Origin of the sequence: Paraburkholderia franconis, assembly GCF_009362735.1 — a bacterium.
In the GTDB taxonomy this organism is placed as follows: domain Bacteria; phylum Pseudomonadota; class Gammaproteobacteria; order Burkholderiales; family Burkholderiaceae; genus Paraburkholderia; species Paraburkholderia franconis.
Genome location: NZ_WHNP01000008.1, coordinates 1 through 57,671, shown reverse-complemented (window position 1 = coordinate 57,671; position 57,671 = coordinate 1). Strand labels below are relative to the sequence as shown.

General features: G+C 57.8%; 42 protein-coding genes and 2 pseudogenes (1 of these 44 running past the window's edge). 17 read left to right on the top strand and 27 right to left on the bottom strand.

Going from position 1 to position 57,671, the window contains the following annotated elements; all coding sequences use genetic code 11:
- The 4 genes from waaA to GCT13_RS11010 all read right to left on the bottom strand — a co-directional run.
- Positions 1-935, bottom strand: partial view of a lipid IV(A) 3-deoxy-D-manno-octulosonic acid transferase gene (waaA, locus tag GCT13_RS11025; protein WP_152757813.1) — the 5' portion only. The gene continues 367 nt to the left of window position 1, outside the view; the window shows 935 of its 1,302 coding nt (coding positions 1-935); it begins with the start codon at positions 933-935; the stop codon falls past the left edge of the window.
- Positions 936-1,023: 88 nt separating this feature from the next.
- Positions 1,024-1,908, bottom strand: coding sequence for a Kdo hydroxylase family protein (locus GCT13_RS11020; RefSeq protein WP_152757811.1), 885 nt, complete (start codon positions 1,906-1,908; stop codon positions 1,024-1,026).
- 206 nt (positions 1,909-2,114) lie between these two features.
- Positions 2,115-3,056: a lipopolysaccharide heptosyltransferase I gene (waaC, locus tag GCT13_RS11015; RefSeq protein ID WP_265335283.1), complete on the bottom strand. Its 942-nt coding sequence runs from the start codon at positions 3,054-3,056 to the stop codon at positions 2,115-2,117.
- A gap of 267 nt (positions 3,057-3,323) precedes the next feature.
- Complete coding sequence (locus GCT13_RS11010; RefSeq protein WP_152757807.1) at positions 3,324-4,718, bottom strand: phosphomannomutase/phosphoglucomutase; 1,395 nt, start codon at positions 4,716-4,718, stop codon at positions 3,324-3,326.
- Positions 4,719-5,697: 979 nt separating this feature from the next.
- Between GCT13_RS11010 and GCT13_RS11005 the strand changes: the two genes are divergently transcribed.
- On the top strand, positions 5,698-6,810 hold the full coding sequence (locus GCT13_RS11005; protein WP_152757805.1) for an extracellular catalytic domain type 2 short-chain-length polyhydroxyalkanoate depolymerase: 1,113 nt from the start codon (positions 5,698-5,700) through the stop codon (positions 6,808-6,810).
- Between the two features lie 90 nt (positions 6,811-6,900).
- Here the strand turns inward: GCT13_RS11005 and GCT13_RS11000 are convergent, their stop codons facing one another.
- From GCT13_RS11000 to GCT13_RS10985, 4 genes are all read right to left on the bottom strand, one after another.
- Positions 6,901-7,164 carry a hypothetical protein gene (locus tag GCT13_RS11000; protein WP_152757803.1) on the bottom strand — a complete coding sequence of 88 codons (264 nt, stop codon included), beginning with the start codon at positions 7,162-7,164 and terminating at the stop codon, positions 6,901-6,903.
- A gap of 521 nt (positions 7,165-7,685) precedes the next feature.
- On the bottom strand, positions 7,686-7,997 hold the full coding sequence (locus GCT13_RS10995) for a hypothetical protein (RefSeq protein ID WP_152757801.1): 312 nt from the start codon (positions 7,995-7,997) through the stop codon (positions 7,686-7,688).
- A gap of 71 nt (positions 7,998-8,068) precedes the next feature.
- Positions 8,069-9,481: an RNA-guided endonuclease InsQ/TnpB family protein gene (locus GCT13_RS10990; RefSeq protein WP_193727635.1), complete on the bottom strand. Its 1,413-nt coding sequence runs from the start codon at positions 9,479-9,481 to the stop codon at positions 8,069-8,071.
- Between the two features lie 338 nt (positions 9,482-9,819).
- Complete coding sequence (locus GCT13_RS10985; protein WP_152757797.1) at positions 9,820-10,557, bottom strand: glycine zipper 2TM domain-containing protein; 738 nt, start codon at positions 10,555-10,557, stop codon at positions 9,820-9,822.
- A gap of 363 nt (positions 10,558-10,920) precedes the next feature.
- Between GCT13_RS10985 and GCT13_RS10980 the strand changes: the two genes are divergently transcribed.
- Positions 10,921-13,962 carry an ankyrin repeat domain-containing protein gene (locus GCT13_RS10980; protein ID WP_152757795.1) on the top strand — a complete coding sequence of 1,014 codons (3,042 nt, stop codon included), beginning with the start codon at positions 10,921-10,923 and terminating at the stop codon, positions 13,960-13,962.
- 278 nt (positions 13,963-14,240) lie between these two features.
- On the opposite strand, the gene GCT13_RS10975 is transcribed toward GCT13_RS10980, so the two are convergent.
- On the bottom strand, positions 14,241-15,647 hold the full coding sequence (locus GCT13_RS10975) for an RNA-guided endonuclease InsQ/TnpB family protein (RefSeq protein ID WP_152757793.1): 1,407 nt from the start codon (positions 15,645-15,647) through the stop codon (positions 14,241-14,243).
- Between the two features lie 1,521 nt (positions 15,648-17,168).
- Here GCT13_RS10975 and GCT13_RS10965 point away from each other — a divergent pair.
- From GCT13_RS10965 to GCT13_RS10955, 3 genes are all read left to right on the top strand, one after another.
- On the top strand, positions 17,169-18,224 hold the full coding sequence (locus GCT13_RS10965; RefSeq protein ID WP_227746786.1) for an integrase domain-containing protein: 1,056 nt from the start codon (positions 17,169-17,171) through the stop codon (positions 18,222-18,224).
- 99 nt (positions 18,225-18,323) lie between these two features.
- Positions 18,324-18,743: a hypothetical protein gene (locus tag GCT13_RS10960; protein ID WP_227746785.1), complete on the top strand. Its 420-nt coding sequence runs from the start codon at positions 18,324-18,326 to the stop codon at positions 18,741-18,743.
- Between the two features lie 191 nt (positions 18,744-18,934).
- Positions 18,935-19,609, top strand: a complete 675-nt coding sequence (locus tag GCT13_RS10955; RefSeq protein ID WP_321574283.1) for a hypothetical protein — start codon at positions 18,935-18,937, stop codon at positions 19,607-19,609.
- Positions 19,610-19,761: 152 nt separating this feature from the next.
- On the opposite strand, the gene GCT13_RS10950 is transcribed toward GCT13_RS10955, so the two are convergent.
- Positions 19,762-20,214 carry a pyridoxamine 5'-phosphate oxidase family protein gene (locus GCT13_RS10950; RefSeq protein WP_152757785.1) on the bottom strand — a complete coding sequence of 151 codons (453 nt, stop codon included), beginning with the start codon at positions 20,212-20,214 and terminating at the stop codon, positions 19,762-19,764.
- Between the two features lie 386 nt (positions 20,215-20,600).
- Between GCT13_RS10950 and GCT13_RS10945 the strand changes: the two genes are divergently transcribed.
- Positions 20,601-21,647, top strand: coding sequence for a medium chain dehydrogenase/reductase family protein (locus GCT13_RS10945; RefSeq protein WP_227746784.1), 1,047 nt, complete (start codon positions 20,601-20,603; stop codon positions 21,645-21,647).
- Between the two features lie 279 nt (positions 21,648-21,926).
- On the opposite strand, the gene GCT13_RS51150 is transcribed toward GCT13_RS10945, so the two are convergent.
- On the bottom strand, positions 21,927-22,256 hold the full coding sequence (locus tag GCT13_RS51150; RefSeq protein ID WP_407670773.1) for an HNH endonuclease: 330 nt from the start codon (positions 22,254-22,256) through the stop codon (positions 21,927-21,929).
- A gap of 1,325 nt (positions 22,257-23,581) precedes the next feature.
- On the opposite strand from GCT13_RS51150, the gene GCT13_RS10930 reads away from it, so the two are divergent.
- From GCT13_RS10930 to galE, 4 genes are read left to right on the top strand one after another with little or no spacing between them, the layout of a single operon-like run.
- Positions 23,582-24,868, top strand: a complete 1,287-nt coding sequence (locus GCT13_RS10930; RefSeq protein ID WP_152757780.1) for an oligosaccharide flippase family protein — start codon at positions 23,582-23,584, stop codon at positions 24,866-24,868.
- Positions 24,865-25,704, top strand: coding sequence for a glycosyltransferase (locus GCT13_RS10925; RefSeq protein WP_152757778.1), 840 nt, complete (start codon positions 24,865-24,867; stop codon positions 25,702-25,704). The genes GCT13_RS10930 and GCT13_RS10925 overlap by 4 nt, the downstream gene beginning before the upstream one ends.
- 48 nt (positions 25,705-25,752) lie before the next feature.
- Positions 25,753-26,925 (top strand): glycosyltransferase family 4 protein, encoded by a 1,173-nt coding sequence (locus GCT13_RS10920; protein ID WP_152757776.1) that lies wholly within the window; start codon positions 25,753-25,755, stop codon positions 26,923-26,925.
- Between the two features lie 11 nt (positions 26,926-26,936).
- The gene (gene galE, locus GCT13_RS10915) at positions 26,937-27,959 is read left to right on the top strand and encodes a UDP-glucose 4-epimerase GalE (protein WP_152757773.1); all 1,023 of its coding nucleotides are present in this window, start codon (positions 26,937-26,939) and stop codon (positions 27,957-27,959) included.
- 296 nt (positions 27,960-28,255) lie between these two features.
- Here the strand turns inward: galE and GCT13_RS10910 are convergent, their stop codons facing one another.
- The 13 genes from GCT13_RS10910 to GCT13_RS10855 all read right to left on the bottom strand — a co-directional run bounded on the left by GCT13_RS10910 (position 28,256) and on the right by GCT13_RS10855 (position 45,447).
- On the bottom strand, positions 28,256-29,020 hold the full coding sequence (locus tag GCT13_RS10910; protein WP_193727633.1) for a class I SAM-dependent methyltransferase: 765 nt from the start codon (positions 29,018-29,020) through the stop codon (positions 28,256-28,258).
- A gap of 608 nt (positions 29,021-29,628) precedes the next feature.
- Positions 29,629-30,894: an NAD(P)-binding domain-containing protein gene (locus GCT13_RS10905; RefSeq protein WP_152757771.1), complete on the bottom strand. Its 1,266-nt coding sequence runs from the start codon at positions 30,892-30,894 to the stop codon at positions 29,629-29,631.
- Positions 30,895-31,087: 193 nt separating this feature from the next.
- A complete protein-coding gene (locus tag GCT13_RS10900; RefSeq protein ID WP_152757768.1) occupies positions 31,088-32,254 on the bottom strand; it encodes a carboxylate--amine ligase in 1,167 nt (388 codons plus the stop codon).
- 607 nt (positions 32,255-32,861) lie between these two features.
- A complete protein-coding gene (locus GCT13_RS48285; RefSeq protein ID WP_193727632.1) occupies positions 32,862-33,038 on the bottom strand; it encodes a hypothetical protein in 177 nt (58 codons plus the stop codon).
- A gap of 293 nt (positions 33,039-33,331) precedes the next feature.
- Positions 33,332-35,158, bottom strand: coding sequence for a glutamine--fructose-6-phosphate transaminase (isomerizing) (gene glmS, locus GCT13_RS10895; RefSeq protein ID WP_152757766.1), 1,827 nt, complete (start codon positions 35,156-35,158; stop codon positions 33,332-33,334).
- A gap of 90 nt (positions 35,159-35,248) precedes the next feature.
- Positions 35,249-36,451, bottom strand: a complete 1,203-nt coding sequence (locus tag GCT13_RS10890; RefSeq protein WP_152757764.1) for a glycosyltransferase family 4 protein — start codon at positions 36,449-36,451, stop codon at positions 35,249-35,251.
- A gap of 93 nt (positions 36,452-36,544) precedes the next feature.
- Positions 36,545-37,690 carry a glycosyltransferase family 4 protein gene (locus tag GCT13_RS10885; RefSeq protein ID WP_152757762.1) on the bottom strand — a complete coding sequence of 382 codons (1,146 nt, stop codon included), beginning with the start codon at positions 37,688-37,690 and terminating at the stop codon, positions 36,545-36,547.
- Between the two features lie 35 nt (positions 37,691-37,725).
- Entirely contained in the window at positions 37,726-38,070 is a 345-nt protein-coding gene (locus tag GCT13_RS10880) for a hypothetical protein (RefSeq protein ID WP_152757759.1), read from the bottom strand.
- Positions 38,071-38,166: 96 nt separating this feature from the next.
- Entirely contained in the window at positions 38,167-39,279 is a 1,113-nt protein-coding gene (locus GCT13_RS10875; RefSeq protein WP_152757757.1) for a glycosyltransferase family 4 protein, read from the bottom strand.
- The gene (gene murJ, locus GCT13_RS10870) at positions 39,276-40,646 is read right to left on the bottom strand and encodes a murein biosynthesis integral membrane protein MurJ (RefSeq protein WP_152757755.1); all 1,371 of its coding nucleotides are present in this window, start codon (positions 40,644-40,646) and stop codon (positions 39,276-39,278) included. The genes GCT13_RS10875 and murJ overlap by 4 nt, the downstream gene beginning before the upstream one ends.
- Before the next feature lie 6 nt (positions 40,647-40,652).
- Positions 40,653-41,768, bottom strand: a complete 1,116-nt coding sequence (locus tag GCT13_RS10865; protein ID WP_152757753.1) for an SDR family oxidoreductase — start codon at positions 41,766-41,768, stop codon at positions 40,653-40,655.
- 92 nt (positions 41,769-41,860) lie between these two features.
- Entirely contained in the window at positions 41,861-43,138 is a 1,278-nt protein-coding gene (tviB, locus tag GCT13_RS10860; protein WP_152757751.1) for a Vi polysaccharide biosynthesis UDP-N-acetylglucosamine C-6 dehydrogenase TviB, read from the bottom strand.
- Between the two features lie 47 nt (positions 43,139-43,185).
- On the bottom strand, positions 43,186-45,447 hold the full coding sequence (locus tag GCT13_RS10855) for a polysaccharide biosynthesis tyrosine autokinase (protein WP_152757748.1): 2,262 nt from the start codon (positions 45,445-45,447) through the stop codon (positions 43,186-43,188).
- A 695-nt stretch (positions 45,448-46,142) separates the two neighbouring features.
- Between GCT13_RS10855 and GCT13_RS10850 the strand changes: the two genes are divergently transcribed.
- The 6 genes and pseudogenes from GCT13_RS10850 (at position 46,143) to GCT13_RS10825 (ending at position 53,988) form a co-directional block, all read left to right on the top strand.
- A complete protein-coding gene (locus GCT13_RS10850) occupies positions 46,143-47,276 on the top strand; it encodes an MraY family glycosyltransferase (protein ID WP_152757746.1) in 1,134 nt (377 codons plus the stop codon).
- Positions 47,277-47,339: 63 nt separating this feature from the next.
- Positions 47,340-48,533, top strand: a complete 1,194-nt coding sequence (locus GCT13_RS10845) for a glycosyltransferase (protein WP_152757744.1) — start codon at positions 47,340-47,342, stop codon at positions 48,531-48,533.
- A complete protein-coding gene (gene asnB, locus GCT13_RS10840) occupies positions 48,509-50,554 on the top strand; it encodes an asparagine synthase (glutamine-hydrolyzing) (protein WP_152757742.1) in 2,046 nt (681 codons plus the stop codon). Before GCT13_RS10845 ends, asnB begins: the two co-directional genes overlap by 25 nt.
- Positions 50,555-50,584: 30 nt before the next feature.
- A pseudogene (locus GCT13_RS10835) lies at positions 50,585-51,520 on the top strand (transposase); the annotation flags it as partial.
- Positions 51,521-51,788: 268 nt separating this feature from the next.
- Positions 51,789-52,478 (top strand): FadR/GntR family transcriptional regulator, encoded by a 690-nt coding sequence (locus GCT13_RS10830; protein ID WP_152757739.1) that lies wholly within the window; start codon positions 51,789-51,791, stop codon positions 52,476-52,478.
- Between the two features lie 115 nt (positions 52,479-52,593).
- Complete coding sequence (locus tag GCT13_RS10825) at positions 52,594-53,988, top strand: glucosamine inositolphosphorylceramide transferase family protein (protein WP_193727631.1); 1,395 nt, start codon at positions 52,594-52,596, stop codon at positions 53,986-53,988.
- 4 nt (positions 53,989-53,992) lie between these two features.
- Here GCT13_RS10825 and GCT13_RS10820 read toward each other — a convergent pair whose 3' ends face one another.
- Both GCT13_RS10820 and GCT13_RS10815 read right to left on the bottom strand, forming a co-directional pair.
- Complete coding sequence (locus GCT13_RS10820) at positions 53,993-55,066, bottom strand: EpsG family protein (protein ID WP_152757737.1); 1,074 nt, start codon at positions 55,064-55,066, stop codon at positions 53,993-53,995.
- 406 nt (positions 55,067-55,472) lie between these two features.
- Positions 55,473-56,384 carry a hypothetical protein gene (locus GCT13_RS10815; RefSeq protein WP_227746783.1) on the bottom strand — a complete coding sequence of 304 codons (912 nt, stop codon included), beginning with the start codon at positions 56,382-56,384 and terminating at the stop codon, positions 55,473-55,475.
- 10 nt (positions 56,385-56,394) lie between these two features.
- On the opposite strand from GCT13_RS10815, the gene GCT13_RS49130 reads away from it, so the two are divergent.
- Positions 56,395-56,613 carry a hypothetical protein gene (locus GCT13_RS49130; protein ID WP_227746782.1) on the top strand — a complete coding sequence of 73 codons (219 nt, stop codon included), beginning with the start codon at positions 56,395-56,397 and terminating at the stop codon, positions 56,611-56,613.
- Between the two features lie 807 nt (positions 56,614-57,420).
- On the opposite strand, the pseudogene GCT13_RS10810 reads toward GCT13_RS49130, so the two are convergent.
- A pseudogene (locus tag GCT13_RS10810) lies at positions 57,421-57,671 on the bottom strand (IS256 family transposase); the annotation flags it as partial.

Here is a 57,671-nt window from a genome sequence, read left to right as displayed (position 1 = left end):
ACGTCACGCGGCAAGTTTTTCGCGGCGCCCTGGCCCGCTGCCACCGCGCCCGTCGGCGCCCACTCCGAACGGCGCACGCAACGCAAGCCTTTCTTCTCGACGAGCGCCGCCACTTCGTTGAAGCGCTGCGGATGACGCGGCACAAGTATCAACAGCGCGTCTTCGATACCAAGTGCGTCGAGCGCCTGCAACACCAGTTCCTCTTCGCCCTCGCGCGTGCTCGCCGCGACCCATACGGGACGCGTGCCCATGGCCGCGCGCCACGCATGTCCGCGCGCCGCGAGTTCGGGCGGCGTGCTCATGTCGAACTTCAGATTGCCGAGCACGGCCACATTGCGCGCGCCCAAAGCGGAGAGCCGCGTCGCATCCGACGGACTCTGCGCGAGCACACGCGCGAAGCCACCGAACACGCCGCGCGTCGCGTTGCCAAACTTCCCCGCGCGCCGGTACGAGCGCTCCGACATCCGCGCATTCGTCAGCACGAGTGGCACGTCCGCGCGACGGCATTCGTCGATCAGCGTCGGCCACACTTCCGTTTCCATCACGAGACCGACGGAGGGCCGCCAGGCCTTCAGAAAACGCCGCACGGCATGCGGCATGTCGTACGGCAGATAGCAGCGCAGCACGCGGTCGCCGAAGATCTGCTCGCCCGTCGCGCGGCCGCTCGGCGTCATGTGCGTGAGCAGGATGCGCGCGTCGGGCCGCGCCTTGATGAGTGCGTCGATCAGCGGCTGCGCCGCGCGCGTCTCGCCAACCGACACGGCATGCACCCAGATCAGCGGCGTATCGTCCTCGGGCACGCGGCCGCGCGCATAGCCGAAGCGCTCGCCGATATGCTCGCGATAGCCGCGCTCCTTGCGCGAGCGGATGAAGAGCCGCAACACCGCCAGCGGCGCGATCAGCCACCACAGCGCGTTGTAGACGACCCTCAGCATCGTGCTTCCACGCGCGGCATGACAGCCCGCATCAACATGGCCGCGCACGAAGCGCCCGGCATCGGATGAACGGGAGCAGGCGCGCCGTTCAAACCAGTGCCCTGCCCTTCAGGCGTTCGAGAATGCCGAGCGGCGCGCATTCCGGCTGCGCCATCGACTTGACGGGCAGGAAGAAGGTCTGCTCCATCATGAACTGGCCGGACATCACCGCGTGTGAAGTCTGGTCCGAAAAGCACACCCACACGCTGCCGGGCGGAAACGGCATCGTCTCTTGCGGCGACGATTTCTGGTACTCAAGATCAGCCTTCATTCGGTCGTGCAGGTTCAGCATCAGATGGTCGTACTCGCTGCGCGGCGACTTCGTCACGTGCACCAGATTCATCAGCCACGCGGCGCCCGGCATCTGCGGCCTGATGCGAGGAAGGAAGCGCTTCACCATGTCCTCGAAGGGCTCGCCCACGCGCCACACACGCGGTGTGCCGTTCGGATTGACGTTGGTGAACACGCGCAGGATGCGCTCGCCATAGTTGGGACGCGACGGAAACGCATCCACGTGCAGGCGGCTGTCGTCCTTGCGCCACGACGTCTGGCGCGTCTCCACCTGATGCAGGCGCAGGCTCGTCGGCGCGACGCGCAGCTTGCCGATGTACTCGGGAAAGAGTCCGTCGACGAGCGTTCGCGCATTCTGCTGATAACGCGCAATCAGCGCGCGCACGGCCGACTGCGTGACGGCGTCGCCGAGCACGCCATGCAGCGCGCCGCCGTTCGGTTCGAGGCTGATGTTCTTGCGCTTCGGATCGGCGAGCGCGGGATCGAGCAACGCGCGCTCGCCACCGTCGATCGCAAAAGCGAGGTTCGGGAAATACAGCACCTTGCCGCGCTCGACGCCGGCGAGCAGCGTCTCGCGCGGCACGGACAGGTTCTTGCCGTGCCAGTCGGCGCTTGCTACTTCGATGATCTGGGATTCGTTCATGATCGCCTTCAAAGCGGATGGAACCGGGCGGGCGCAACGACTGGCCACCGAAGCCGCGCCGTGTGCCCATGCCCTTCCTGCTGCACATTGCGGCATCCGGCTGCTGCGCGGAACGCAGACATGGGACACACGCATCGGTCGCATGCATGGGATGCCGGACGCGCCAACGGATACGGCACGCGGCCACCATGCATCGCCGCGCCGCATCAGAGCAGGCCGAATCCGGCCAGCGTGGATTTCACCTGCTGCAGCGTCGGCGGCTGGCCCGCCGTGCCGAGATTCACGACGTTCGGCGACCAGTAGCCGCCCGTACGCCATGAAGTGGCGAAATTGTACAACTCGACCGTCGGGCGCTTCAGCGCGGCTGCGATATGAACGAGACCTGTATCAACCCCGACCGTCGCCGCGGCGCCCTCGATCAGACCGACCACGGCCGGCAGCGACAGTTTCGGCGGTACGATCGCGGCCGCGCCGAATTCTTTCGCGAGACGCTCGCTCGTCGCGCGCTCGTCGTCGCTGCCCCACGGCAATACGATCGACGCGCCACGCCGCACCAGCGACTGGCCGAGCTCGATCCACGCGTTATCGGGCCACTGCTTGTCGGCGCGCGACGTCGCATGGACGAACGCCACATACGGCACGGGCAGATTCAGTTGCGCTTCGGAGAGCGCGAGCGCCGCGCGGCGCGTGTCGAGGCCGAAGTCGATCTCGTCGGTGGGCTGCGGCGCAGGGTCGCCGAGCGCCGCTGCCACCAGTTGGCGCGTGCGTTCGACGACATGCGTGCGCGGCTCGATGGGCACGCGCCGGTCGTAGAAAAAGCGCACGGGCCACTCGAAGCCCGCGCCGTCCGTGCGATTGCCCAGGCCGACGAGCGGCCCGCGCGCCATCTTCGCGACCCATGCGGTCTTGATGAGGCCCTGGCAGTCGATCACGAGATCGTACTTCTCGGCGGCGAGCGCACGGCGGAAGGCGCCGATCTCGCGCCAGTTGTCGACGGAGAGAATGCGCTTGCGCCAGCGCCGCAGCGATACCGGGATCGCGCGCCGCACGCCGTGCACCAGTTCCACCAGCTTGACGAAGCTCTCTTCGACGAGCCAGTCGATCTGCGCGTCGGGATGGCGGCGGCGAATGTCGGCGATGACGGGCATGTTGTGAACGACGTCGCCCAGCGACGACACTCTCACGATCAGTATCTTTTGCGCGCTCAAGAAGGGAGAACGCCGGCTGACCCGGCGTCAGGATGCATGGAAAGGACGCAATTTTAGCGCGCCCGACGCGAATGACATGAAAAAACGCGGCGCGGTAAGCATACCTTGCGCCGCGTCGGGTTTTGCCGCTCTCGCCGGCTATCGGCCAGCTTCCAGGCCGGCTACGCGCGGGTACGGCAGGTAGCCGCACCCGGCATCCGCAGAGGATCAGAACGGCAGTTTCGCGTCCGCTTTCTCCGCGAGGATCACGCGGCGGAAATCTTCCTGGATGCGCTTGAGCGCCGCATCGTTGTCGGCCTCGAAGCGCATCACGACTACGGGCGTCGTGTTCGACGAACGCGCGAGGCCGAAGCCGTCCGGATATTCGACGCGCAGACCGTCGATCGTCACGACCTGATCGGCGTCCGGGAACTTCGCGCTCTTCTGCAGGCGCGCGATCAGCTCGAAGTTCTCGCCTTCCTGCAGCTTCAGTTGCAGTTCCGGCGTCGAGTGCGAGTTCGGCAGGCTGTTGAGCAGCTTGCTCGGGTCCTGCACGCGCGCGAGGATTTCTAGCAGACGCGCACCCGTGTACAAACCGTCGTCGAAACCGTACCAGCGGTCCTTGAAGAACACGTGGCCGCTCATTTCGCCCGCGAGCGGCGCGCCCGTTTCGCGCAGCTTCGCCTTCACGAGCGAGTGGCCCGTCTTCCACATCAGCGGCTCGCCGCCTTTGTCCTTCACCCACTTCGCGAGATTGCGTGTGCACTTCACGTCGTAGATGATCTGCGCGCCCTTGTTGCGCGACAGCACCTCTTCGGCGAAGAGCATCAGCTGACGGTCCGGGTAGATGATCTGGCCGTCCTTTGTGACGACGCCCAGGCGATCGCCGTCGCCATCGAATGCGAAGCCGATTTCGGCGTCCGTTTCCTTCAGCGCGCGGATCACGTCCTGCAGATTTTCCGGGTGTGCCGGGTCCGGATGGTGATTCGGGAAGTTGCCGTCGATGTCCGTGAACAGTTCGACCAGCTCGCAGCCGAGCGCCTTGAACAGACGCGGCGCGAGACCGCCCGCGACGCCATTGCCCGTATCGACGACGATCTTCAGCGGCCGCGCGAGCTTGATGTCGCTGACGATGCGCTCGACATACGCATCGGCGATGTCGTAGTCCTGATAGCTGCCGCCGCCGCTCTCGAAGCGGTTTTCGGTGATGCGCTTGTAGAGCGCCTGGATCTGGTCGCCGTAGATAGCTGCGCCGCGCAGCACCATCTTGAAGCCGTTGTAGTCGGGCGGATTGTGGCTGCCCGTCACGACGATGCAGGAATCGACACGGCGCTCGCCGCCCGCGAGCTTGAGCGGAACGCTGGCCGCGAAATAGCCGACGGGCGTGGGCACCATGCCGACGTTGACCACATCGACACCCGCCGCGCGCAGGCCATCGGACAGCGCCTGGATCAGCTCGGGGCCCGAGAGACGGCCGTCACGCGCGACGACGACGGCATCGCCGCCCTGCGCGCGCACTTCGCTGCCGAAGGCGCGGCCAATCGAACGGGCGGTCTCGGCATCGAGCGTCTTGCCGATCACTCCGCGGATGTCATATGCCTTGAATATGGATTGCGAGATCATGGATTGGCTCACTTACGTGCAATGGAAATATGTTCGACACGGCGTGGTCACGGCGCTGTGCCTTGCCGGAAGCGGTCCGGATACAACTTATGATTGCGCTTTTCAGCGACGCGTCATTGCTCCATTCTAATGCCTGGATGCTCCGCGCTCACCAGGTTGCCGCATCGCACGATCGGCTGGGCACGACAAAATACCGACAATTCGCACCATTTGTGCCTGCAGACAGCAGATGGGCACCATGCGAAGCCGCAATTCAGGCGTTTCGCGAACCCGGACGTCACGCGCGCTATCGCAGACCTTGTCTGGTCCGGCCTCGAACGCATCGCGCAGATCGGCGTCGGAATCGCGATCAGCGGCGTGCTCGCGTGCCATTTCGGCCCCGACTGTCCGGCGGCAATATGGTCCTTGTGGCGGACAGCGTCTTCGTCCGTCTCTAACGTTTCCCTGCTGACTTTCTATCTTCTCCGGCGTCGAATATGAACATCGAAGGTTCGTTCGTCCTGCACGGACGCCGGGTTTCGCCCGGCCGCATAGACCCCGCTGTACCATGATCGAGCAGTTCTTGGACGAATGCGCGGCTAATTCGCCATTCGCACCGGGATCAATCCGTGAGAGCGCGCGTTCAGTTCAAATGCAACGAACTATCCGGGTTCGCGAGCAAATCCCGCTCGCGAGGTGCAATCGTCAAAAGTTGCCGCCTTATACGTCACCCGCACTACACGTGCACAGGTGAAATCGCGCGGCGTACACGTTCTCGCCGTCATGCCGGTACAAAGGGAATGCACTCCGTGCCGCCCTTCCGGAACAGGAGCGATTTTTGCTCAACAGCTGTGCCGCGCGCATCGCACGCCGCAATCGTCTGTTCGCGCTTTGTCGATAACTTGTATTAGCGAGTCGTAGGCGGAGGCTGAAACGGCCGCCAGTTCGACGGACGGAGCGACGTTACTAAATTTTATTTCGCTCAAACGAGGGGACGACAATGATGACGTTGGCGTTAGGCCTGCGGCTAGCGTCTGTAGCTGCGGTCGCGATCGGCATCGCCGGGTGCGGGGGTGGCGGCGATTCGGTCAGTACGGATGCCCGTGCATCGGCACAGGCGACGTCGACCATTGTAATACTTCAGCGCTTTCAGATCGACCCAACAAAGGTCTTCGTCGCGGGTATCTCGTCTGGCGGTTTCGCTGCAGTGCAGATGCACGTTGCCCACTCTTCGACCTTCAAAGGGGCCGCTGTTTACGCTGGCGGGGTGTACTGGTGTGCCGGCACCGGCGGAGCCGCGACAGCTTTGGCCAACTGTGGCGGCCTGACGCTTCCGTCGAATCAGGCGTCGTACAACAGCACGCTGACGGCATCCGAGGCGTACCTGGATGCGCAATCATCCTTGGGGACCATCGATCCGTCGACGAATCTGCGTGGACAGCCCGTCTACCTGTGGTCCGGCACGCAAGACGAAGTCGTCAACCCGCTCGAAATGACCGACCTCAACTCGGAATACCAGCGTTATGGGGCCAATGTTCACTTCGACAATGCATATCCCGCCGAGCACGGCTGGGAATCGCCTGACGGCGAACTGGCATGTGGCACGCTTGGAAGCCCCTACATGGTGCGCTGCTCGGCGAACGGAGCAGTCTATGACTCAGTAAAAACGTGGCTGACGATGTTCCTCGGCCCATTGAAACCGCGCAACAATGGAAAGCTGTCAGGTACGTTATCGTCATTCGATCAGACGGAGTTTGGGGCGTCGCCGAACCTTTCGATGAGCCCGACAGGCAGCGTCTTTGTTCCCAGAGACTGCGCGCAAGGCGACAGGTGCGGATTCGTGCTCGCGCTCCACGGCTGTCTGCAAGAGGCGTCACTTATCGGAACCCGCTGGGTCACCGAGGCCGGCATCAACGAATGGGCCGACACAAACAAACTGGTGGTCGTGTATCCCGACACGATCGCGTCGTCTGCGCCGGGGCCGACCAACCCGAATGCATGCTTCGACTGGTGGGGCTACTCCAACCAATACGACCCGAACTACGCACTCAAGAGCGGCTTGCAGATGTCGGTGCTCTACGCGATGGTGCAGCGCGTAACTGGCCGACCGTAGGTTCGTCATCGTCACACAGGTTTGACGCGGGCGCCGATCGCCGCCGGATGCCGACTTCGCCATAAGCTTTCAAACTTTCAAACGGCGACTCTACATCTGGGCTGCGTAGTTCGTGCCCGCACGCTCCGATACGTCATTTCCTTTCGCCTTCATCCATTCGAGATACGCCAGGTCGTATCGTTGCTGCACGTTCCGTTGTGCACGCGGCATGTGAGCGTCGCTTGCAGCGCGCGTGTCCCCGCCGCGCACCAGTTGTTCCCTCGCATGCTGTTTGCACTGCGCATCGTCTTGCAGAAATTCATTGAAGGGCTTGTCGTGCCCCGGCTTCACAGCTACCGCGGGACCGATTGGCATCGACACGCATCCGGCGACAACCGGGCAGACAGTCACGACAATCTGGATTCGATGAAGAAAACTCACAGCGTCCGCTCCTTTCCGATTACGTTGGTCGCCATGTCAATACACAGAGACACGGTCGGGCTTCGCGATGCGAAGTGCGAAGTCTGATTCGGAGTGAGGCGAATCGACGCTTCCATTGAGTTTCGGATTGACGCAGACTCACTGCAACGGAGCTTTCCCGCGTCGGCCCGGTGGCAAGAGTGCCGTTGCACTCTACGCCGGGGTAAAGCGGTGCGTTCGCTCCGCACTGGCCGACGAGGTCGTCATTCGTGCGCTGGCCGGATAACTCGCGTAACACGCCAACATTCGCCGGTAAGCGCGCGGCATGGGCCAAAGCCATCAGACGGTGACACCCGTATCCGATGCGATGGGTAAGCCACCCGAACCCGGATCGTAGGAGTCGTCTTCGCTGGCGGTGGCGACTTCTGCTTCCGTTTTGCGGAAATTGCGAAACCCGGAGGACGTCGCGACCGGCCTCAATCGTCGTCATCATCGTGATGATGATGCCAGCCGCGATGACGCCCGTGATCGTGCAACCAATGTTCGCCGTGATAGCCGTATCCGTAGTCGTAGTAGACAGGCGAGGGCGCATAGACGGCGGGCGGCGGTGCTTCGTACATTACGGGCGGCGGTGCTTCATATACTACCGGCGGCGGCTCGACATAGACGGGGGCGGGAATGCCGAACGTCACGCCGACATCGACGTGTGCGCTTGCGGCCGTCGACGAACACACCGCGATGAAACCAGCTGCGCAAGTAAGAGCCAGGCGTGTGACGCTCCCCGGCATGAATGCCGGGGCTTCCTCGCCAGCAAGAGGATCTTTCTTCCTGCATCAACGCGGATTGCCGGATGAGCGACTTATGCCGCGATCCGGTCTTGTATCCGCTCAGCCCGATGTTCTGGTCGAGGGCCTTTGCCCTCGCAGGCATGCGCCGGCCGCCCGCCGGTCGTATTGCTCTTGCGTCGAAACGCGACACGCTTGCGGGTTTTGGCCGATTCGTATTGGCCGTCGCGCAGTCGCTCGATACCGCGTGCCTTGATGTTGCACGCGGCGTTGTGATCAGCATGCGCCTCTAAACCACAGCGTCGACAGACGAACCGCGCGCCCTCGCGATTGTCCGGGTGAATGTGCCCGCAGCGGGAACATTCCTGACTCGTATGGGCCGCCGGCACCGTGCCCACCAACTTGTTGCGTCGTGCAGCCTTGTAGGCCAGTGTGCGATGGATCGCGCCCCAGCACGACTGGAGAATCGAGCGATTCAGCCCCGCCTTCGCACCGGCACCGTTCCGAAGCCACTTGCCCGCGAACTCGTCGAACTTCGCTTTCGGCCGCTTCACCAGGTTCGGGATCTGCAGATCCTCGAGCACAAAGAACCGGGTCGGCGATGTCGCCAGCGTACAGGTGGTCTTGTGCGCAAAGTCGCTTCGGGCTCGAGCCGCATAGGCTTTCTTGCGAGCCAGCCGGGCCGCCAGCTTGCGCCGGTTGCTCGAGCCTTTCTGGCTCCTGGCCATCCTGCGCTGATGGCGCTTCGCACCGATCTCCTTGCGCTTGATGCGCTTGAGCACAACCGCATCCAGGCGATACTGCCGGCCATCGCTTGTCGCAATGCAGTTGTCCCGCACATTACGATCAATGCCTAGCGTCGCCGCCGACAGATCCGCATTCTCAAGCCGGTTCAGTTCGTACGCGAGCTCTTCTGGCTCACGCAGGATGATGTCGCTCTTACGCTCGTAGCAGAAGCTCACGTACCACCGGCCCACTTCCTCCCGGATCACGATCTGCTTTGGCAGGTCGTAGATGCGATGCGCAATGAACGGTACCTGCCCGATGGGATTGCTGTCCGTGCCCGGTTCGATGAGCATCTGACCCGACGCACCTCGAACGAAACGAAAGAGCTCGCCCGTGATCAACACGCTGTTGAAGTCGCGTCGCGTGCGGCGACGGGGTGCCCTGCCCAGGCCCTTGAGTTGCCGCTGTTTGGCCGTCATCCACCGGACCGCGCCGTTGCGCAGGATCTGGCTCGGCACCTCGTACAGCCAAGGCGTCAGTTCGCGATTCTTGAAGTGCGCGTACTGCTGGTCCAGCGGCGTAGCCACATCTGTCTTGCCGCTGGCAATCTCAAGCCGTCTCTGGGCTGCAAATAGGTGATCCTCATCAACCTTGCTGCTATAGATGAAGCGCTGGCACCCAATCCATTGACGAAGTACGCTCGCTACCTCGCCTGCCGGGTAGAGCCTGAATCGAACGCCGGATGTGAGTGTGCTGGACATGCCGATACTGTATATATACATGCCTCTGTCAAGTATGACTCATCATCCGCTTCACCAACGCTCCAGAAAGCGAACCTTCGGCTCACCGCCTATCCTTCCTCCCCATGAATCCATGAATCCATGAATCCATGAATCCATGAATCCATGAATGGGGAGGATTGTCGGCTTTCTTGTTCAACGTATTTCTCCCGTTGGGATGTCTGCCGATGTATGTCATTCGATGGCCTTTGATGCAAATTCCAGGAATGCAGTCGTTCTCGTGTGCATCCGCCATGTTGCGTCTGTAACCCACAGTAGCCGCCTGTCTGCCGGACGGTTTCATGCATGGACCGTGTCGATTACGACGTCGACAGTGTGTCGCCCGACACATGGACGCGCTGTCCGACCTGCACGGGCGGTTGCGTCGTATAGCTGAAGTTGCGGTAGCTGCCATCTTCCATGCGGACCTGCACCTGGTAACCGGTCTGCTTGCGTACCGCATGTTCGATGCCGTTGCCTGCAAGACCACCGCCGACGGCACCCGCGACGGTAGCGAGGATGCGGCCGCGTCCACCACCGATCTGATTGCCGATCAGTCCGCCCGCAACAGCGCCGCCGACTGCGCCCAGACCGGTCGTCGGCTCGGACGTTTGAATGGGATTGATCGCGACGACTTCACCGGCGTACGGATCGGCGGCGATCTGTCGTGCGCCGGAGGACTGCGACGGCGTCTGCGAGTAGTCACCGTTGGGGGACTGCGAAGCAGGCGCGACATGGAGCTTATGCGTGTGATGGACGCGAGGCGGAGCAGCCGGTTCCGACTGTTGTGCAACAGCCTGGACGGCGGGTTGAACAGCGGGTTGAACAGCGGGCTGAGCCGCGTTCGATTGTTGTGCCGCAAGCGGCACGCTCGCCGGCTGCACCGTGGCTGCCCCAATCTGCACATTGGGCGACGGCACCGCGTGCGATACGGGAAGAATGCCCGTCATCGCGGCGACGCCCGTCGCGCATGCGAGTATTACGGAGACGGCAGCGCCCGCGATTAACGGATGAATGCGGCTGCGCTGGGAAATGCTGTTCGTGACGTTCGTATTCATTGCGGCCTCCATTGGCGTGTGCCTGCAATAACGCGGCATCAACAATGGACGTGTACGCGGGAAGCCGCCTGCTTTGTAAGCATTTGTAGCGCGCCGCGAGCCACGACGTCGCTGGCGCCATGTACCTCAAGCTCGTCGTTCGAGTTCAACTGACGGATGCATTCCCAGCGCCTGTTCGCCGCGCCTGATTCGCGAAGAACCCTGAGACGATCCGCAGGGCTGGAACGAATTCAAGGATCGTTACAATCGGTGTCAGGAACACTTGGGCATGGCGTCGCCTGCCCCCTCGGAATCCGTCCGCTTCATGTCAATCACAAGGTGACTTGAGTTGCAAAACCATGTCCAGGTAATCGAGCCTGTACCATGAAGATTCTTGAATACACCGGCCTTGACACCTCTCGCGTCAGGGCCAGCTATCACAAGGTGGCGGAAGCCATCGCACGTCACGACTTCCGTGCCGCACAGGTCAAGAAGCTTGCCAATCTTAGCCACGGCAAGTTCTATCGGGCCAAACTCGATGAAGCGGACCGGCTGCTGTTCTGCCTGATTCGCCGCGGCGATGAGGTCTGCGCGCTGATGCTGGAAGTGATCGCCAATCACGAATATGCCAGATCGCGCTTTCTACGCGGCGCGTCGATAGATGAAGGCAGAATTCCCGACATTGACGTCGATGAGGCCATCAGGGATGCGCAAACTGTGCGCTACCTGCACCCGGAACGCACGACGATTCATCTGCTGGACAAGCCCATTTCTTTCGACGACACGCAATACGCCGTCTATCGCCAGCCGCCGCCGTTGATTGTGGTCGGCAGCGCCGGCAGCGGCAAGACGGCGCTAACGCTCGAAAAGCTCAAGCACGCCGAAGGCGAGGTGCTTTACGTTACCCACTCCAGCTACCTCGCGCAGAGTGCCCGCGATCTGTATTACGCCAACGGTTTCGAGCACAGCGGGCAGGAAGCTGTGTTCCTCTCCTACCGCGAGTTCGTCGAATCCATCCGTGTTCCACAGGGCCGGGAAGCCACATGGCGGGACTTCGCGGGCTGGTTCGCGCGCATCAGGCAGATTTACAGGGAGTTCGACGGCCATCAGGTCTTCGAAGAAATTCGTGGCGTGATTGCGGCCGGGGCCGGTGGCGTGCTCTCGCGCGATCATTACCGCACGCTCGGAGTGCGTCAATCCATCTTTCCCGCTGAGCAGCGCGACAGACTCTACGACCTGTTCGAAAAGTATCGCACCTGGCTGGCGGAGGCGAAACTGTACGACCTCAATATCATCGCTCAGGAATGGCAGACGCTAGTCACGCCACGCTATGACTTTGTGGTCATTGACGAGGTGCAGGACATCACCACCGTGCAATTGGCGCTGGTGCTGAAGACCCTGAAGAAACCCGGCCACTTTCTGCTGTGCGGCGACTCCAACCAGATCGTCCATCCCAACTTTTTCTCATGGAGCCAGGTCAAGAGCCTGTTCTGGAAGGACCCGCAGTTAGCCGAACGGCAGGAACTGCGCGTGCTTACTGCCAATTTTCGCAACGGGCTGGAGGCCACGCGCGTCGCCAACCAGCTGTTAAAAATCAAGCAACGGCGTTTTGGCTCCATCGATCGCGAAAGCAATTTTCTCGTTCAAGCCGTCGCGGGTGAGACCGGACAGGTCGCGCTGATGCCAGACAAGGACGCCACAAAGCGCGAGCTTGACCAGAAGATCCGCCAGTCCACGCAGTTTGCGGTGCTGGTGATGCGCGACGAAGACAAGGCGGAGGCAAGAAAGCACTTCGCTACGCCCTTGCTGTTCTCCATTCATGAAGCCAAGGGCCTCGAATACGAGAACATCGTTCTCTACCGCTTTATCTCCGATCACCGGGCTGCATTCGGTGATATTGTCGAAGGGGTCACCCGGGCAGATCTGGTTGGTGAGACGCTGGACTACCGGCGCGCGAAGGACAAAAGCGACAAGTCGCTGGAGGTCTACAAATTCTTCGTCAATGCCCTCTATGTGGCGCTCACGCGTGCGATCAGCAATGTCTACGTCATCGAGTCGGACACCGGGCATCCGCTCTTTGGCCTGCTCGATATGGACCTCGGCCAGGTCAAGGTGGAGGCGAAACAATCCACCCGTGAGGACTGGCAGAAAGAAGCGCGCAAGCTTGAGCTTCAGGGCAAGCAGGAGCAGGCCGAGGCCATCCGCCGCAACATCCTGAAACAGACACCGGTGCCTTGGCCCGTGTTCGACGAAGCGAAGCTCAATGAGCTGCTGGTCAAAGTGTTTCGCGAACAGGCACCCGGCGGCAAGATGAAGCAGCAGCTCTACGACTACGCCACCTGTTTTGATGAACCGCAGCTCGCACAATGGCTCGTCAAGGAAGCGAGATTCGACCAGGCCAAGAATGGTACGCAGCAGCGCATGACCCTGGGGCGCAAGACCTACGTTCCTTACTTCGCCGGCAATTTCAAGGACATCCTGAAACAATGCGACCAGCACGGCATCGAGCATCGTCTGCCGATGAACCAGACGCCGCTGATGGCCGCCGCCGCCGCCGGCAACGTGCCGCTGGTGGAAGCCTTACTGGAGCGTGGCGCCGACCGCGAGGCCGTCGATCACTATGGCTACAATGCCTTGCACTGGGCCTTGCGCGAAGCTTTCCGCGATGCGAAGTTTGCCCGCGGACCGTTTGCTGCACTCTACGAACATCTCGCCCCGGCCAGCGTCGACGTGAATACCGGCGATCGACTCGTGCGCATTGACAGGCACCAGTCCGAGTACTGCATCTTCCAGACGCTCTGGGTGCTGTTCAAGTCGCGCTTCACTCACTGGCAGCCCAAGGCCAACGGCGCATTTGATACCCGTACCATTCTGGAAGCCTGGCAGCATCTGCCCGCCAATGTGTTGCGTCCTGAACGCAACAGACGCCAGCATCTGTCTGGCGTGCTCGCGAGAAACGAGATCGAACGGGATTACGCGTACAACCGGGCGCTTTTCATGCGCGTGGCCCAAGGCTGGTATCAGTTCAATCCGAAACTCGCCGTGCGTCACCGGCAGGGGGAGGAAGAACGCTGGACATCGATTTATGCAGCCCTCAATCTGCCGCTGATCAACGAATTTTCTTGCCCGGATGGCTGGGAGAATTTGTCGGATGCCATCGAGCGCTATCTGGCGTTGGCCGGGCTACCCAAACGCACCATACCGATCGCCGCCGAACGCGCGATCGCGCGGGAAGAAGAGTTGCAGCGGCGGAAGGAAGCGCAGTTAGCCGAAACGCCCGCGGCCTCATTGCGCGCGGACCGAGCACGGCAGTTGGCGGAGCGGGCCGCCGCCGGGCAACTGCACGAAAATTGGCGCACACGAACTGCCAAACGTGAGGAAATCGAACGCCTGAAACGCGAAATTGTGAAGCGTCAGAAGGGCTAATCGTCAAATTTCCCAGCAGATGAGAGCGCCTGGCCGGACGTGTCCAGGCGCATCTCTCAAAACAAATTCTGTTTCCGCCGCGTAGCATCGGGTCCCGGGAAGACCGTCGATGCGTGCCAACGAGACCCGAAGCGTCGAACTCCGGGCCGTGGTGTGAATAGCGGTTCGCCTGTCGCTCGAGGTGGCGGGTGATCTACCCCGGCCTGAAGAAGGCCGGAGCTTCTGAAAGACCTCGCGATCTTTCGTTTCTGCTTCATCGCTGACTGCCCGCTGACGGCCTAAGCCGCAAGCCGGTCTAGCGTCTGCTCCACAGACATCTCCTCGGGAGTATCCGAAGCCCCCGGCGACCCGCCGGTCTCTAAATCCTTACGTCGAAACGCAACACGCTTCCTGGTCTTTGGGGCGTCATAGACCCCCTTGCGCAACGCCCTGATGCCGCGGGCCTTGATGACCCGAGCAGCATTCCAATCGGCGTGCGCCTCCAAACCACAGCGTTGACAGGCGAATCGTGCACCATCGCGATTGCCTGGGTGAGTATGCCCACAGCGGGAACACTCTTGACTTGAATACGCGGCCGGAACCTTGACGGCCAGCTTGTTATGCCATGTCGCCTTGTACTGCAACTGACGATCCAGCTCGCCCCAGCACGACGCGAGAATCTTCTTGCTCAGTGCAGCCTTGGCGCGCGCACCGTTGCGCAGCCACTTGCCGGTCACCGGATCCCGCTTCGCCTTCGGCTTGCGCGTCATACCCTTGATGCGCAAGCCTTCGAGGACAAACAGACGGGTCTCGGAAACTACCAGACCATGTGTCGTCTTGTGCGTGAAGTCTTTGCGCACGCGCTGGGCGTAGTTCTTGCGCCGCGCGATCTTCTGAGCGACCTTGCGGCGGTTGGCCGAGTGCTCTTTGGTGCGAGACATCCGCCGCTGATATCGCCGGGCCCCTTTCTCCCTGCGCGCGATGCGATCAAGATTGACCTGCTCTATCTTATGCTGCCGGCCGGTGCTGTCGGTGAAACAGTTGTCACGCACATTTCGGTCGAGGCCGATCGTCGCTGCGTCGAGCACATCGTCATCAAGACCGTTGATCTCATACGCCACCTCGTGAGGCTCGCGAACGATCCTGTCGCCCTCGTGAGCGTAGCTGAAACTCACGAACCAGCGCCCCGCTTCGTTGCGGATGACGATCGTCCTGGGAAGGTCGTATGGCCGATGAGCCTTGAATCCAAGAAGCCCGACGGGATTCTTCTCGGTACCGATTTCCAGAACCTCTTCGCCATTCGAACGCACGAACCGGAAGAGTTCGTTCGTCAGCATGACACTGTTGAAATTCTTTCGCGTGCGGCGTGTCGGCGCTTTGGCGAGACCCTTGAGTTGCCGGGTTTTAGCGCACATCCAGCGATACGCGCCATTGCGCAGCACCTGGCTGGGCACGTCGTAGAGCCATGGCGACAGCTCACGACTCTTGAAGCGCGAATACTCCTGGTCAAGCGGCGTCTTCAATGCATCCGGATCGGTCACGCCACTCTTGATCAGCAGCCGCCGCTGAGCAGCGTACAGGTGATCCTCGCCGACCTTGCCGTTGTAGATGAAGCGCTGGCAGCCAATCCAGCGTACGAGCAGGGACGCCAACCCCGCATCGGGATAGGCACTGAATCGAACGCCGGACTGGAATATGCAAGACATGCCAATACTGTATATCCATACACATCCAAGTCAAGTCAAATCGATCCACATCGGCCTCAGAAGCGAACCTTCGGTTCGCCGCCTATCCTTCCCCCCGTGAACGGGGCGGATTGTCGGCTTCCTTGTTCAACAACGGATGCGAAATCACCCAGACGACATTCATGCCGCACGCGAAGAAAGCGCTTGACGTGCCCCATGCGATTGACATTTAATCAGCGCACCGTTCGCTCACGTTACGAGCATCGACCTAACCAGCCCCTTCTTGGGGGTTTGGGGGTGTTTTCGCCCAAAAAATGAAATGCTGCTCAAGGCAGTCGGCATTCACCATTGCCCGTTTCTCTTCAAGACTTCATTTTTGCCGTGCCCGCCTTCCGTTGGGATCGCTCAACCGGAATGGACATGTGCACACACCGCTGAAATAGACGCAGCCGCCAACCGCAAAGAAGCAGCCCCTACTCGACAAAGTATTCTAACTTTCCAGGTCGGGTCAGCAACGCGTCGAGAGGGACTAAACCGATTCAATATGTGAAAAGAGATATGTTTTTGGGTAGCTTTCCAAGGCACCGATGCGTGAATGCGTGATTTGATTTGCAACTACAAAACACTGTGCTAACGTAGCGGCTGTTATAGCGTCTCTGACGCATCGATAGAACGCCTCAGGCACGGCTCCCGTAGTCCGTCTGGCGAAAACATCTTCCTGGCTGCCACTCGCAGCACACCACCATGAAACGCACGCGGGTTAATTTGCGCGTGTCCCCTGCTTGCGCTCGCAACGAGCGCGGATTCTTCACGCACGTTCTCTTCATCGACTCAACGGTCGTGTGGCTTTTCGCGCGGAATGCACTTTTTCGCGCGAGAGCAGCACACGTCACTTCTGCTTGTGAGAAGGAGCAGCCTATCCGAAGGCATGCATTGTTTCCCGGTGCGACCGGGATCATCCGCATGCCCCGATTGTCCGCTTGCGGACGGTCGTAGGCTTTCTTTTCGTCTTGTACCGGTCGACCTCATCGATCGCTTCGGTCTGCGACGCGCCGCTCTGGCGCTCACCAATCCTTTCACACGCCATCAAGCGCGATCCCGGTGTGACGTGCTCACCCGAAAATCCGCCCACCTCGTGCTCGCCTTCACGGGAGCCGTCATTGCCCACGTGCTGCATGCACGCGAATACGGTTGAACATCGAACGCGCCGCCATGCGACGCGCGGTCTTCAATCCGCTCCGGGCTCTCTCTTCCAAGCGCGCAGACCTTTCCACCGGTGCCATCCGGGGACCCTCAGCTAAACCGCCTCTGCCCATTTCCTTGTACTCCCGCATGCCAGCAGGTCAACGTCGCACCCTCGTTGAACCTGCCCGTTTCACTCACGTGTCCTCTTTGGACATACGGCCATCGCAACCGATGGCAACAGGGTGCCCTCATTCGCGCTCCCCGCCCGCGCATGAGGTCAGGTACAGGCGGAACAACCAGCCACAGGAAAGGAGTGCTATGGGTCGGAGATCAAGAGGCGTTAACCATGCCGCACAGATGAGCCGCGAAGCCGGCGGAAGCAAAGACTCTCAGAAACACCGTCGCTTGCACTGGAGCGAGTTTTCGCGTTTCGCGGCCCGGATCGGTCACACGCTGGAAGCAGTCAACGAAGCGGAAGACTGGATGCTCGAGTTTTTTGTCCGGTTTCTGGTTGCGGGAGCGATGAAGCCTGGCACGCTCGCAAACTATCGAGCGTCGCTCTCAGTGATACAGGATACGGCCGGACAGGATATGTCCCGCTCAATCCGCAGCCGGGCTCTCCAACTTGAGCGACGGGACCGGCATGGCAAGCACCGTGCTCGCACGCCACAGGAGTTCAGCGAATTGCTGGCCGCGGCACAAAAGCTCGATGACGGTGTCGTGCACGTGATTCGCCTGATGCGTTGGCTGGGACTTCGTATGCGCGAAGCACTCATGTGCGGCAAGTCGCTGGAAACCTGGCGAGATCTGATCGTGCAGGGAGATCGACGCCTGCCCATCGAACGCGGCGCCAAGAACGGACGTCCGCGTCGCACCGAGGTGCTTGTGGATCACATCGAGGAAACGCTCGACGCGATCAACGCAGCGCTGGCGTTCTGCCGCAGTCGAGACTTTGAACTGGTCACCGGCTGCAACGATGACCTCAAAAGCGCAAAGGCCCGCCTGAAGTCTCGCTTTGACCAGTTGCCGATGCGCAAGGAACTCGGAAGTCACAGCCTGAGATTTACCTATGCGGTCGATTTTGCCAATGCCGCACTCGATCGCGGAATGCCGCCCGTCGAGGTACTGACCGAACTATCGGACCGCCTTGGGCACGGTCCGTCACGCGGGAAGATGATCCTCGACGTTTACTGTCGGCAAATCCGGCACCGGTTTCCCGAAAAGATCCAGTTACCCAGCGACTTCGTGCCTTTGAAGAAAACAAACAAACGAAACCGCTCATTGCCTGCAATGGCCAGCACGGGCGACCTCCAACTGGACAATGGTGCCGAACATACGCGTCGACGGCCGGCGCGCGGACGCCGTGCTCAGGCGAATCACACGGGGTTTCAGCGTGAGCGCAATTTTCAATAATTAGCATTACAAATCGACTAAACCCGCCCACCACGATCTATTTGTCTAAAGGAGGTAAACAAGAAGTGTTGGAATCCCGACTCTCAGAGGAAGCTCGCATTGCTATCCCGGTACAGCAGCGACAAAGCAGCCCAGACACTGCTGCCTTTATGGCTCCAGTTCGAAGCTTTTTTGCAATCGCACGGCACGTTGCCATCTTCCATCCCCGACATTCCGGAGGAATCGCTTCGCGCGTACGCGACGTTTCTCGACTACGGGGATCGGCATGTCGATGACGCCCTGATCGCCCTGAGCGCCGTCCTTCTCGTGTGCCTGCACGCGAACTACAACGCCAGGGTCTTGCGCTCCATCGTGATCCCGCGCATTCGTCGCCCCGTCCAGAATCGCCAATGGGATGCATTCCGCTTACGAACGTATCAACCGCTCGAATACTCGCAACTCGCCCGAAGTCGCAGACGTCGGGCCAGGCACGAGGCGTGTGCCAGCGGTGCAGCTCGCATCGAAGACTCTGTCACGTAAGAAGCAACGCGCTTGACCATTCGATACTCCACTAACTAATCACTCTTGCAGGAACGACAATGACCCATCTGATTGTGGCTCACTTTCAAAGCTCAAATAGCGCAGCGCAAGCATCGGCCGCACAAATCCTTCACGCACAGACGGGGGGTTTGCTCCTGAAACCGGGCACGCCTGATGGACACGGAGAACACGTGAACAACAACCAGCGTCTTACAGAAAGTGAAAATGCGCTTCAGGATCACTACTGCACCATGATGACTTCCCCACGCGGAGGCATCATCGACGTCTCGACCGAGCATCGGAACGCCATGATTGCGTTTATCCAGTTAAGGCGTCACGTTCTTACTGAACTGAAAACGATCGTTGTCTCGGTGTCCCCGGATACTGCGTCACAGCAGGCTGCCGTAGAAACGCTCACCGCGATTTGCGCGGCGGGCGTGGCTCCGGCCGGCATCCGGATTCTCGCTACCGACGTTCCGGCCGACGCTCGCGTTGACGATGTCTGCCCATCAGTCGTCGAATACGCCCGTGAAGCCCAAATCACGGTAACGCCTGATGCTGTGCTGCCTGTGTCAACATCTTTCGCGAAGGCTCAACAATTCAAGATGCCGATCGCCGCTGTCCTGAACCACGCGATCGATTTCGAAACGGAACTGACGTCGGCGCGGGTCAATGGTGCGCCTGAGAAGATCATGTATGCGCTCGCTCATAAGGTGATTGCCCAGCGCGATCTGCTGGGCACTGCCGATACGTTCAAACGCGTCGCTGACACACTCGGACTACCGTGCATTTCGCAGGATGAATGGCGTGCCGAATGCGCGCCAGCTACGAACCGTAAGCGGGCGAGGACAGTGGCGCTCGACTAAGGGCTCTTGATACGGCCGCCCGGTAACGAAGGCACTGCAAGGCGGATCAACGGCCCTCTTTTACTCAAGGTCCGTTGATCCGCGCGGTTACTCATGAACATTCGAATGCCTCCCACCCTGGCTAGCACACTCGCCTGGTTCGTCCAATCTAACTAGCAACTGACCAGATCGGCGTGAGCAAAGCCCTTGGAGTAGTCGAGCACAGAAATCACGGCCGGAGTTACACGAAATACGCACACGTCCGCCGATGTCGGCATTGGCACGGGCATTGAGGTCTGCTGCGGATACTTCGCCATGAGCAGGCGTAAGGCCTTCTCCGCTTCGGCCTGATCGACCACAGCATGTGCGTGCGCTGCCATCGACAGTCCCGTAATGTCCATTACTTGTGCCGTGTCGTGATCGATCGTCAGCGACACCCGATCGTCGCGCGACAGATTCGCCGCCTTCTGGCTGTCTGGGCCACAGAGGAAATAAAGCGTGAGGCCGTCGTTCGCATATCCCACCGTCGTCGCCTGCGGCCAACCGTCTGGCCTAAGCGTGGCAATCGTCATGATCCGGTGCTGATCCAGCAGCGTTAAGATCTTGCGCCTGATCTTTTCGTCCATTTACCGTCTCCATAAAGTCGCATTAAAGTGCCTCAGGCGTGGTTCACCCCGCCGGTGTCTGGCGACGTTATCTCCGCGCCCGTAGCCCGGCCGTGGGGGCAATGCGCACCTCTGCTCTCGACCGCCAACCGATACCTCCACATGTTTAATATCGACGTCCTCCTCGCGGCGCCAATTGACGTCGGTCAAATTGTGTGGTCGAAGCGCGGTCACAATGAAGCCTTCTCGCCGACACGGCCCTTCGGAACACTTCGAGGCACTTCGCAGGCAGATCGCTCTATATGCGCAGGCGACCTGCCAGGCGAGGTCCCGTTAGTGCACTCACTACTGAGAAAGTCGGGGAGGTCGTGAGCTTGCTGTCGTGCCAGGAAGGGCTTATGAGGCACATGCGTATTATCGTGACTCACTACGGTGGACCCGATGTACTCAGGGTGATTGAGGAAGAGTGCCCGGAGCCGAAGGATGGGGAGGTGCGCGTCAAAGTCCTGACTGCAGGCGTCAGCTTGCCCGACCTCATGATGCGCGAGGGCATTCATCCCGAAACGCCACGGGTGCCTTTCACACCGGGGTGGGACCTGGTTGGCGTAGTAGATCGGATCGGCAGCGGCGTCTGGGGAGTCGAATCCGGGCAGATGATTGCCGCGCTGCCGATCAGTGGTGCATACGCGCAGTATATGTGCCTGCCTTATCGCGAACTGATTCCCTTGCCCGCTGGGTTGGATGCTGCCGAAGCTGTCAGCCTCGTGCTGAACTATGTCACGGCTTACCAGATGCTGCATCGTTGCGCAAAGGTTAAAGCTGGCCAGCGTGTATTGATCCACGGCGCGGCGGGCGGGGTCGGCTCGGCCCTTCTGCAACTTGGACGTCTTGCCGGACTTGAGATGTACGGTACCTGCTCATCGCGCGGAGTGTCTGTCGTGTCCGACCTGGGCGGTATCCCGATTGACTATCGACAGTCCGATTTTGTCGACGAAATTCACCGGCTCACAGAAGACGGCGTAGACGTCGTCTTTGATGGGCTTGGCGGCTACCACATCTGGCGTTCCCGCGAGGCTCTTCGTCATGGCGGGACAGTCGTGGCATTTGGGTTAACTACGTCCCTACGCGGAGGGCGATTGGCTTCAGGTCGTCCGGGCGGTCGTCATCGCTTTCGTGCGATCGCCATTTTCGGTTTGTACATTGCTGGCAGCTGGCTTCTTCCGGGCCGGAAACGGGTGATTCCCTACAGCATCCAGTGGCTCAAACGGCTGAAACCCGAACAATTCCGACAGGATCTGATTGCCCTGCTTGAACTTCTGCAACAGAGGAAGATAAAGCCACTAATCGCACAACTCATTCCCCTTGCCGAGGCACGGCGCGCGCACGAACTGTTAGGCGATGGGGGCGTGTCAGGCAAAATCGTGCTCGTGTGCGATAAACCCGGTTCTCAGTAGCAAAAAAGAGAAGGGTATATAGCATATGGCAGGCAGTACGTGAGTCTTTTGCTATGCTGAGCCTGACACACGCATCTTGAATGATTTCAACGACGGAGGAGCGACTTCTGTCGGACGTGGATGCATCAACGGCGGCGCGCTCTGTCGGATCTCGTCGGACCGGGTTCGCCAGCTCCGGACTTCGGCTAGCGTCCCGAGTCCGCCATTCGCATGTCTCAAGCTTCCAGATTTCGGACATTCGCAGATCGGAGCCGACCGGTGATTGATCGGCAGAAACGTTCAGGTCGCTTGAAGTTTGGCGATCCCTGCCTGCGCTGAATGTTGGCATGCCGTGGCCAATGCAGGATTGTCGAAGACCCAATTGGCGTGCCACTTTCCTCGATTCACGCAACGCTGAACATGCATCCTGTGTTCGCTCGGATTTCGTGCGACCTTCCTATGGTGTCGCCGTGCATTACAAACTCGGCAGGCTGCAACGATGTTCCGCTGGCAATCCACCCCACCATCAGCCCGAGCATGAAGATGCTCCGCTGTGCATTGCAGCTGCAACGCTTGACGGCGCGAAAGTTCGTACAGTTCAATGAACGGCCCTGCGTTGCCGTCCCACATTGGACAACCGCAATAGAAGCAAAGACCGCATTGACGATTGAAAGCGCGAGCGCGGTGTTGCGCGATTGACGAGGGCATAAGCGACTCCTGATTTCAGGAAGTTTTCGGGAAATTTCGAAACCCGCTCGCCCTCAAGGCATGCACGGGAACCAGCCGACTCAGTCGCACTGGCACCCCTGCTGATACCCTTTGGGGCGGGGTGATTGACGGCATACCACCGGCATTTCTCACCAGCACCGGCCGCAGCATGACAGCTTTTTCATCTGTGCGGGAAGGCTAGAGAGCGCAAGGCAACCTCGACGTCCTCCAGCGTAACGGTACCTGAGCCGTCACGCAGATACCGAAGAGCAGCAAGATCAAGGATTCGTTTCAATACGGCATCCGTATCCGAGAGAAATCGATCCTGCAATGCGTTGGCGACACAGTCAGCGGTGTGGCGGGAGATTGGGAAGGCGTCACCCGACATCGTTCTGAGTTTCGTACGGACATAGGAAGCGATCCAGTTGTCCCGTGCGTCGACGCATCCCACCGCGCAGATGCGGCAATTGAAGCCACGCGCCGCTCGCGCGAGCCCTTCCTCTTGCATGGACGCGGCAATCGTGTGTTTCTGGGCACATTGCTCTCCGCGTGGTCCGTGCGCAAGCGTCTCCGCACTGCATTGGCATGCGGCACACATGAGACTCTGATCACACTGGTACGTGGTTGCTTCATCATTCGTCATCTCAACTCCCCTGGTCAATGAGGTCAGCGATCGCCTCTCTAAAGGACGTTCGCCAAACCAGTCTCCTCCCCAAATCGCAAAGTCAAGTTGTGCCGTTGGACATTGTCAGGGTACCCATGGGACCGAGAGCTGATTTTGCGCCCGGTGGGAAAGTCCATGGCGTACGAAAGGAGCCGGCGAACATCAGCGCATCATCCACGAGCGGGACAGTTGCTGTGCCGTCACTGCGAGTGGGGAGAAGATGCTACTCGAACGTGTTGAACTGGCGCGACTGTGCAACCATCGCAACGACCGAGCTGCAGTTGATGACGCCGGATCGCGCGTTGCAGAAGGTCAAGCGCGCGGTCTTCGTTCGCGGCAAGGGATGAATGGTGACGGCAGTCCGACCTTGATCGATACGGCGTCGTCAAACCGCCGTGCCGTGCCGGGGGCGATCCGGATTCAACTTATAATTTCACTTTTCAGCGACGCCTTACCGGCGCCATTCCAATGCCTAGACGCTCCGCGCCCACCAGGTTGCCGCATCGCACGATCGGCTGGGCACGCCAAAATACAGACAATATGCACCTCCCGTGCCCGCAGACAGCAGACGGACGACATGCGGATGCCGGCGCTTAAGCGTTTCGCGAACCCGGACGTCACGCGCGCTGTCGCAAACCTTGTCTGGCTTGGTCTCGAGCGTCTCACGCAGATCGGCGTCGCGATCGCGATCAGCGGCGTGCTCGCGCGCTATTTCGGCCCCGACGTGTTCGGCAAGTGGCAATACGCCAATACGCTTTTGCTCGTGTTGTCGCCGATTACATGGGTGTGCGGCGCGGAAATCCTCGTGCCGACCATCGTCCACCGGCCGCCCGAACAGCTCGGCACCGTGCTCGGCAGCGCGTTCGCGTTGCGGCTGTCGGTGTCGGTGGCCGCGTTGCTGCTGACGTGGGCGGGCATTGTGGCGGCCACATCGGCCGGTTTCGCCGATCCCCTCGTCGGCGCGATGCTGGCCGGGCTCGCCGTCACGATGCTGTTTCGCGAGCCGCTCGTCGGCGTAATCAACGCGTGGCTGCAGAGCATGACCTACAGCAAGCCGCAGCTCATCACGAGCATGACGACGGCCATCGCAAAGGCGATCCTCGTGTGGCTGCTCGTGCGCGCGGCCGCCGCGCCCGCGCGCTTCGGCTGGCTGTGGGCGCTCGAATCGGCCGTGATCGGCGTCGTGCTGATCGTCTATTACATGCGAAGCGACGTTGGCAAACCCGGCGGCAAGCTCGGCTGGCGCCTGGACCGCGCGCTCTTTCGCCACTTCGCGACGGCGGGCACGGTGTTCTGGCTCGGGCTCATCTGCATGTACCTGTTCCTGAAGCTCGACCGGCTGATGCTCGAACGCGCGATCTCATTCGCCGATCTCGGGCGTTATTCGGCCGCACAGCAACTGAACGAGAACTGGATCACGCTCGCGCTGATGCTCGCGCAAACGCTCGCGCCCGCGTTCGTCTATCGCATCCGGGACCTCGCGCAACTGCGCCGCAATATGTGGCGGCTCACGGCGATGACAGCCGCGCTGATGATCGCGGGCGCGTGCGTGCTCGATCTGCTCGCGGGCTTCATCATCCGCCGCGTGTTCGGCCCGAACTTCGAAGAGGCCGTCGATATTTTCCGCTGGGCCGTGTGGCTGTCCGTGCCGGCAGGCATCGAGGCGATCGGCAACCTCATCGTGCTGAAGTATCAGGCGAAGTTCGTGTTGCTGTCGAAATGGCTGCTCGCGCTGGCCGTCGCGTGCGTCGTCAATCTGTTTGCGATTGCCCACATGGGCGCGTATGGCGCGCTGGTCGGTCTCGCAGCCGGGTATCTGGCCGCGGCGTCCGTCAATTTCTACTACATCCGTTTCAAGCTGCGTTCATGACGTCACCTTCATTCACGCCGCCCAGCGGCGCGGTCTCGCTCGGCGATGTCGCCGTGCTGATGCCCGCCTTCAACGGCCAGGCCGACGTCGAGAGCACGCTGGCCTCGTTCAGCGAGGATGCGCGCATCCACGTGCTGATCGTCGACGATGGCAGCACGCCGCCCATCGTCGCGCCTGCCTTGCCGAACATGTCGATCGAAGTGCTGCGCATGCCGAAGAACGGCGGCATCGAGCGCGCGTTGCAGGCAGGCATCGAAGCGCTCGCGGCGCGTGGCTTTCGCTACGCCGCGCGTATCGATGCCGGCGATCTGAGCGCGCCACAGCGTCTCGCAAAACAGCGTGCATATCTCGAAGCGAATCCGCGAGTCGCTGGTCTCGGCATGTGGGCGCAGGTCGTCTCGCGCGACGGCACGCCGCTCTTCATGCTGACGCCGCCCGCCGAGCCGCGGGCGATCCGACGCGTGCGCTTTCTGCGCACGTGCTTCGTGCATCCGTCGATGATGCTGCGTGTCGATGCCGTGCTCGCTGTCGGCAACTATCGCGAGGCGTACAAGGCGGCGGAAGATCTCGATCTGTTCCTGCGCCTGATGGAACGCTACGACTGCGCGAATCTGCCAGCAGTCGGCCTTTATTACGAACTGAACGAAGGCGGTATCAGCGCGACCAAACGGCGCCGCCAGATCGCATCGACGCTGCGTTTGCAGATGCAGTACTTCAACGTGCTCAATCCGTGCGACTGGCTGGGCCTTGCAAAGACGCTGCTGCATTTCGTGACGCCGTATCAGACGCTTCAACGCGTCAAGAAGCGTCTCTATGCGCCGCGCGCAAGCCTCTGAACTGACCATCTTTTAGCCGCCTCCATTTCCTGCCCACGCATCGCAAGCATGAAGCAACCGATCGAATCCGCCCGCGCGCTGCGCATCTGTCTCGTGTGCAATACCGCGTTTGCGATCTATACATACCGGCAAGGGCTGATACGCATGCTCGTCGAACGCGGCGTCGAAGTGACCGTGATCGCACCGCGCGACCGCACGTTCGATCTGCTCAAAGAGATGGGCTGCCGATGCATCGAACTGCATGTTGCATCGAAAGGCACCAATCCGCGCGACGACCTGCGCACAATGTGGGCCCTGTACAAGCTCTATCGTTCGATCCGTCCGCATGTCGTGTTTCATTACACGATCAAACCGAACATCTATGGCACGATTGCCGCGAAACTTGCTGGCGTCGAGTCGGTTGCCGTGACGACTGGCCTGGGCTATGTTTTTATCCAGCAGAGCCGTGCCGCGCAAATCGCAAAGCTGCTATACCGCTTTGCGTTTCGCTTTCCGCGCGAAGTATGGTTTTTGAATAAGGACGATCAGGCGGCGTTTCTCGATCAGAAGCTGCTCGCGCATCCCGAGCGCGCGCGCCTGCTGCATGGCGAAGGCGTCGATCTCGACCAGTTTCCTTTCACGCCGTTGCCTGTGCGTGCAGATAAGCACGAAAACGCGCGAGACGCATTTTCTTTTGTATTAATCGGACGTCTGTTGTGGGATAAAGGGGTGGGCGAATATGTCGAGGCCGCGCGTCGATTGCGCGCGACTTACCCGCACGCACGCTTCCAGTTGCTCGGCCCCGTGGGCGTCGACAATCCGAGCGCGATCACGCGGGCCGAAGTCGACGCGTGGGTACGTGAAGGCGTGATCGAGTATCTGGGTGAAGCGCACGACGTACGTCCGCTGATCGAAGCCGCCGACTGTGTCGTGTTGCCTTCGTATCGCGAAGGCATGCCGCGTACGCTGATGGAAGCGTTGGCAATGGGGCGCCCCGTCATCGCTACCGACGTGCCGGGTTGCCGCGAAGTCGTCGCGGATGGCGCTAATGGCCTGCTGTGCGAAGTGCGCAACGTCGACAGCCTCGCGGCAAAACTCGCGCAGATGCTCGATATGCGCGACGACGAACGGCGGGCGATGGGCAAACGCGGCCGCGAGAAAGTCGCGAAGGAATTCGACGAACGTGGTGTTGTTCAGCGGTATAAGCACGTGGTCCGGCAACTCACGGGCGTATCACTTTAAGGGAGTTCGGCATGACAACGAAGGGCACGATTCTGGTAACGGGCGGTGCGGGCTTTATCGGCTCCCATACATGCGTGGAACTGCTCAACAGCGATTACGAGGTGATCGTGATCGACAATCTCGTGAACAGCAAGCGCAAATCGATCGCGCGCGTCGAGAAGATCACCAGCAGGAAGATCGCGTTTTATGAGGCGGACGTGCGCGACGAGGCCACGCTTAATATGATCTTCGACAAGCACCCCATCACAGGCGCGATTCACTTCGCGGCGCTGAAAGCCGTGGGCGAATCGGTCGCGAAGCCGCTCGAATACTACCGCAACAACATGGGCGGCCTGCTCGTGCTGCTCGACGTGATGCGCGCACGCAATGTGAAGCAGTTCGTGTTCAGTTCGTCGGCGACCGTATATGGGGCTCCGAAAAGCTCGCCGATCGACGAAACCTTCCCGCTTTCGGCGACCAACCCGTATGGCCAGAGCAAGCTGATCGCCGAACAGATCCTGCGCGACCTGGAAGTGTCCGACCCGTCGTGGCGCATTGCGACGCTGCGTTACTTCAATCCCGTCGGCGCGCATGAAAGCGGGTTGATCGGCGAAGACCCCGGCGGTATTCCGAATAACCTGATGCCGTATGTCGCGCAGGTGGCCGTCGGCAAGCTCAAAAAATTGCGTGTGTTCGGCGGCGATTACGACACGCCGGACGGCACGGGCGTGCGCGATTACATTCACGTCGTTGATCTGGCGCGCGGGCATATCGCGGCGCTCGATGCGCTCGTCAAACGCGATGCGAGCTTCGTCGTGAATCTCGGCACGGGCCAGGGCTATAGCGTACTCGAAGTCGTGAAGGCGTTCGAGCAGGCCTCTGGCAAGCCGGTGCCCTATGAGATCGTCGAGCGCCGTCCGGGCGACGTTGCGCAGTGCTTTGCGGATCCGGCGAAGGCGCGCGAGGTGATTGGGTGGAGCGCGGCGTATGGGATCGAGCGCATGTGTACCGATCACTGGCGCTGGCAGGCGGGAAATCCGCGGGGGTTTGAGTAAGTCCGCCCCCGGTCTCACCGCGTTCTCAGATATCAAACGCGTGGTTCGTCCACGCGTTTCTGTTTTTCTGGCGCATGCGATCCTAAAGTTTTCTGCGCAACCGCCGGCATGCCGTACGTGAAAATCAGCGCAGTGCCGGCTGGGTGCCCGACATCAGTAAGATGGCGGTCCGGATCGCAACCGTCCCGTCCGGCGTGGCAAGTACCCGGAGAGGCTAACGTTGTAGTCAGGTACGAATGCGCTCGTAGCAAGTATCTGGACTAGATCATGCATCTGGCTCAGTTTGACGACGTTTCTTATAAAGGCTTGCGAGCGACGAAAATCAAGCCGGCGAGCTTTCGTACAACCAGCCGCTGTGCAAATGTTGGCAACCAGATGGCAATCAGTTTTCGCTCTCCAAGTCTTAGTTTCAGCCAGTAATCTTCGATGTGCACAACATCACAGAAGTATTTATCATAAGTCGAATCAATCTCCTGTCGCGATCTGTAATAGGTCCATCGATCAAGCCATTCACAGAACTCCTGACTCCAACTCATCACACTTTTGTTTTGTTTGTGGTATCCCAAACCAACGGCTCTACATGCTGCAGCATAGTAGACTCTTGGGCGACTGCCTTTCGGAAACCAATGAAGAAAAGGGACCCCGCAATGTCCTTCGCGCCAAACCCCCTTATCGGGGAACAGATTTATAACTTTCCCGCCAGGTTTCAAGACCCGTCGAACTTCAGTCAAGACCCTGTCGAGATTATCAACGTGTTCCATAACCTGGTTATTGATGACAAAGTCGAATGAAGCGCTGTCAAAAGGAATAGCATCCCCTTCCATTCGTAAAAGCATGCCATCTTTTGATGCAAGATCCGTTAATGAAGAATAATCTGCGCCTTCGTAAAATACATCGCAACCGTACGCATCGACATCCCGTAGTCGCAGCGCTTTGACAATTTGTCCGGCACCACAACCATAATCGAGAACACGAACATTATTTCCGCGTCGTTGATCGAGAATCCACTGAACACAGAACTCGTAATTGTTCATTTGCGCACCCGATTCGAAGGTAAACAAAATTGGCTCTCCGTCAACAACGGGATCGCACTTTTCAAGGTCTGCCGACCTTAAACCATACTGCGAAAATCCAGGTACGCCATGGCGTTACCATTCAGCCTATGCGAGGCCAATCTTCAATTCAAGTGTGTTTCCGATGGTGTCCGCCACAGATCGGCGCAGCGAGATTGAGGATCTAGCACGACGGCTTTACCATCACACTTCAGGCAGCCGATCAACACGCGCAATTCGATTACGGGCAAGAAAATGGAGCCGCATGAGCGGGGACGCGATCGGGACAAAACTCATGTCGTTAGCACATGCACCTGTTCTTTCCTTCGCGGACTTCGTTTAATGTAACTGGCCCAGCGTCTCCTGTCGTTCTCCGATATCATTCATCCTTGTCAGTCCGGGCCGAATACGTGAGCTGCGGACTTGTCACCCTGTTGCAGCCTGCCTCGCGCGCCAATAGCGACAGGACCCGTTTCCTTCGGAATCTCGGCGCCACTTACATGACCATCGAAGTAGGCTCAACTGGAGAACCGGACTTAAGCCGCATCGCGTCGATTGTCACCGCGTACACGGACGCGTAAAGCGCCTTACGCCATCGCGAACTCCGCGGGAATATTTCAACGACCAGACTGGTTAATTGCCGCGTCTCCCGACGAAGCACCCGTACCAACCCAGCTGCGCGTCGCGGCACTCTCGCGATACATTTTCCTGATGTGCCGTGCAACTTGCGGGGCGGCGTACTTTGCGCCGTAGATGAACCGCATGACAGGTCCAAAAGTATATGCAGAGGCCGGCCCGATTATATATAGCCCGCGCACAACTGTCTCGAAATTGCCGGTAAGTTCGGGTATTCCATCGACAAGCGATAGGGCCTGCACGATTTCTTTCGACAGGAATTGATGTGCATTTATATCCACCTTGAAGCCCGTGGCTGCAATTACATGATTGGCCTCAATGCGCGATTCTGTATTGCAGTTGGCGACGTGCAGAACAATCCGATCGTTCTCGATGACGGCATCCCGGACCTCACTGCCCAAGGACACATCGAATTTTCCGACCACACGATCACGAAGCCACCACGCGCCCGTTGGGCCCCAGTAAGTTGCTACGATCCTCTTTCTGCGCTGATGGTTTAACGTGCGGAACGCGAACGGATACTCAGATGTGATATAGGAGAGCCATCCTCGACCGATTCCGCCTTCGGGCGCCCGCAGCTTCGAGATGATGCCGCGATCGACAGCTGGCTCACCATTCCATGCTATTGAGTTTTCTCGCACAAGCACGCGAATACGCCCTCCAACTTCGTGCATGAGCGCACCCAATCCGAGCGCCGACTGTCCGCCGCCAATAATGACAATGTCTTTCCCGTGGACCCAGTCAAGGCTGCCGTATACGCCCGAATGTGACACGTATTCGCGCGGCAAGCCCTGCAAGACAGGCGGTGTTTTCGCGAACCCCTTGAGCCCCAACGCAAGAACAACCCTGCGTGCGATAAGGGAATTACCGTCGCTAAGATTGAGGTGAAAATAGCCGTCTACACGATGCATATCCACCACGTCGACTGTTCGCACATGGCTAACCAATTGCTGCTGGAACCAGAGTGCATAATCGATGAACATTTCCCGAGAAAGAGGCATACCTACAGGCTGGTATTGGATGCCCTTATGCAGACAGTACTGCTCCATCGTGTAGCCTCGCTGCGGCGTATAGAGGCTACTGGCAAAAGCCTCCGAACGCATCAGCATGCCTGGTGGCATATAGTCTCGCCACGCTTGCATGGGTTTTCCGAGGATTTCATGAGGAACGCCCACTGAGGTCAAGTGGGCCGCAAGGGAAAGTCCATAGGGCCCTGCACCAACTATTACGGTGTCAGTCGTTGCCATTCCTTTTCCCCTCAGAGTTTTCCTGTCTGCTGTTTCCGCTGTTCCTTTCTATGCCAAAGGCGGAAAATCCCCTGCGACGGTCAGTTCAGGCAGTAAAACTGCAAGGGAAAGTCCATAGGGCTCTACACCGACTATTACGGTGTCTATCGTTGCCATTCTTTTTCCCTCAGCGTTTTTCTACCTGGTTTCTCCGCTATTCTGTTCTATTCCAAAGGCGGGAAATCCCGTGCAACGTATAATTCAGGCAATAAAACTGGAAGGCTGGCAGTGGATCATTCCAACGAAAATACCCATCCACCGTATGTGACGCGGCCCTTCGGAGATGAGGTGGCGGCTTGTGAGGCAGATTTGCGCGCCATGCGACAGCTGAGCCATTGGTGACGGGAGAATCGACGGGCAGTCCTAACTCGTGTCGGTAGGCCGCAAGCGGAATATTCACCCCACAGAGCGTCGCAATTTCCTCCTGCCAATCCGTCCTGCCTACTGTCGGTTCGATCATCACAAACTTCGAGTGATTGTCGTCCCATTTGTACTCCATGCTGCCCATGCCATCCATGCTGGCGCGATCTGCAAAAGCCAAGGTCATCGGTTCGAGTAAGTTACCTGCTTCGGGTGCGGCCACGCATATGGCTGTACTGCCCACGTCATGGGGCGAGCACGCGAGCTTGCGTCCTGTGAAGACTGCGACGAAGCGTCCGCTTTCGCCCCGGTAGAAAAGCGTGAAATAGATGTTGCTTTCCGCACCTTCAATCCATTCCTGCACGACGATGCCACCAGGAGTCTCGAGCATCGCCGCCGCGTGCTCACGGGCTTCGTTCAGTGAACCGACACGAACCGTCCGTTCCTTGTTTCCGTTGAGTACATTACGTTTGTCGTCCGGTTTCATGACGCATGGAAAACGTAGTTGAGTCAGTAACGCAAGGTCAGATTCGCTTTCCAGAATCGCGGTGCGTGGAACAGGGAAGTCGTTTCTCAGCGAGAAGTCGTGAAATCCCGCTTTGCTGCTGAGAAGCTTGACGTTCTCGTTTGTGGGGAGTCGAAAGCGATACCATCTGGACAATTCTTTCCGATTTTCTGAGACGCAGTGAACCGATTCTTCAGTGGTCAATATCAGAACAGGCGGGTAAGCGAATTCTTTTCCGAGTTCGATCATGTCCTCCACAAATTCTCTTCCCTCACGCCCTCTGATCAATCTACGTTGCGGGTGACGCGACCATAACGCCGCTTTGCTACTATCAGTATCGACGGCGACGACGGGAACACCAGCGCGCGCCAACGACCGGATGACTCCAAGACCGTTGAGCTCGCAGCCAACGACGACTGCAGCCACTTTTCCATTCGACTCGTACTTGCTGCGCATCGCATCTTTTCCTTCTGTTGTTCCAGCATTGCCGTGACCCGGACGTCGTCGATAGTATGATTAAATCTTGAATTCGGTTAGCGAAGCAGTCGGCAATGACCCGCTCGCCCGCCGCCGCGATTGGCGTGCAGGTACCGGGGGCAGCAGTGTCGAAGAAAAAGTATCCAGCGTCGCCAGCAAGATGCACGTACCCGCAGGAATAACGTTCGCGGACTGGTCGCAAGTCTGCGGCGTGCAGGGGACGCTGAGCGCGCGAAAGTAAGAACTGGGCGTAGTCCAGTACCAGACGTTACCGCTTTGCCCGGAATGCAGGACGCGAAACGACTTCATGGTTTGAAGACCGCGCCTTTGCGGCGGTGCAGTTACCGGCGGAAGTGATGACGGTGTTGGGGGCGACTGCCGGACTGGCTGCACCATCGCTGGCGCCTTCGCATCCAGTGAGTGTGACTGCAATCGCGTTGCGGCGATGGCCGATGATCGCAACGCTCTCATGACTTCAGGAATATGGGCAGCGAGGTCTCGATCTGTATCGTTCATCACGCTCTCCTACCGGGTTTGCTTGATTGCTGCCAGCCGATCGCGTTGTGTTAACGTTTATAGGCCGCCTTCAAAAACAGTGACGGACAAAAAGCTGGCCACTTTTGCCAACTGGAACAGTTGGCACGACCGGCGAAAAGGTAGTATTTTCCACCGACTTTGCACCGGTCGCGTTCGGGCCGGTTTCTTCGCCAGCTTGGCCCGCACAGATCGTTCTTTTCATGGTGCCCCACGAAGGACGCACCATGCGACTCTCATCGCACTGCGCGCGAGCACAGCATTAAGCATCACACTGATACCGGTCTCGCAAGTTGCACGAGCCCTTTGCAAATATCGCATTGTCGATTCGCCTCATCGCTGAGACGAGGGAGTTGAACCGTAACGGTGTCGGTCTCTCTCTCTCTCTCTCAAGCTTCCTCTCAGTGAATCTCTAGCGTGGACCTGCGACAGCCCGCCCGACTGGGTCTTGTGGGTCGTCGCGCATTCGCGATGGACAGACGCCGCCGATACGGGAAGGCGGCGACCGTCATTGCCTAACGACTATTCGACTGTCACTGACTTTGCCAGATTCCGGGGCTTGTCGACATCCGTGCCCCTTAAGCAACCGACGTGGTAAGCGAGCAACTGCAACGGGATCACCCGAAGTATGGGAGATAGCATGCCTGCTCCGTCACGCATTCGGATCAGGCGGCCGTCCTTCGCGGTGTCAAACGCCGAACTGCTATCCGTAAGGACATAGAGTCGACCGCCGCGTGCGTGTACCTCAGCCATGTTCGACACCAGTTTTTGAAACAGCTGGTCGTCAGGCGCGATCGTCACGACTGGCATCGCTCCGCTGACGAGCGCGAGAGGACCATGTTTCAATTCCCCTGCGGCATAGCCTTCGGCGTGTATATACGTAACCTCTTTAAGCTTAAGCGCACCTTCGAGCGCGATTGGGAAATGCATCCCCCGGCCCAGAAAAAGGGCATGCTCCAAATCTGCGAAATCCACGGCCCAGCCCATGATTTGCGTTTCAAGAGCAAGCGCACTCTCGATGTCGGTGGGCAAGCGCCGAAGCCTGTCCAGCCATTCCCCTGTCTGTGCTGCAGTGAGCCTGCCGCGCAATCGTGCGAGTGTCAAGGTGAGCAGAAGAAGAGCGACAAGTTGCGTCGTAAACGCTTTAGTGGATGCGACGCCCATTTCGATGCCCGCACGTGTCAGATAAGCAAGCGTCGTGGCACGCATGATGGAACTCGTTGCGACGTTGCAAATCGCCATGGTCGCCGGTGGTTCTCCCAACTCCTTTGCATGATCGAGCGCGCCGATCGTGTCAGCCGTTTCGCCGGACTGGGATATGGCAACAACCAGAGTGCGTCGATTAGTCACCGTTTCCCTGTACCGGTACTCACTGGCAATTTCCACCTGTGCGGAAATTCCCGCAATGCTTTCGAGCCAGTACTTCGCGGTCAATCCAGCGTAATAACTGGTCCCGCAGCCCAGTAACAGGACGTTATCGACTTCCGATAACAGCTTGCGAGCATCAACGCCGGCCCCGAATAGCGACGGTGAAATCGTGTCGATGGCAGCGAGCGTGTCGCGTACGGCCTTGGGTTGCTCAAAGATCTCCTTTTGCATGAAGTGTTGATGCGGTCCAAGATCCACAGCGGAATCGTGCGCCTTCACCCGGAAAAGAGGACGCTGCGCATCGCGACCGTCAGCGTCGATGATCTGGATTCGCTCTGGCGTAATGAGTGCCACGTCACCGTCGTCAAGGTAAATAAAGCGATCCGTAAGATGATGAAGCGCCCAACAGTCAGAGGCGAGATAGTTATGTTCGGCACCGATACCAACAACAAGTGGCGAACCTGAACGGGCCGCGACGAGTCGTTCAGGTTCGTTCGCGCAAAGTACCGCAATTGCATAAGCGCCGTGCAACTGCTTGACAGCGCGCCTGACGGCTACTAACAGATCACCTGTGTACTCGCTGTGTATGAGATGCGCGATGACCTCGGTATCGGTTTCGCTATGAAACGTGTAGCCCCGGCTGGAAAGTGCAATGCGTAGCGTCTGGTAGTTTTCGATGATGCCATTGTGGACGACAGCAATGGCATCGCCTGACATGATTGGATGTGCATTGATCTCAGACGGCGCGCCATGTGTTGCCCAGCGGGTATGAGCGATGCAAGTTGTGCTCTCCAGCCCCAAAGTCGTCAATCGCTGCTCGAGGTCGGTTACACGACGCAGCGTGCGCACACTGCGAATTCGGCCAGTAGCCTGCAAAGCAATGCCGCAGGAGTCATAGCCGCGATATTCTAGCCTGCTCAACGCCTTGACTAGTTGCGGCACCTGATTTCCGGGACCGCTGGCTCCGACTATTCCGCACATATGTCACCCCACAGGTCGAAGTACCACACCAGATATTTTCGCTAACCGGTATCCCGTCCAACGGCTCGAACAACGCATCACGGCGAGCCCTCACGAGATCTTTACCGGATAGGTGACTCCGTCAGCGCGCCCGCCGAGATCGCGCGGATAGGCTGGCATCAACTCGCGGTAGACCGCAAGTGTCTTGTCGATGATGATCTGCTCGTCGAATTGCACAAGCGCCTTTTCCCGTGCTGCAAGCCCGAGCTTCCTGCACAGCACACGGTCACCGTCCAGCAGCCGGATCGCCTGCGCGAGGGCCCTGCTATCACGAACCGGAACCGATATTCCATCGTCACCGGTTTTGCTGACTACTTCTCGACAGCCCGGTGCATCGGTCGTCACGAGGGCCACACCGCAAGCCGCTGCCTCGATCAATGCCTTGGGCAAGCCTTCTCTGTAACTTGGCAAGACCATCACATCCGTTTCGGAAAGCAATCTTGGCATGTCGATGACATGTCCTAGCCATTCAATTAATCCCTCGTTGACCCATGCTTCGAGTTGCTTCCGCTCAACGGCGGCAGGATTGCCATCGTCGGGCAACCCTGCAAGCTGGCACCTCAACGTACGACCTTCCTGCTTTAGCGCGCGTGCCGCATCGACGTATTCAGCAATGCCTTTGTCCCATAAGAGGCGTGCGGCGAGCAAAACCCGCAGCGGCCGGCCGGCGCGTTGCTCCGGCTCCGCACGCAGGGTAAAACGGGAAAGATTGACACCAGACCCCTTGATCAGCCTTATCGAACACGGATCTACAATGCCGGTAGCTTCGAACAGCGCAACATCGTCCGGGTTCTGCAAGATCAGCGCACTGCCCCGACCGTTCAACGCGAGGCGCAGCACCGCACGGACCACCGGCCTCAGTGCTCGCGCCGTCATGTCACTGCTCGTGAACACGTAACCCATACCTGCCACGGCACTGACGCGCGCCGACACACCGGCAAGCCTGCCGGCAAGCGACCCGTACGCCGCGCACTTGATCGTGAAGCCGTGGATGACACTCACCTGCTCCCGGTGCAGAAATCGCGCGAGCCACATCACGAGTGCAGCTTCCCGCAGCGGATTCAAGCTGCGCCGCTTCATTGGCACCGCATGCCAACGAAACCCCTGCTCCCGCAGCTTGGGGCCGTATTCTCCATCCGGAGACAGGAGAATCACTTCAAAGCCATCATTTCTTAGCCGCCACGCAAGTGAGGCGCGGAAGTTGTAGAGATACCAGTCTGTATTGGCGAATAGCACAACCTTGGGCTGACCCATGATCCCTCCGATCATCCGCTTCGAGCGCTGTTGACAGTGCACGTGACCGTAGAGCCTAAACCGATCCCACGGCACGTTTGTCGTGTTCTTCCTTTACTGCCCCGCCAGTGATGAACCCGCCCGAACCTTCCCGACACCCGGCACGCCCACTTGCGCAAACAGTTCATCCCATTGAGCGAGGATCGTCTCCAACGAGTATCGCTCCCGTATCGACCGCTCCGCGCGCCGTCCCATCTCGATTCGAAGCACCTCATCTGACAACATATGACGCACGGCGCGGGTGAAAGCCTCGACATCTCCCATCGGCACCAGTAGTCCGTCCTGGCCGTCGCGCATCAGTTCTCTGGGGCCGCTTGGACAGTCGAATGCCACCGCTGGAAGACCGAGTGCCATGCCCTCCATCAGTGCCATGGGCAATCCCTCGTGCCGCGACGAGAGTGCAAACGCGTGAGCGTGCATCATTTCGAACCACAGCGTCTGAGTCGTTCCCGGTAGGAGAATCCGGTCACGAAGACGCAAATCGGCAATCTGCGCTTCAAGCTTTTGCCGGTCGGGTCCTTCTCCCCAGATCCAAAGGTCCCAATCTGGAAATTCATCGGCCAGTCTCGAAAAGACTGCAATCAGCAAATCAAATTGCTTCTGATGGCAAAGGCGTCCGACCGACATCAGCCGCTTTCTGGTGGATACGCAAGTACGAGGCTCACTGGGAAACGGTAAATCGTCGGGCAGCGGGTTAGGCACGACCGCGAACCGCTTCGCCTTGACCATCGCCGCGAACGGCGCAACGGCGCTCTCTGTCAGCATCGTTACCACGTCCGCCAGTGGATAGACTGCGCCGCATAGCAACCGCCAGAGCGACGATCGACCTTCGGCGACCGGGTTGTTGTGCTCGCACGCAATGATGGGAATACCAAGACCGCGCGACGAGACGATCGCTGCAATGTTGACGTTCGGAAGGAGTGAGACAATCACGTCCGGTGCACTCGAGCGAATCACTCTACGCAAGGCACGAAAGCGCTCGAGGTAGGCGACGGGTCCGCGGCCGCTTCGGACGATCAGGTCGGCAAGGTACACGAAGCGTACCCTATCGCTCACCGGATAGGCACAAGCGCCATGACCAGTGAACGTCGCAACAAGTGTAACCGCATCCCCCCGCCGAGCCCACGAATTGACGAGCGTCGCGGCCACGCGCTCGGCGCCGCCGTTACCCATTGAATTGACCAGCATAAGGACCTTCATGATTGCTTTCGTCGCAAAATGGACAGTGGTCAACGTTATGCTTTCAACGCGCACCGGAACGAGCGTTGACTACAAGTCGAGCCCGTGACGTCGACCGCGATCAGAGATGGAACCTTCTTGTGTTCTTTCAAGCGCAGCCGCGAAAGCGCGTGGCCTTCATACGAATTTCGCGAGATCAGCAAAAACAATTGCGCCCGCTTTTTTGCTCCCGACCAGTGAAAGATGACTGGCGTAGTAGCTCTGATACACAATTCGACGAAATCGGGGCGTTGAAAAATGGCCGCCCACGAACACGCAAGATCGCACCATTCTTTTGGGAAGCCCCGAACCGACAACAGTTGCGGAGCTTCATTCCCTGAGAGAATCGCCGCACCGTGCATGTCGTTCTCCATCCACTGATAAAGAGTCGAATCGTCCGACCGGGCAAGTCGCCCGATGGGTTGACTTACCTTTCAACCCGCTACGGCCAGCAACTTCTAGACAGTCTTTTCGAGTATCTGGCGCCACAACGCCATCGTCCTGCTTCCTGAGAAGGTCTCAGCAACAGCTGTGGCGCGAGAGGCCATCTGCTCACGCACATGGTCGCGGCTCATCAATGCATTCAGTGCATCGGCAAGTTCATCGGGATCGCCGACCGATCGAACCAGAAGACCGTTGTCGCCGTGCGTGATGATGTCGCGCGGACCGGTATCGCAGTCGTAGCTGACCGCAGCGCACCCGCTTGCCATTGCTTCCACGAGCGTCATGGGCAGTCCTTCGTAGCGGGAACTGAGCACAAACAGGTCAGCGCGTTCATACCAATCAGAGACGTTACCGACACGGCCTGCCAGAAAAATGCGACCTTCCAGTCCAAGTGACTCGATCTGGTTTTCGAGGGCGGACCGATCGCTCCCCTCTCCTACGATTACCAGATCCCATTGCGAAAGCGGACGTGCGATCGACGCAAATGCGGCAATGAGAACATCAAAGCCTTTTTCCTTCGATAGGCGGCCGGCTGCCAATAGCACTTTGCGTTTCGCCGAAATCACACTTTCTGGCGGAACAACCGGCTCTGTCCTCGCGATCGGCCAGGTGAACGGAGGTGGAATAACCTTGACGTTGGCGCAATTGCAATGTTCTTCGAGCCACCGCTTGCTATCGGTCGTCAATGCGACCACGCAGTCGGAAAATCGAAAAGTGCAGCGACGCAGGTTTCTCCATAGCACATTCAGCGGCAGACGAGGAGGATGCGTATGTTCGGTTGCAATCACCCGGCACGGCAAGCCTAATCTCGCCAGAATTGCCAGCACGGACGCCGTGGTCATGACTCCAACCACCACATCCGGTGACAATTCGCGAAGCAGGCGGCGAAGTGCCATCAATCTTTGAAGGTTCGATGTCACGCTAGTCGAAAAGCTGCGGGACGCGCCCGAAAGATTGAGTGATATCCGCCGAATACCCGCGTTGAGCGGGTAGAAATCGTCTTTGGCCGATGCGATGCTGACCACGCTTACCTCCCAGCCATGGGCGGACCATTCATTCGCAAGATTTGCGGTCACCCGTTCGGCGCCTCCGCATTGCATGGAATAGATGAACATCACTATTTTCATGTCGACCTCGCAGGCGGCCTGACAGCGGGTCGCATCCACGCCACCATCAGATAGCAGGCCAATGAACACACGTGCATGACGCCCGTCGCCAGAATCACGCCAACCATTCCGAACCAGCGCACGAGGATGACATTGGCGACTGCTTTGACGAAAAAGGCAACGACACAGATTAGCGTCATCTCCCAAAAGCGACCCTCGCTGTTAAACAATTGCTGCAGAACGAGAACCGATAAATAGAAGGGCACTTGCACGAGCCCCCAGCGGAAAAGCTCGGCCACAGCTATCGTGTTCTGCGCCGTAAATGCACCCCGTTCGAATAACAGGCCAATAGCCTGCTGCGCAAATACCCACGGAATGATCCCACCGATCGCACCTATACCAAGCATGATGAAAGACCATTTGAAAGCGGTATTACGAGCGCGAGCGAGATCACCGGTGCTTAGTATTTCCGACAGGATAGGCAAGGTAGCACGACTAATCGCCAATGCGCCCATGGTAAGGATAAGTGCGAGAACCCGGTTCGCATATCCAAAAGTCGCAATCGCGCCCCCACCCAAATGACCCAGAAAGAACTGATCGAGCGGCGTGACGAATCCCACCACGACGCCGCCAATCAGAGAGAGGCCCATAGAGCGACACAGTTGCGGCCACTGGGGCGAATGTGAACTAAGGCTCAGAGACGTGCGAACCTCATCGGTTCCGATAGCGAGAAACCGGAGCAACGCTGCCTGCAACAGGAACCCGAGCGTCGTGCCCCACATCAGCGGTGCCACTGAACTTGCGTCCGGCGTGAGCAGAAGAAAGAGCAGCAACGTCACGGCCGGCACGCATTCCAGCAATGTATTCACGTGCCGCTGGCGCGCCTGAAGCCGTGCTGCCGACACGGCTATCGTGATAATAAGGATGCCGACCGGTGCCATTGCAAACATGAGTTCGCGTGACAGTTGACGTGTTTGTTCCGGCAGACTGCCTGCTATCAGCCGCAGGAGGGAATCCCAAAGCACCCACACTAAAAGTGTGAGAAGCACCCCCGCCACGACGCCGGCGACTTCGAGTTCCCCGAGCAAAGTGCGCTGCTCCGCCGTTGTACGAGTACGAAGATTGACCAGAGCCGGTATCAGAACGCCACTCGTGCTCGTGACCAGAATGGTCGGTAAAAATGTGCTCAAAGTGAACGTCAGTTGATAGGCATCCACCACGTCACTTATACCGTAACGTGACGCGATCGCCATCTCTTTCAATGCGCCCGCGCATTTTGCGACGAGTACAAAGATCGAGATGCGCGCGGCGCTCTTTGCAATCCGTATGTCGTCGGCATGGACACTGGCCAGCGCGCTACGCAAACGACTGAATCGGACCGCCAGCATGGCCACTCACCTTCCAGCCAATGGCTGCGTCGAGTTGTCGGGGTTATGTGTGGTGATGTGAAACTTGCTGCCCAGTGCACCGTCCGACGGTGGCATGGCAACAAGCCTCGCGATATACCATCGCATGGCTTCCAGCAGGCCATCAGGAAGCCGTATCGGATTGCTATAGCCTAAAAGACGCTCTGCCTTCGCTATGCTCGCCAGCGAGTGTCTGACGTCTCCCACGCGGAATTCACGATAGCAAGGCTTCTGGTCGGAGTAGAATCCACAAGCTGCAAGCGCCTTCTGCAATCCGTCGAAAAGCTGGTTCAAGGTCGTGCGATCGCCCACCGCGACGTTATAGACCTGGTTTCTTGCGCAAGCGTCGGAAGTAGCGGCGAGAATGTTGGCCTGCACCGCATTGTCGACAAAGCAGAAGTCACGGCTCGTCTCTCCGTCGCCGTTAATGTAGACATCGGTGCCCTGAATGAGCGCAGCCGTCCAAAGCGGAATCACCGCCGCATAAGCGCCATGGGGATCCTGCCGTCTGCCGAACACATTGAAGTATCGCAGCCCGATTGCGTCGAAGCCGTATACCCGTGAGAACACGTCCGCGTAGAGTTCGTTCACGAGCTTGGTAACGGCGTATGGTGAAAGCGGTGCGCCTATGCAGGCTTCCACCTTGGGAAGCTCCGTGCTGGTGCCATACGTGGAACTGGAAGCTGCGTACGTAAAGCTTTTGACATGCGCATCCTTAGCTACCGTCAGCATTTTCAGGAATCCACCGCTATTGACGTCATTGGTCGTGAGCGGATCGTGCACCGAACGCGGAACCGATCCTAGCGCAGCCTGATGAAGTACATGGTCGACACCGACAACGGCTGCAGCACAGTCGTCCAGATTTCTAATGTCCCCTTCGATCAGTCTGAAACGGCTCCATTGCTTCTCCGACACTGAAGAACGAACCTCGTCCAGGTTTCGTCGGTATCCCGTTGAAAAGTTATCTAATCCAACCACCGACTGATCGAGCAGGAGCAGCGCTTCCAGGAGATTTGACCCAATAAATCCAGCAACGCCGGTGATAAGCCAGGAGGCGGGTTCCTGCGCGAGTTGGCACCGTACCACTTCGTAGCGTGTCGCCATTGCCCTATCTCCCGTTGCCCCGTGTGACGCGTAAGATTCATTGACGTCGCCCGAAAGAACGACTTGCGCAAGGTGCGAGTGCCGCCAACGTGTTAGAGCCGTAAATTGCTCGCACCCAGAGGCAAGACGTGTTTCAGATCATAGAGAACGTGCTCGGTTTTCCCAAATGCGTGCAAGGCGTCCGCGCCGAGATTGACAAACTGGTGATGTGCAACTGCGAGGACGATCGCGTCATATGCATGCGCCGCAGGCGCATCGATCGGGTCCAAACCGTATTCGCTGCGCGCTTCTTCTTTGGATGCCCACGGATCGTAAACATCCACGACAGCACCATATTCCCTCAGCTCCTGAATCACGCTTACAACGCGTGAGTTCCGAATGTCGGGGCAATTTTCCTTAAACGTGAGGCCCATGATGAGTACACGCGAATCGGCAACAGGTATCGTACGTCGAGCCAATGCCTTGATCAGCTGCGCCACGACGTAGCTACCCATACTATCGTTTAAACGACGGCCAGCGAGAATGATTTCCGGGTGGTAGCCTATCCCTTGGGCTTTGTGTGTCAGGTAGTAAGGATCGACACCAATGCAATGGCCGCCCACAAGGCCAGGCTGGAATGGCAGGAAGTTCCACTTTGTGCCAGCCGCCTTCAAAACGGACTCCGTGTCGATACCCATCTTGTTGAAGATAATGGAAAGCTCGTTGATTAGCGCGATATTGACGTCTCGCTGGGTGTTTTCGATGACCTTTGCCGCCTCGGCAACACGGATGCTCTCGGCTTTGAACGTACCCGCCGTTATGATCTCGCGATAAAGTGAGTCAACGAACTCTGCAGCTTCCCCCGTCGATCCGGAGGTCACCTTTCGAATATCCGCAATGCGGTGAGCTTTATCCCCTGGATTTATGCGCTCGGGGCTGTAGCCTACGAAAAAATCGGTATTGAATTTGAGCCCCGATTTCTGTTCGAGGACGGGCACGCACTCCTCCTCGGTCGCTCCGGGATACACTGTCGACTCGTAGATAACGATGTCACCCTTCTTGAGCACCTCGCCGACCGTTCCTGTTGCGTTCAACAGAAACGTCAGATCGGGCCTCTTGTAGAGGTCGATTGGTGTCGGCACGGTCACGATAAAAACGTTACGATCAACCAGATCGGCCTGATTGAAACTATATGTGAGGTAGGCGGCTTCGGCCAATTCTTCATCGCTCAGTTCAAGCGTAACGTCGCGACCTTCTCGCAATGCCGTAATGCGACTCTTCTTGAGATCAAATCCGACAACCGGTCTCTGTTTGCCAAATGCAACGGCCAACGGCAAACCTACATACCCAAGTCCGATTACCGCAAGCTTGACTTCATTTGGCGCGTGCATGAATCACCTGTTCATTTGATAGTTGACGATGATTGCGACAGTGCGTATCAGATCTTTGCGGACTTGGATCGTTGATTTTCTCCCAACGACCGGTTGCCAGCTTCAAAGCCGTAAGAAATATAGCTCCCGTATATACGACGATAGGGATAGTGACCGGTGGAGATAATCCCGTTGAGCACAATGCCTTTTACCGCAGCGTTGGCTTGCCTCAAGGCGCGCAAAGACTCGATCATCTCGTCGGCCCGCGTTTCGGCAAAGCGTGCGACAACAAATACAGATCCCGCATCAGCAGCCATGATTTCTGCATCGGATACGGGAAGTACTGCGGGTGCGTCCAGAAGAATGACGTCGTAGCGAAGCTTCATGGCTTCAATCATGTCTTTCCACAGGCTGCTCATGAGCAGTTCGGGCGCATTCGACGGACGTGCTCCGGCAGCCAGAAAGTCGAGATTGTTCTGCACACCGCGATGTATTGTCGCGCTTGCCGGCATACATCCTTCAAGGATTTCCGACAACCCTCCACACGGGCTCACACCGAAGTAATCGTGCAGGTGTCCGCGGCGCATGTCGCCGTCCACCAGAAGTACCCGCTGGCCTCCTGCCGCCAGAATCGCCGCAAGATTGGCAGAAACGAATGATTTTCCGATGCCAGGTAGAGGTCCCGTCACCAGCACCACGTTGTTTCTTGCCCTTGTCATCGTGGCCAGGAGTCTCGTTCTAAGGATGCGCAGGCTTTCGACAGCGGGGTCCTGCGGATGGCGCGCTGCCAAAAGCGGTTGCGGACATTGTTCCCGCGCCAGTGCACGCATACGCGCGCTGAACGGTACCACTCCACACACAGCGAACCCGGTGTCCTGTTCAAGCAATCTGACATCTGTAACGCCGTCGTGCAGCTTGCTTCGCAACAGCGCGGCCCCGGCACCAAAAAACAGCCCCAGTACCGCCGATCCGAGCAGGATTACAGACCTCTTTGGCTTAACAGGAATTTCAGGAATCTGTGCTTCGTCGACCAACCTGACTGACCCCATCTTGCTAGACTTCAGCAAGCGCAATTCCGCCATATTTTCCAGCATCCCCGCATAGAGGCTAGTGCTTACACGCACTTCCCGCATCAAGGCGAGTGTGCCCTGCTCGCGCTCGGGCACACTCCTTATCTTCTGATCCAGGTCTGCGATACCCTTGCGCACCACTTCCATTTGACGGTCGACGAGACTCACCGCGGGGTGATTTGGAGTGTAGTGGGCTGCCATTTCCTGGCGTTTCTGCTGCAGCTCGAGAAGCGTGGTTTCGGCAGCTGCCGACTGCTTCAGCAGCAGCTTGCCCTCTTCATCCACATCGACGATTGATTGCCGGTTCCGATAGGTTGTGTACTTTTCTTCCGCCTGCTCCACTCGCCGTTTCATCGCCGGCAACTGGCTTTCCAGGAATTCAAGCGCCGATTCGGCATGGACGGCCCTCCGCTCAGCGTTCTGCTCGGTGTACTGTTTGGCGATCTCATTGAGCGTCGCGCTCAATAATGCAGGATTCGCGCCCTCCAGCGTTGCCGCAAGCACGCCGGATTTATTGCCCTGTTCTGTAATCTGCAGATCATGTCGAAGCGCATCCGCGGTCTGCAGACGGGACCTATCGACCAAGTCGAAATATACGCCTTCCTCCCCGACTATTTTTTTTATGGTCAAGACAATCGGTCCATAAGGGGTCGAGAATATATTTTCAATTCCGACATGTCCCGTAACAGGATCGGCAAGTCCGTTTCCGCTCAATCGAAACTGACCGTTCTGCAGCACTATTAGTGAATATGTGTGCCCTTCGTACCGACGCGGAACGTCAAAGCGGGTGACATCGATCGACTCGTCTCCCCACGCGTATCCGCCCTTTCCGAAAATGCCGGGGCGTGAATGGCCTTCGGTGTTGCGTGCGATCACCCGGCCGATCACTGGAAAATAGTGCGGCGCCGCACTCACATTGAGTGAAAGTACTTCCACCACACGCGATAAGACAAAGGTAGAACCTAATAGCTGGCTTTCTCCCTCAGCTATTGGTTTGACGGTAAACATCGACGACATCTCACCCATCACGCCTTTCATCGAGGGCTGGGAGGTGTCGCCCGTGTCTTCCAACTGAACAAGAATCCGTGCGCGATACACAGGTGTGGCGAGCACGACGTAGACGCACGCCGCGAGGATAAAGAGTGCAGTCGTGAGCGCAACAGTAATCCAACGGGCCCTCAGCGATCTGAGCACCGACAGAACGCTGACTTCGATGAATTCCTCGGAATCACCGCGCACCTTCCCCCGTAAGGTACTCATGAGCCGCTTCCGAGAGGACTATTTCTTTCGAACGACCAGCGATCTTTCAGTGTGCAGACAGACATAGGTCCCTCACGAAGCGGTAATTTTTAGATTCGCAGCGCAAGACGCAAACTTATACTGCACCGGTCATCGTTGTTCTCTTTGACCCCGTATTTATGAAATTGCGATGAGGTTACTTTATTCTCGATATGCACAACAAAATACCCGAATACCGGATTGAGAACGGTATTCATTGTGTTCGACTTTATTCGCCCGCTTCTAGCTTTTAACCGCCATCGATTCCTTTTAACTAATATTTTATGATGTTTGAAAGAACAATTACGACAGGCGCTATTCGAGAGCGCGCGCTGAACGAAGAATAGATCAATTCTGCAGCGCCGCAAGGTCAGGCTTTCTACTTAATTGTCATTCAAATTAAAAGATCATGGATGCCGTTTGAATTTTTTGATTTTGGGTCTAGCATACGTACCAGCCGTACCCGAATATACTTAAGAAGGAAATAGTCCCAGCGGTCAGATTTACCACATACCTCGTATCCCGGTTTGATGTAACAGACCCCCGCGAGACCCGGGGTTAATTGATAAGCCATACTAATGATGTGCGGGATTGTTTCAAATCGCGCACTCACGCATGACGGTGTTGCGCTCGCGACGAGGCTATTTCACGGCTGGAAGCGTTGGAGGCGAAAAACGATGTTCAATCTTACCGTTGGCTTCGTCTGTTCGTTTCTGGTGATCTTTATGATTGTCCGCAGTTCAAGCTTCCACGGGACGATTTCTCTTGATCGTGATCTGCGCGGCGTACAGAAGAATCATGCAGTTCCCGTTCCACGCGTCGGCGGCACGGGCATCGCTTGTGCCGTCCTCGTGGTTGTCCTTGCGGAGCCGCTGTGGTCAACCGTTTCCCTCAAAAACTCGTTGCTGGTACTACTATGTGCCATGCCCGTCTTCGCGAGCGGTGTGATCGAGGACATGACCAAGCGCGTGAGCGCCAGAGTACGATTGCTGTGTGCGTTAGCTTCGGCTCTCGCTGCATGCCTGCTTCTAGAGGCGGTTATTACCCGCGTTGACATCCCGCCGGTCGATTCGTGGCTGCGCATCGTACCCATCGCAATCGGTTTCACGGTACTCGGTACGGCTGGGTTGACCAATGCGCTGAATCTGATTGATGGTTTCAATGGCCTCGCATCGGTCGTCGCAATCCTGATCTTTGGCTCCATCGGTTATGTCGCACATAGCGTGAATGACTCATTCGTGATGAGCATGGCGCTGATAATGGTCGGATCGGTGGGCGGTTTCATCCTTTGGAATTTTCCCACGCCGTCAATCTTTCTCGGCGACGGTGGAGCCTATCTGATCGGCTTCGTCATGGCGCAGTTGCTAGTGCTTCTTGTCGCACATAATCCGGGAGTTTCCGCATGGTATGGAGCGGCGGTAGTCATCTATCCGACATTCGAAACCCTCTTTTCGATTTATCGAAGGATCCTGCGCGGTAGGTCGGCAGGCGCGCCTGACGGTCTTCATCTTCACACACTGGTCTACCGGCGAATCCTCAAGCATGGGCTGGATGAAGACAACTTGCGGCAGCGCATCTGGAGAAATTCACAAACATCGATGTATCTCTGGGTACTGAGTCTCGTCGGTATCATTCCCGCGACCATATTTTGGGACATGCCGCTTGTGCTGGCTGCCACAACGTTGATTTTCATGATCGCCTACGTCTGGCTTTACGTCGTCATTGTCAGATTCAAGACGCCGCGCTGGCTGCTGGCGTTGAAGCATAGTTCGCTGGATGCACCGCGCGGTACCGAGCAAACCCGTCATTGAACAACTAGCGGGTCAAGCGCTCGCGACACAAATCATCGACTCGGGTCACAACAGGCATCCCGAATGAAGATTCTGCACATCATTTCTGGACTGGGTGTTGGCGGTGCCGAAACCTTGCTATATAGACTGATCAACGAATCGCACGGTGGCGACACGCAGCACGTGGTCGTCTCCCTTTCGGCACTCGACCTGATGGGCGACAGAATGCGCGCGCTCGGCGTCGAGGTCCGCATTCTCGGCATGAGTCGCGGTGCGCCACAACCGCATCTCATCGGACGGATGATTCGCTGGATTCTCGAAATCCAGCCAGACGTCGTCCAGACATGGATGTATCACGCTGACTTGTTGGGTGGCGTGGCCGCTCGCGTAGCACAAGCCATCATGAAACTGCGCGACACGAACGCGCCGCGTCTTCGCCTTGTGTGGGCGATCCATCAAACGTCTTTTCCTACCTTCAGAAATGAACTGAGGCAGCGGCTTGTCGCTACGTGCTGTGCGTGGATGTCCGCAAAGATTCCTGATGTCATCGTCTGCTGTGCGGAGACTGCGCGGTCCAGCCACGCTGACGGCGGATATTGTGTGAGTCGTATGCAGGTTGTCCGCAACGGTTTCGATATTGATCTTTTCCGCCCCCGCGATAGCGCAAGAAGCGATCTGCGGGCCTTGCTGGGTATCGAGCAAGAAGCATTGATCGTCGGTATCGTGGGACGGTACCACCCCGCCAAGGACTACGCGAACTTCGTAGCGGCGATCGGATCGGTCAGCCGACGCTTGCCGGACTGTCATTACATCATGGTCGGAAAGGGACTTGATGCGGAAAACCCGGATTTGCGTAGGTTGCTGGCGGACGTTGGCATCACCGAAAAGTGCCATCTGCTGGGTCCGAGAGACAATCTCCATTTGCTGCTACCCGGTTTCGATGTCTTCTGTCTTTCGTCGCGCAGCGAAGGCTTTCCGACTGTCGTGGGCGAAGCGATGGCTTGTGCCGTTCCATGTGTGGTGACTGACGTGGGGGACACCGCGTTACTGGTGGGCAAGTCAGGGCTGATCGTTCCCGCCGAAGATGCTAGCGCACTTGCGGCCGCGCTGCTGTCGCTACTGGTCGAGCCCGAGCAAGACCGTCGCCGGCGTGGGCAAACCGCGCGTGAGCGTATCCGTACACATTTTTCTATTCAGTCAACCTGGCAAAACTATCAACGCCTCTATGCGGCAGTCCAACAAGGAGATTGTCGATGTGCGGATTCACCGGTTTCCTGACCCCCACGTCTTTTAACGCAACGGCGAGCGAACGATGGCTGTGCAAAATGTGCGACAGCATTGCTCACCGCGGGCCGGATGACTTCGGCTACTGGATGGACGCCGATGCCGGGATAGCGCTCGGACATCGCCGGTTGTCAATAATCGATCTGTCGGCGCAGGGCCATCAACCGATGATCTCCATGAGTGGGCGATTCGCTCTCGTCTATAACGGCGAGATCTACAACTTCGAGCAGATTCGTAAAACACTCGACAGGAGTGCGCACCCGCCCGTGTGGAAGGGACACTCTGATACGGAGGTCCTTCTCGCCGCAATAGAAGCGTGGGGCGTCGAGCCGACCTTGCGCAAGCTCTACGGTATGTTCTCTTTCGCTCTCTGGGACCGAAGCAGGCGGGTACTGACGCTGGCGCGCGATCCCGTTGGCGAAAAGCCTCTCTACTATGGTTGGGTCGACAACGTATTTCTATTCGGGTCGGAACTCAAGGCGTTGCGATGCTATCCAGGTTTCGTGGACGTTCCGATCGACCGTGATGCGCTACGTCAGTACATCCGGTACAACTGCGTCCCCGCGCCGGACACGATCTACAAGAATATCAAAAAACTTCTTCCCGGGACAATTGCTACGATACGCGCGGGCATCTCCAACGCACACACTGCAGCTTACTGGAGCGTCGCCGATGCCGTGACCAACGGAATGGAGAAGTGCTTTAGCGGCAGCGAGGACGATGCAGTAGACGAGCTCGACGCATTGGTCCGCACGGTTCTCAGTGAACAGATGGTGGCAGACGTATCGGTTGGCGCGTTTCTTTCAGGAGGCATAGACTCGTCGACCGTCGTCGCGCTCATGCAAACGCAAGCCACGAAGCGCATTCAGACGTTTACGATCGGCTTTGATGATGCGGGCCATAACGAAGCCAGAGATGCAAAGGCCATAGCACAACATCTCGGTACCCAGCATACGGAACTCTATGTTTCGCCATCGATGGCACTGGAGGTCGTTCCGGAACTCCCGTCTATCTATGACGAACCGTTTGCTGATTCCTCGCAAATTCCGACGCTTCTCGTTTCGCAATTGACGCGTCGCACGGTCACGGTGAGCTTGTCCGGGGATGGGGGCGACGAGGTATTTGGCGGATATAACCGGCACGTGCTTGCGCAACGTTTCTGGAACAACCTCGGCTATCTTCCAGCACCTGCGCGTCGGTCGGCCGCACGCCTTATCAAGTCTGTCCGCGGAGAAACATTGGACCGCGCAATTGCGCCTTTTATCAGATTTTTACCCGCGAACCGGCAGTACACGAACATCGGGGAGAAACTTCACAAGCTTGCAGATGTGATCGGCGCAGTCAGTTTCGACGCTTTCTATCGAAGGCTCACGTCGACATGCGACACAGCTGAAGATGTCGTCTTGCAGGCTAATGTGCAATCGCTCGCTCTCGCCTCGCGGCTGAAGTCCCCACCTGGGCTTTCTGCAACGGAGCAAATGATGTACCTCGATACTGTCCGCTACCTGCCTGACGACATTCTGACCAAGGTCGATCGTGCAGCCATGAGTGTCAGTCTGGAGACACGCATTCCTTTTCTTGACCGGCGCATTGTCGAATTCTCCTGGCGCCTGCCTCTGTCGATGAAAGTCCGTGACGGCGAGGGAAAGCGGATTTTGCGAAAACTACTTCACCGCTACGTCCCCCTGCAACTCGTCAACCGACCCAAGCATGGTTTCAGCGTGCCGATTGGAAACTGGCTGCGAGGAGAATTGCGTGACTGGGCGGCAGATCTCCTCTCTCCGGCCCGTATTGAGAGTCAAAACCTGCTCAATCCGCGGACTGTTGGAATCATGTGGCAACAGCATCTTGCGGGGACACACAACTGGCAGCATCAGCTGTGGACGGTTTTGATGTTTCAGGCGTGGTTGGACACGGTTCGCAACTCGGAGTCGGATCGTGCTGGCGTAGGCAGCTCGCCACAGTTTGAATACCTATATAAAGCAGACCTGATGAACAGAATGGAAAGCGATTGAATCTCCATAGCGCGATACCGAAAAAGTCCGGCAATCGTGCAGGAGACGTCCGCACCGCGAGAGACAGTGTCGGGCGTTGCGCGACGGCGCGGCGTGAACGCGAACCAGGTATTCGCGTGGCGCAAGCAGTACCAGGAAGGCGGCGGCCTGGCGGCAGTGAAGGCTGGTGAAGCCGTTGTACCTGCTACGCAGCTCGTTGCCGCGACGAAGGAAATCAAGGAACTGCCACGACTCCTCGCAAGAATACGACGAAGAATGAGAAATTCGGGAAGCCGCCGAATGGGGACGTGCAAACCTGATTGCGCGCTCGCTCGTGGTGCCGTGGGACGACCATTGAAGACGCTCTGTGATCTTCTCGGCGTGGCGCGCTCTGCTGTGGCAGTCAAACGGGCACACGCGTCGGACTGGCAGGACGGCCGCGTTGGCCGACGTATAGACGATGTCGAGCTGGTTGCTGAAATCCATGGCGTGATAGCGGGTCTGCCGACCTATGGCTATCCGACAGTGTGGGTACTGCTGTGCCGCAATCGCGAACTGAGTGACGCGCGGCCTGTGAACGCGAAGCGTGTCTACCGCGTTATCCGCGACCATCAGTTGTTGCTGCGACGCCCCGGTCAGCGGCGCGAGACCCGCCGGCATGACGGCCGCATTGCAGTTGACCGCAGCAGTACTCGTTGATGTTCTGACGGATTCGAATTCCGTTGTGTCGATGGCTCGCCGCTGCGCGCGACGTACGCACTGGGCTTCCACGACCGGGAAGCCCTGAGTTGGGCGGCGACGACGCGTAGGCATAGCGGCGACGTTGCGTGCGACATCAGCCTGAATGCTTTCGAGCAACGATTTGGAACAACGCAGGCCAGCGCGCCCATCGAATGGCTGTCGGACAATCGCTCTGCCAATATCAACCATCGCACGCGTAGCTTTGCTCGCGAGCTTGGGCTGGAGCTGCTAAACACCAATGAACGCCACGCGCATAAGCGTTGAAATGCCCCTCACTTCGGGAGTTTCGACGCATCGTGGCATCATCATTAACCGGTGTCCGGGTATCTTGGCGTTACAGGGTCAGCTCCATGCGGTGCGAAGCCGTCTCATTGTGTGTGCGCTAGCGCACACGACGACGGGGGTTTTCCCGAGACAGGATTGTTAGTAGCCACACGAAGAGATAGCCTTGTAGGGTGCTTGAAACTGGTGGTCGCCGAGGCCGTAAAGGCTGCAATTCTTCGTGAGAAATACTATGAATCACACGCACGAATCCTCGCTTGTGAAGCGAGTGGTGAACGAACTGGTGGGAAGCATCGTCGACGGGACCTATAACGGCAATCTGCTTCCTCCACAAACCGAACTGTCGAAGAAGCATGGGGTAAGCCGCACCGTGATGCGAGAAGCGCTGAGCGTGTTAATTTCGCGCCGGATGCTTGATGTCAGGCCCAAGAGAGGAACACAGATCACGCCCGCGAAAGACTGGTTGATCATTGATCCAGAAATCGTCGAATGGCGACTTCGCGCAGCACCGGATCGGGAATTTCTAGATGGCCTGATCGAATTGCGCAAACTGGTCGATCCCCGCGCAGCGTGGCTTGCCGCCATACGAGCCACCGAATACGAACGTTGCGTGATCGACGCCGCGTACCATCATCTCCTTGATGCGTCTTCAAAAGGCGATGCGGTTCAAACGGCGGGCGAAATTCTGCACATGTCGATTCTCGAAGCAAGTGCAGATCAGTTTATCCTGGAAATGGGCGCCATCATTCGTGCCGGTTTTCGGGCGATGGCGCCTGACGCCTATATCACGAACAACGCGGTTGACATGGTGATCGATTACTACGGCAAGATCGTGACGGCAATCGATGCACACGCGGGCGATGAAGCGAAATCCCTTATGACGCTCCTGCTGACAGATATCGCAGAAGGGATTGCACGGTAATTTCAGTTCGCCTTGCGATTCCACAATCTATCGACAGGGCGTCCGGTACGTCGAATACAGAAAGGCGTGCGCCGACGAGAAAGAACGGCTGCTCTTGCTAAACAGGTACTTTACAATGAATGGCAGGGAATTCCCGTTACTACTTAAATTGTGGGTAAAAGTCGAACGGATACTTTACCGTGCACCAGAAGTCGATCCACTGGTCGAGCACCCAATGGATTCAGACTTTCAGGTTCTGTACGATGGAATGCCGGATATCCGGTATTTGTGGAGAAGCCTTCTCAGGCGGAAGACACCTCACATTCAGGTTTTCTCCCGGGAAACGCAAACGGGTAAGAAGCAATTGCTAGCGGAGTCCTACGTTGCGATACCCGATAAGCTGTTTTTTTGCACCTCCTTGCGCATATGTCTTCAGCGTCGTACGTCGCTGCTCGCCAGGTCGCGTCAACGTCTACACGTCGAGGTACCGGAAGTTGCTGAACCAACGACGAGTGGGCACATATCTGAGAAAACCAGGCTCAATACCGCCATACTTGCTTTTGCCATCCGGCATGTTATCCAGAAGATCGTCAATCAACCTTCGAAACTGTTCCTCAGGAATGGACACTGGATGATTGCGTATCGCCATTCGTCCAAGGAGGTGCACCCCGTACCATCGCCCGATAGCGATTCATCGCGTTTCGCGGAATGGTCCACGCTGAACTGTCCAAAGGACCGGTTTTTTGCTGACCCGTTCCCGTGGGTACACACCGACGGCAACCTTCATCTGTTCTTCGAGGAGATGCCGTACAGCACTAACAGGGGCGTCATCAGCCACGTCGCGTTTGACAAGACAACACGAACGCCCTCGTCGATACGTACTGTCGTACTCGAACGCCCCTACCACCTCTCATACCCGTTCCTGTTCACCTATGAAAATCACGTCTTTATGATCCCGGAAACGTCAGAAAACGGGACGATCGAGCTGTATCGCGCGATAGAATTTCCGACTTTGTGGGCGTTCGATACAGTATTAATGAGTGACGTTATCGCCGCCGATACGACGCTTTATCACGATGGCGAGTTGTGGTGGTTATTCACCAGCATTGGAGACAAGAGCAGCCCAAACTGGGATGAGCTTTCGCTTTTTAATGCCACAACGCCCTTCGGAAAATGGACACCTCACCGCTTGAACCCGATTGTCTCTGACTGCCGACGCGGACGAATGGGCGGCAGTATTTTCAGGGACGCTCAGCAGCGCCTGATTCGCCCCGCACAGGATTGTGAAAGGGAGTACGGCGGAGCACTGCGCTTCTATGAAATTACAGAGCTTTCATCAAGCTCATATTCGGAGCGGTTGGTGTCGATCCGGCACCCGTTCAGGGGACACCATGGACTGCATACGTGGAACTCGGCGGCAGAAATGTCAGCGATCGACATGAAGACCAATCTTGTGAAATGGAGAGGCCCACGTGCGGCTGCCCGGCCAGATAGAAAAATCAATGCAATGCGAGATTTGCCCGGGAAATGAAGCGCTATCCCAGGAAATAGGCATACGTGCCCTCAAAATAGTTCTTGATCGCGTCCGTTGCGACGAGTCCCAACACGCCTGCAGTCATCCAGATCATGGCCGCGTTACGGAATTTTATCTGAGGCACAAGAATACACAGCATCAAGGGAACGTAGTACCAGACCCGGTCTTTACCGAACGGAAACACAAAATAGGCAACCGCGAGATAGACGATCAGACCAATAGTCATGATCGACATATTTTCTATCGCGACGTCGAGCGGGTTATTTTTTTGCCGCGGCTGGGAGCAAAGCACCATCACCGGAGCAAGTACATAAATAGTGACCAGCCCTAAAAGCCGGATGCTGAAGTTATCCTGGTACCCTGCGTAGACATCGATACGATAGCTGCCGAAGTGACGGAACAATGTCTGCCCAGCCGCGGCGACGACGACACCTGCCATACTACCAGCGAACAGCGCGACCATTTGGCGGTCTTCGAACAGTCGCACTGCAATGAGGATAATCGCGGGTACTGCGAAGGTTGTATGAACCGAACTTGCGATGAGTGCGCCCAAGAGTGGACGACGCAACATGACTGCGAGAAATACAAAGACGGAAAACGCAAAGCCCTGTCGGATCTGAAACACCAATGTTGCAAATGCAACAGGGATGATGAGCCACAATATAAGGCCGAGCAGTGGTCTGCGCAGCCTGGAGAACGAATAGACCAGCAAGGCATTCGACACTACAACGGTGATCCGAACACCAAGCTCCGCAGAAAGGCCGAAGCCATTGATGAAAATGATCCACGCGCGCCAGCCAAACTCATCCGTGAACAGATCCACGGCAAAGTCAATGATAGAACTTCGCCGATGAAACGATGTGACCAACCAGTCCCAGTTGGTTTGTCGGAAGTATTCGAGGTAATTATCCTGATCGGAGAGCGTTGACGTCCTGTCGGAGTACCAAAGAATGAGAAGCATTGTCGCCGCCAACAACGCGAAGATCCAGGCTGTTGGTGTTAGCCAGTATCGCCTGATATAGACCACCCGTCCTGCAGACGTCTCGCCAGACATCCTGGATACGGCAGTTCTCATGCGCGGACCTTTGGTAAGTGTGCTCTTCCTGACCGGTTCCCGCCTTTTCACCTTGGCCGGTTATCAGGCATCGTTTACGCCGACTGATCAGACCATTAGGAAAACATTCAGCAACAAGCTGATCGGATTTTGGCCACACTAATTATAAACAGTACTGACGAAGGGAAATTCGGAAATTTTAGTCGGCCGGAAGCCCCCGTTTACTAAACAATTTTTTGAAGTCCCGGTGACCGCTGCAATATGCACAGAAGTCGCCAGCCAGAACCGCAGCGACTCGCGATTCAACGCTCCCCTGATCGCCGCTGAGCACTGAGGGCGAAGTTGGCATGCTGGCGGGGCGTCGGAGCCCCGCCAGCGCGACCCAACCGGTTAAATCGTTCAGATAGCCGGTCGAACAGGGCCTCACTTAAGCCGGAGTTTGCGGATTACTCACCGAAACTGCGGTGCCCCCGTTGTCCCAGTCAAGCTTTACAAATGCAGCACTCAGTGGGGTGTCCCATACTGGATTCTGACTTTGAATCGTGCCAGTAACCTGGTAGCCGTTTAATCTCAGTTCTTCGGTGGCGAATGCGCAAGCGCCGCTCCATGTGCCAACATTCTGATGGCCGGAAATATTGATGCTTACGTTCTTGGCGACAGGACCTGGGAAGGCTCCAAGATAAACCAGAATTCCCCCACCCTTACAAAGTTTGGTTGTCGGGTTGACGATGTTGATGTTTTCCAAAACGGCGCTGTTATTATCCGGCTCGATATCTAATCCAAATTGAGGGTTGGTCCCAGCTATGTTTTCCCAAAGCGGGTTGTTGAAGGTTATGCCGCTGCCACTGGTGATTGAAACGCCTTGACGTCGGCAGCCATCAGCGTGGTGATCGTTGACCGTAACGTTCTGACTCGGAACATTCGACCCCGTGACACTATTAGCGATGTAGATCCCATCACCCCAGCAATTGATCGTAGTCGGGGACGTAACAGAAATGTTGGTCCCCGCACAGATTGAGATCCCCATTCCCCACTCCCCTGACGTAGCAGAACTCAATTCCTTGCTGCCATCCAGGTAGGGGCTTTCGAGGGTCACGTTATTAACATCCCAGATCCTCATTATTTGGTAGCTGCTAGTGCTATAGGGCAGCAATTTGATCGAGGCGCCTGATGCAAAACGAACATGACTATTTGTTCGCAGGTCCAGCCCTGCCGCATCGATCCTGCTCTGTCCAGTGATCAAGAGGATCTGCCCGACTGAACCGTCGATCGCTTTCTGCAAGGCCAGCCGATCGTTCGTTACGCCGTCACCTTTCACGCCGAAGGATGTATCGGTCACGACGGTTGTTGTGTCCGAAGAAGTTGGTGAAGTCGGCGTTGAAGTCGTCGTTGAAGTCGTCGTTGAAGTCGTTGAAGTCGAGCTCGGTTTCCGCTGCTTCAGGGAATTAGCTGAGGCGACGCTCGACGAGTCGTTACCGCCACCACCACATGCCGCGAGCGCAAGCGATCCAGCGCCAAGTACAAGAGACGTCATTAGTTTGCGCCGAAGCGCGCTTGGCATTTCTTGAGGCTCATTAGTATTTATGTGTTTAATAATCATTAAATTTTGTCGATGTTGTGCAACCGTCGCCCCTCGGATGAACGCGTAATCAGGGAAAAAGGGACTACGGCATGCAAGGATTTAAGGTAAATTGCATCGCACCCTCATTACGTCAATCGAATAATTCCGGGTGCAATGCAAAAATAAGAGTCAATCTGATTAGGAATCCTCATTTTGAGGACCCTTATTGAGGCACTGCATGAAGCCAACAGAGCGAAGCGCTGGTCCACTTGCTCGATAGACGACAGTCGCGACGATGAGCGGCGAGCGGAGGTTTTGCGGTAGAACTTACCTGCTTGCGATTCGTATTTTAATAATACCTTAAATTATCGGGGGTTCCTACCTACGGAATTATCAGGATTGTAACTATTCGAGAAATGTTTTGACGATCCGAACATTTCACGGTATTTTTATTTTGATAATATCATATTAATATAATATCTTTATATCCTCTTATCAACAGATGAATAATTGGCAAACCCCAATTCGCTTGCACGCGAGTTTATGGGGCGCACGGTCGCCCTATCAGGTTGCGGCGCAGCGCGAACCGGCCTCGTCTTCAACCCCTTAGGCTCAGTAGAAAGCGTAAGTTCGAGGGAGCAAAGAGTTGAACTCCGCATCGAGCAACCGGTCTGCCATACGGTTGGGGATGGGATCTCGATCGGCGGAAGCTCGGTCGTGATGCTGACCGCACCCTAAACTGTCAATTGTTGGGGAGACCGCATCTCGAGCTAGTGTCAAGAGTGGTGTATGAACAATTTGACGGCGATCGATTTCAAGCGGCGAGTTTCTGCTGAACCGGCCGATCGTCTTGCACCGGTTCGCCGTCCTTGAAGGCAACGCCCTCGAGCAACAGCTTGATCTTTTCTGGGCCGTTGATACGACGCCAGGTTTTCTCGGCTTCCTCGATCAGCTTGAATGCCAGTCCGAGGAAGGTTGGTCGCGATACGCAGTTACGCGTGCGCGTCGTACGGTGGCGCACCGTCGCGAACGTCGATTCAATCGCGTTCGTCGTGCGCAGATGCT

Excerpts from the sequence above, each read along its gene's own strand:
- GCT13_RS51150 (WP_407670773.1), bottom strand. The coding sequence starts at position 22,256 with ATGTGGGACGGCAACGCAGGGCCGTTCATTGAACTGTACGAACTTTCG.
- GCT13_RS10820 (WP_152757737.1), bottom strand. The coding sequence starts at position 55,066 with ATGAGAACTGCCGTATCCAGGATGTCTGGCGAGACGTCTGCAGGACGG.
- waaC (WP_265335283.1), bottom strand. The coding sequence starts at position 3,056 with ATGCCCGTCATCGCCGACATTCGCCGCCGCCATCCCGACGCGCAGATC.
- GCT13_RS10985 (WP_152757797.1), bottom strand. The coding sequence starts at position 10,557 with ATGAATACGAACGTCACGAACAGCATTTCCCAGCGCAGCCGCATTCAT.
- GCT13_RS10975 (WP_152757793.1), bottom strand. The coding sequence starts at position 15,647 with ATGTCTTGCATATTCCAGTCCGGCGTTCGATTCAGTGCCTATCCCGAT.
- GCT13_RS10995 (WP_152757801.1), bottom strand. The coding sequence starts at position 7,997 with ATGCCGGGGAGCGTCACACGCCTGGCTCTTACTTGCGCAGCTGGTTTC.
- GCT13_RS10830 (WP_152757739.1), top strand. The coding sequence starts at position 51,789 with ATGAATCACACGCACGAATCCTCGCTTGTGAAGCGAGTGGTGAACGAA.
- GCT13_RS10845 (WP_152757744.1), top strand. The coding sequence starts at position 47,340 with ATGAAGATTCTGCACATCATTTCTGGACTGGGTGTTGGCGGTGCCGAA.
- GCT13_RS11020 (WP_152757811.1), bottom strand. The coding sequence starts at position 1,908 with ATGAACGAATCCCAGATCATCGAAGTAGCAAGCGCCGACTGGCACGGC.
- GCT13_RS10905 (WP_152757771.1), bottom strand. The coding sequence starts at position 30,894 with ATGGCAACGACTGACACCGTAATAGTTGGTGCAGGGCCCTATGGACTT.
- GCT13_RS11010 (WP_152757807.1), bottom strand. The coding sequence starts at position 4,718 with ATGATCTCGCAATCCATATTCAAGGCATATGACATCCGCGGAGTGATC.
- GCT13_RS10950 (WP_152757785.1), bottom strand. The coding sequence starts at position 20,214 with ATGGACGAAAAGATCAGGCGCAAGATCTTAACGCTGCTGGATCAGCAC.
- glmS (WP_152757766.1), bottom strand. The coding sequence starts at position 35,158 with ATGTGCGGAATAGTCGGAGCCAGCGGTCCCGGAAATCAGGTGCCGCAA.
- GCT13_RS10945 (WP_227746784.1), top strand. The coding sequence starts at position 20,601 with ATGCGTATTATCGTGACTCACTACGGTGGACCCGATGTACTCAGGGTG.
- GCT13_RS10865 (WP_152757753.1), bottom strand. The coding sequence starts at position 41,768 with ATGGCGACACGCTACGAAGTGGTACGGTGCCAACTCGCGCAGGAACCC.
- GCT13_RS10965 (WP_227746786.1), top strand. The coding sequence starts at position 17,169 with ATGAGCCGCGAAGCCGGCGGAAGCAAAGACTCTCAGAAACACCGTCGC.
- galE (WP_152757773.1), top strand. The coding sequence starts at position 26,937 with ATGACAACGAAGGGCACGATTCTGGTAACGGGCGGTGCGGGCTTTATC.
- GCT13_RS10980 (WP_152757795.1), top strand. The coding sequence starts at position 10,921 with ATGAAGATTCTTGAATACACCGGCCTTGACACCTCTCGCGTCAGGGCC.
- GCT13_RS10825 (WP_193727631.1), top strand. The coding sequence starts at position 52,594 with ATGAATGGCAGGGAATTCCCGTTACTACTTAAATTGTGGGTAAAAGTC.
- GCT13_RS10885 (WP_152757762.1), bottom strand. The coding sequence starts at position 37,690 with ATGAAGGTCCTTATGCTGGTCAATTCAATGGGTAACGGCGGCGCCGAG.
- GCT13_RS10855 (WP_152757748.1), bottom strand. The coding sequence starts at position 45,447 with ATGAGTACCTTACGGGGGAAGGTGCGCGGTGATTCCGAGGAATTCATC.
- GCT13_RS10930 (WP_152757780.1), top strand. The coding sequence starts at position 23,582 with ATGCCGGCGCTTAAGCGTTTCGCGAACCCGGACGTCACGCGCGCTGTC.
- GCT13_RS10880 (WP_152757759.1), bottom strand. The coding sequence starts at position 38,070 with ATGCACGGTGCGGCGATTCTCTCAGGGAATGAAGCTCCGCAACTGTTG.
- GCT13_RS48285 (WP_193727632.1), bottom strand. The coding sequence starts at position 33,038 with ATGGTGCGTCCTTCGTGGGGCACCATGAAAAGAACGATCTGTGCGGGC.
- GCT13_RS10920 (WP_152757776.1), top strand. The coding sequence starts at position 25,753 with ATGAAGCAACCGATCGAATCCGCCCGCGCGCTGCGCATCTGTCTCGTG.
- tviB (WP_152757751.1), bottom strand. The coding sequence starts at position 43,138 with ATGCACGCGCCAAATGAAGTCAAGCTTGCGGTAATCGGACTTGGGTAT.
- murJ (WP_152757755.1), bottom strand. The coding sequence starts at position 40,646 with ATGCTGGCGGTCCGATTCAGTCGTTTGCGTAGCGCGCTGGCCAGTGTC.
- GCT13_RS10900 (WP_152757768.1), bottom strand. The coding sequence starts at position 32,254 with ATGCGCAGCAAGTACGAGTCGAATGGAAAAGTGGCTGCAGTCGTCGTT.
- GCT13_RS11000 (WP_152757803.1), bottom strand. The coding sequence starts at position 7,164 with ATGCCAATCGGTCCCGCGGTAGCTGTGAAGCCGGGGCACGACAAGCCC.
- asnB (WP_152757742.1), top strand. The coding sequence starts at position 48,509 with ATGTGCGGATTCACCGGTTTCCTGACCCCCACGTCTTTTAACGCAACG.
- GCT13_RS10850 (WP_152757746.1), top strand. The coding sequence starts at position 46,143 with ATGTTCAATCTTACCGTTGGCTTCGTCTGTTCGTTTCTGGTGATCTTT.
- GCT13_RS10875 (WP_152757757.1), bottom strand. The coding sequence starts at position 39,279 with ATGAAAATAGTGATGTTCATCTATTCCATGCAATGCGGAGGCGCCGAA.
- GCT13_RS10925 (WP_152757778.1), top strand. The coding sequence starts at position 24,865 with ATGACGTCACCTTCATTCACGCCGCCCAGCGGCGCGGTCTCGCTCGGC.
- GCT13_RS10890 (WP_152757764.1), bottom strand. The coding sequence starts at position 36,451 with ATGGGTCAGCCCAAGGTTGTGCTATTCGCCAATACAGACTGGTATCTC.
- GCT13_RS11005 (WP_152757805.1), top strand. The coding sequence starts at position 5,698 with ATGATGACGTTGGCGTTAGGCCTGCGGCTAGCGTCTGTAGCTGCGGTC.
- GCT13_RS10990 (WP_193727635.1), bottom strand. The coding sequence starts at position 9,481 with ATGTCCAGCACACTCACATCCGGCGTTCGATTCAGGCTCTACCCGGCA.